Here is a 53,324-nt window from a genome sequence, read left to right on the forward strand (position 1 = left end):
GAATTCGGTCGTTGCAGTAACGGTTGAATAACCGCCACACGTGTCACTTGAGTCCCATCAGTAACTAGATAGTTTCGGGTTCAGACGTGCAAGCAACCGATTGGGAGAACCATGATCTTCACCTGGAAAGCTGTTTCCACCAGCATGATCGCGGCCGCCGGCGTTGTCCCGGTCGCGTTGGCCCTCAGCGCCGCAGCGAACGCCGAACCGGTGGCCCCGGCCCCGATCCCGGCGCCGAACCTGCCGATCGTCAACCAACTCGCCGGCGTGCCGGCCGTCGCCCCGCAACTGCTGCAGGGTGTGAGCTCCGCGTTGACCGGCACCCCAGCCGCCGCACCGGCTCCGGTTCCGTCGGCCACCGCCTCGGTGACGCTGCCGCAGTCACCCACGGCCGTCTCGCCGGCCGCAGCCAATGCCCCCCTGGGATCTCTGATGCCGGGCTTACCCACCGCACCGGCTGCGGTACCGACAGTTCCGGCCGCGACCGCACCTGTCTCGGGCCCGGCTTCCCTGATCCCCTCGGCCGAGCTGACTATCCCGCAGGTGCCCGGGATGCCCTTCCCGCTGCCGCAGAAGGTGAACATCCCGGGTGATCTGGCCTCGCTGGCTCCGGTTGCGGCTCAGACAGCCCTGCCCGCCGCGGCGGCCCCATTGGCCCCGGCAGCGGCGGCAGCTCCGGCTGTTGTCGCTCCCGCCGCTGCAGCTCCGGCTGCCCTCAACCCCGAGGTCGCGGCGCTGGCTCCGCTGTTCACCGCCGGCCTGCCCTGATACCCGAACCGGTCTGACCGCCCGAAACGATTGGGAAAGCCATGTCACCGCGTATGTCCCTGAAAACAATGTTCGGCACCGCCGCTGCAATCGGGTCCACCACCCTGTTGCTGTTCAGCAGCGCCGTAGCGAATGCCGATCCGGCACCGCTGCCGATCGACGCGGTGCAGGCACCCGGTCTGCCGGCGATGGAGGGCCTGAGCCCGATCATCCAGCAGGCCGCGGCCGACCCCGGGGGCGCCGTGCAGCTGTTGATGGCGGCCGCGCAGGCGTTCGCCGCCAACAAATCGGAATCGGCTGAATCCCGCAACGTCGCGACGGCGGTCAACCACTTCGCGGCACAGCCCGTCGCCGCACCCGAGCATGTTCCTGCTCTGGGCGCCGGCGGCGACGCTCACCTGCCGATGGGTGTCGACCCGGCCCACGCGGCCGGGCCGGCCCCTGAGGCGCTGCCGGCTCCGGCTCCGGCTCCCGAAGCCGCACCTGCTCCGGCCCCCGCTCCGGTTGCACAGGCAGCGGCACCGGCTCCCGAGGCGGCGCCCGCGCCCGCTCCCGGGGCTGTTCCGGCGGCGGCAACGATCCCAGCCCCTGATGCTGCGCCGGCACCGGCACCTGCTCCGGCACCTGAAGCCGCCCCGGCGGGCGCCCCGGCTCCCGCCCCGGGCTTCGGGCCCGACGCGCCGACGACACAGGACTTCATGTACCCGTCGATCAGCAACGGCTGCCTCAAGGACGGCGGAAACGTTCTGGCGACGGCGATCTCAGTGGCCGGCCCGGCCACAATCCCGCTGCCCGGCCCGAAGCCCGGCCAGACCGCGTACGTGTTCACCGCGATCGGCACCCCGGGCCCCGCTGCCCAGCAGAAGCTCCCGCTGAACGCCACCTGGGTGAACCTGACCACCGGCAAGTCCGGAAGCGTGACGCTCACACCGCGCCCCGATCTCAACCCCGAGGGGCCGACCACGCTGACCGCGATCGCCGACACCGGCTCCGGCAGCATCATGACGACGGTCTTCGGCCAGGTCACCACGACCGAGAAGCAGTGCCAGTTCATGCCGACCATCGGATCCACGGTGGTGCCCTGACCACACCATATGAATGGGGAAACGAAATTCCCGGTCGCTTGCCTCATGGCTCGCGACCGGGAATTTTGTTTGGGCTGTATGTCTGGGGCCTAGTAGGCCATGAAAAGGATCAATGCCAGCCCAGGGTCCAGGGCGGTCTAACTTGATCAATTATCGTGTTGTGGCCCAACATGATTAGCGATGCAAGGTCGATAGCCGTCTATCTGCATCCAGGCGTATCGTCTTCGTTTCTGCGGGGAAAATACGGGCGCAACCGCAAGCCGCACCACCCGGCCAGTCGCCGAACGATAGGCAAACTGTCACCCGCGTTAACTCGGTGTCGTACGATCCTGCCCATGTACAGGGGGTTCACAGCCGCGTGTCTGATCGCCGGCGCGTTGGCCGCGTCTGCCATCAGCCTCGCCGCGCCAGCCTCGGCTGGGTGCGAGACGCAGCCGTTCGCGCAGTACTGCGACGGTCCGATCCGGCCAGACGGCACATGGGATCGGTGCTTCTCCAGCCAGCCGCAACTGACTTATGGCCAGTTCGGACAAGCCACGGGTGTCGTGCCATCAGTTGGGCGTTGCTACCCCGTCGACCCCAACAACTTCCCGCCGACGCCTCTCGGTCAACCGCCGTACCACATCGATTAGCGCCGGTTCCGCCACGCCAGGCTGAACGCTGCGGCGACGCTCACCGTGCTGTAGCTGATGCCGGCCCAGACCATGGCCCAGGCGGCAGCGTTCACGGTCAGGCCGCTGCGGGTGCCGCGGCGATGGCGCCGAGGTGGTCGACGGCGTACTGGATCCCGGTCCGGCCGTCAGCGTGCACCGGCCGCCATTCGTAGGTGATGTGCGGGGCGGTCGGCGGGTTCTGCGCGACGAACTGCAGGGCGATGGTGATCGACTTGCCGAGCGCCACCACGTTCAGCGGTTTGGCCAGCAGCTCCAACACCTGCTCGGCCAGGCCGCCTTTGCCGGTCAACGCGGCGAGGACCGCGGTGGCCGCGTTGATGTCGAGGCCGAGCTGGACGGCGGCCATGTAGCAGGCGGTGATGTTGTCGCCGGCCTGTTTGTCGAGCACCTTCGGTCCGGCGGGCACCTGGCCGTACATGTCGCCCTCGTTGATGATGTCGACCACTGTGTCCGGAGTATTGGTGAGACGCTTCGCAGCGATGCCGCGCCCGGCGGAGTGGAGCAGCCCGGGCCCGCTGTGGTTCTCTTCGCGCATCGGGTTGCCGACAGTGACTCCGCCGATGAAGTTGTGCCGCAGGTGATAGAGCCGGCCGCCGGGGGTGATGATCTCCAGCAGCACCCGCGACATGGCTTCGGCGCCCTGCGAGTACCCGACCATCGCGAACGTCTGGAATGGGTGCGCCAAGATCCACGCGATGGCCCACTCCACGGCGATCTGGACGGACTCCTCGTAGCTCGGTGCCTTCGGGTCCGGGGAGCCGATGAAGCCGAACGACCACGGCGCCTGGACGGGGACCTCGTAGATGGGCGCTTCGAGCGCATCGATTGCTCCGGCCACGATCCACGACGGGTACCCGGTGCCGGGCTTGGCCCAGGTGCCCGCGAACGTGAGGACCGCGTGCTTGACGAACTCGAGACCCCGGCGGCCCGCCAGCAACTCCGCGAAGCTGGTCATAGCCACACCACCGCCGCGACGTTGATCAGCATGTGCAGCACGTTGTCGGCGATGATCAGCAACCACACCGACAGCCAGTCCGGCCGGTCGGGGCCGTGCCCGGTCGCGGTGTGCGGCGGCCGGAACGCGTGGGGCGCGAGCTGATTCTTGAACCACACGACGTGCCGGGCCAGCCGGTACCGGTCGATCACGGCGTGCGTCCCGACGATCACCAGCAGCGCCAGCGGCGACTGCGTGACGAACAGGAAAGGCAGGCCGTACGTGAGTGCGTGAGCGATCGCAGGCCACCACCGCTTGGTCTTCTCCTGGGCCATCCAGTCGGACTGGATCAGGTAGTCGCCGACCATGTGGGCCAGGCCGGCGGTGGCGATGGCGGCCGCGATGCTCACCGCTACTCGCTCGCCTTGAGCGCGTCGGTGGCCGGGCTGGTGGACTGACCGGCTGCCTTGCGGCGGCCGATCAGATCCTCCATCAGCTCGATCATCACGTCTCCGTGGTCGCGGGTGATGCCGTCGGAGAACTCGTTGCGCCAGGCGATCTGCTCGGCCGTGGTGACGGTCTGCTCGTCACTGTCGGTGTGGCCGTTCTGCCATGTGTTGTCCGGCTGGACGCGCCCCCACGGCCCGCGGGCCGGGTCCTTGACGATGCTGTTGAACGGGCGCGCGAACCGCGAGTAGACGAATCGCCACGGCTGCGGCCAGCCTCCCCGCTTGCCCTCATCGGAGGGCGGGAACACGCCGCGGGACTGGGCTTCGAGTTCTTCTGCTGCGGACATGGTGATCTCTCCTGATCCGGTGGTCGGTGGTTCGGTGCCGAGTAGTTGGCGGAGCTGCCCCGGGGTGCCCCGGAACGCGTTGGCGTCCACCGACTTGCCGGCCACCTGGGCCCGGTCGGTGAACTGCAGAATGTCGGGCGTGCGGCCGCCGTAGGCGCCCCACAGCGGCGACCGATTGCCCGGGTAGAGCACCGAGGCGTAGCCGGTCCCACCCACGTATTCGGAGCGGATCAAGCCGGGCACCTGCGACAGGTCAGGTTTGCCGATCTGCTCCCAGTACCAGTCGGGGATATACGACAGCGCGACCCGCACACCGAGCTTCTCGATCTCGGCCTTGACCGCCCAGAACTGATACATCGGGCCGGATCCGGCTTCGAAGTCGAGCATGGCCGGAATGCTCTTGTCACCGAGCTGGTCGACGAACAGCCGTGCCTGCGCCGCGGGATCGCCGGTCCGGACGTAGTGGTAGCCGGCCAGGATCAGGCCGAGCCGCTTGGCGTCGTCGCGGGTCTTGGGCCAGAACGGATCCCGGTAGTTCGCGCCTTCGGACACCTTGGCCCAGACGAAGTCGAAACCCTCAGCCTTTACGCGGTCGAGGTCCATCACGCCCTGGTGGTTGGAGATGTCGATGCCGTAGGTGACCGCGTTCGGATCCGGCGCAACCTCAGTCCCATCGTCAACGATCGGCCCGGGCAAGTAGGCCCAGTCGTTCGCATAAGAGGTGTCGTAGACGGACCGCGCCCGGTCGCCGGTGACGCAACCGTTCGTGCCGTTGGATTCCATTCGGACACCGTCGACCTCGACCCACATGTGCGAGTTCGCTCCGCCGCCCGGCCCGTGGTGCAGCGCGATCTTTACCGCGGCGTCGGCCGGGAAGTCCCGCGGGTGGGCGACGGTGATGGTGCCGAACGGGCCGCGCTGGCCGACCTCGATGGGCCGCCACGATTCGGTGGTGATCCAAGCGCCAGTGGCTGGATCGATGCGGCGCCATTGCATTCCGGCCCCGTAGATCACGCCGTTCAGGGCGTGCGCGGCCAGTGCTGAGCAGTCGCAGCCCTGACGCACGACGGTCTTCGACCATTCGCCGCCGTACGCGTAGTCATTGCCGACACGTTCACGAAACCGGGCCTTGAGGTACTCGATTGCTTCCCGGGTCGGCATCAGCGGCCACCACTGAACAGGCCACCGAGGTTCGGCAGCCGGCTCACGAACTGCTGAAGCTGCGCGACCGCAGTACTGAGCCCGTCGAGCCCGGGGATCTTGGCACCAAGCTGATCAGCCAATGCCTTGATGACCTTGTCATCCCACTTCCACGGCGTCGCGCCAGCGAAACGCTCGAGCAACCAAGTGCTGGCGGACTCGACATCTTCGCGGTTCGCTGGGTCCTTCACATACTCGACAGCACGATCGAACAGCGCTTTGGCCAGCAGCGATGCGAACACCGCGAGAAGTTTGTTCACGGCGCGAAAGTAGGCCCGCCGGGTGCAACGACTAGGACAGCTCAACCCAGTCGAGTGTCGGCCCGAATCGACGCGGCCCCAACAGATCCTTGGACGCCATCACCACGACACCCAACGAGCGATAGCCGGAGCCTTTCGACGCGGTGCCGGTGCTGTCGTTCCATTCGCCGACTCGGCTGCCGTTGCGGCGCAACGTGTGCACGTTGCCGACGCCCTTGAGGTTGATGGTGTCGCCGGCACCGAACGTGCCACCACTGACCATGACGGTGTTGATGCTGAGGAGACGCCGGACGATCCGCAGCGTGGACGAATCCAACTGCACACCAACACCATGGGTGAAACCACTGTTGGAGACCCGGGCGAACACCTGCGTCCTGGGCAGGTCCCCGGTGATCGACGGGCCGGATCCTTGGGAGCCGACACGGAATTCGAGTTCGTAGTCGTCCCCTGGGGCGACAGCGGCGTTGTACCGGGCATGGGAGGTCAGCAGCGGCGACGAAACCAGCCCGTCCGGCAGGGCCAGTCGGCACTGGCCGTTGACGATCCCAGCTTTGTACGTGGCCGACGGGCCGTGGTCAGTCCAGGCGGAGCCGAGGGTGGCCGCGTCGTCGCGGTCAAAAGTGTCCCGTATCCCCGACTTTGACCAGATCAGTGTGGAACCGAGGTAGAGCTTCTGGTAGTCGATGCCGCCATGCTTGAGCGCCAGGACCGGATGGGTGCCACCGAAGTTCAGGGGCATCAGTACACCGCGTACAGCACGGTCGGGTTCGGGGTGATCGCCGCGTAGTCGGCTGCGGGGATCGGAACGAGTTCGAGGGTGATCGGGTCGCCGTCCTTGTTGCGGGCGGTGACGACACCGACACCGGCCTGGTCCGCGGTGACAGCATCGTTGTCGAGCTTGGCTGTAGTCACGGCACCATCACCAAGGTTGACGGTCTTGACTCCGCCGGTGGCGATCTTCGGCGACGTCACAGACCCGTCGGCCAACTTCGGCTCCGTGACCGCACCGTCGGCCAGTTTCGCAGTCTTGACAGCACCGTTGACCAGCGTTGACGGCGCAACCTCAGCGATCTCGGCGTTGACCTCCGGCCCCAGCCGCTCCCCCGCCGGTTTCGACGGGTCATAGCCCACGATGATCTGGTCCGCCATACCGCGCAGATTATGGGCTTAGCGTGCACCCAACGCGCGGGCCGCAGCCTTGAAATCAGTGGCCACGTCGCCCGGCTCGAACCCGGCCGGGCGGACCGTCCCCTTGCTGACCGTCTGGGTGGTGCCAGGCTCGGGCCCGTACAGCTTGTCGAACAGTTTCGTCTGTTCGTGTTGGTCGCGGTCTTCGTTGCCGGTCTGCAGCGATTCGAGCCACAGCTTCTCAGCCTCATCGAGGATGTCGTGCATGGAGGTGAGGGTGGTCATGGGGTTGGGGTGGCCGTCGCCGCGCAGCCGGGTCCGCAGAGCGCGCCAGTGATCGGCGGCCGCGTAAGCGAGGGTCATGACAGCAACGTAGGGGCGTTCGGTGCCCCACGTGGCCAGGGCGCGGGCCAACAGTCCGATGGTGTTGTCGGGCATCGTTTCGTCCATCATGGCGGCCAGGATGCGTTCGTGGTCGTCGGGTGCGATGTGGTTGCGCACGAACAGCGTCGCGTGATGCTGCTGGGCCTGCGGATCGGTAGCAGGGTTGACCGACAAAGCGAGGTGCGGGATCGCATCCGGACGTGGCCGGCGCGCCAGGACGGTCCCCACCTCTGGCACTGCGAGCGGCGTGTAGTCCCCCGCCCACGGTGCGGCCAGCTCGGCGTCACCGAGCATGTCACCGAAACTTGGTGGTGGTTCCCACATCAGATCGTGACAGCCCCGGGAACCAGGATGGCCAGCGCGATCGACCGGCCAGACCACTGCGGCACCTTGGACGGGGTGAACCCGCGGTCGAGTGTGGGGCGCGGCGGATCAGCCAGCACCGCCGACGCCATCGTGGAGCCGTCCGCGGGGGAATCCTCGATCAGGGTCATGTCGTCGGGTGCGGTCTGGTTGATCGGCGCCTGCAACGGTGTGTGCGCCACGTACGAGGCGCAGATCAGGAGTTGGCCGTCGCGGTCGATGCTGGGGCACATGTTGTTTCCGGTGTCGAGCTCCCAAAACCGTTTGGTGAGCGTCGACGCGACATGCCACTCGGTGAGGTCGGGTGAGGCGTCGCGCAACGTGATCAGGTGCACGATCTCCTCGGCCAGGGCGCCGGTGGTGAAGTGATACGACGCCGGTTCACTGGCTGATGCGATGCGCCAGTAGACCTTCATGTGGACGTCGCCGATACCCAGCAGGCCGTCGTTGCGGACATGCCACAACGTCCATCCCGTCTCGGAGGGCGTGATGTCGGAAGCCAGACCAATGTTGTTGGCCACGACCGCGACCATGACGTCACCGGCCGCTGTGCCGGCGGGCACGTCGACGTCGGTGGGGAACGTGTTGTTGATGGAGTGCTCCACACCGACAACAGTGGGGGTTGGGCGTTCGGCCGGCGCGGCGAACGCGGGCACCCCGTACAGGTCGACGCGGGTGTCACCGGAGATGAACAGGGATTCGGTGTTTTGGTCGCCGCCGTCGATGATGGTGGCTTCCCAGTAGTCGCTCTTGAAGCGGATTTGTACGCGGCCGAAGAAGGTTTCCCCCGGTGCGATGGTTTCCCAGCCGACGGAGTGCGGCATGAACGGTGCGGTGATGGAGTTTTGTCGTACTTCGTGCACCGCGAAACCGGTTCCGACTGCGAGGATTCCGCCTTTGCCGGTGTCCATGCCGCATCCGAACCGGGACACTTCGATCATGTCGAACGACGACGGCGGCGTTGGGGTGCTGAGCTTGTCGGCTCCGTGAAGCATCTGCAGGTAGCCACGGCTGCGGGCTTGCAGGGTGACTTGGGAGCCGCCCCGGGTGACCATGCCGTACACCTGTTGCGGGACCGGGGTGTTGTTCGTCCACTGCACGTCGACGGTGTGCACCAACTCGTCTTTGTTGCTGCCACCGCTGGTGTCGTAGGTGCGGGACACCGATGGTGCTGTCTTGGTGGCCAAGATCCGGTATTGGGTCCATGGCTGCGGTTCGATCGCCTCGTCGAGGATCAGGAAGTGGTCGTTGCTCACGATGCCCCAATCGGTGAGGCCAGCATGACGAGGCGTGTCCAGCGTGCGTGGGCTTCCATGCGTGACTCGAATTCGCTGGGTTGGGTCCAGGTGCCGGGTGTCTGGACACTGCACACGTAGCGGAAGTGCGCCGAGTGTTGGGGGGCGAGTTCACCGATGGGCACCATGGCCTGGGTTCCGTCGCCGTCGAGGAACAGTCGGCCGAACAGTAGGTTTTCGGCGGCGGCTTCGGGGCGGTCGATTTGGGCGCGGCCACCGAATGCGTCTTGTGTCACGGACGGGTAGTCGGCCACTGGGGATACGCCTTTGGCCCAGGACCAGGCGTCGTGGATGACGACGGTTCCGGGGTTCTGCGCCACGATGGTGCGGGGTGCCCGGTTGACCTGTATGGCAACGACTTGCGGATCTGGGGAGTTGTTGTACCAGGTGAGGTCGCCTTCGATCATCGTCACCGGGTCGGGGGATCGTTCGATCTTGCCGTCCTTGGTGGACTCGAGGAATGCTTCGGTGACGACGCGGGGGAACCAGGTGCGCCGCATGTCGAGCCCGGCGACGGTGGACAGCATGTATTCGCTGGTGCAGACCTTGATGCTCATCCGGTCACCACCGATCCCTGTTGCGGAAACGCCATCAGCGACAACCGCGCCCAATTCGCTGCCGCCTCATGCTTCGGGGAGTTCTTGTTGGCGTTATCGCTCCATGGCGGCGGCGTCCACACATAGCAGCGGTACCAGAGCGCGAACTGCTGATTCGGTTCGATGTCGTACGGCACCCACTCGTCGACGGTGTTGACGTCGGTCCACATCCACTGTTGGCCCGGGTTAGGTTCGGCGACGGAGTTGGTGCCGATGTCGATCGCGGAACCGGTTTGGCCGTTGAAGATGCTGGTGGTCAACGGCACTGACGGCTCGGCGTCGCGCGCGTAGGTCCAGCGGTCCCGGAACTGGATCGCGTTCGGATTCGACGTGAGCCAGTAGCGGGGGCCGCGGGTAACGCGGATCAGCACGGTGGCCGGTAGGGGTGAGTCGTTGCGCCAGTACAGCTTCTGATCGATCAGCAGCTTGCCGGGGAGTGTGATGTTGGGGTAGACCTTGCGGTCCCCGTCGGCGGCCATGGCACGCACATCAGCGACCAATCGGGGGACAGCCCATGGTTGCAGGCGGAGCTGGCCGGCGTCGTCGATGGTGAGGTTTTCACCGATGCAGACGTTCGGCTCAGTGAACTCTGTGATCGGCACGCCGTGGAGGTTACGGAGCCCGGGTGCTTACTTGCGTCCGGTCATGACGGTGAGGGAGGTCGCGGCCGAACCGAGGACGGCGCCGAGTGTGAACACCAGGATGACCTGGTGCCACAGCATCAGAACGCGGCGAGGGTGTCGTAGGTGGTGATGGGGCGCAGCGCCGCCCAGGTGAGCGCGGCGAGCACGACGACTGCGGCGACGGCGAGCATAGTCAGCCTTCGGGGAGGTCGATGGTGCCCGAGGTGACCGCGACGGTCGACCCGGCGGTGATCGCAGTGGTGTTGAGGACCAGATCGGCCGCGCTGGTGCCGACGGTGCCCTGCCCCTTGACGCTGCTGCCGCTGTTCTCGATGCGGAAGAACGACGCAACGCCGGTGTTGTCCGCGCTGGTATCGCTGGCGATAGGGCCGAAGGTGGCCCGGCCCTTGTCCGTGGCATCGGTGAAACCCGAGAACGGTGTTGCCGCCAACGTGAGCTCGGCGAGCAGGGTGCCGGCGTTGGCGGCGTCCGCATTGGCCGGGACGGTTCCAGAGTAGATCTTGAGTTTCCCGTTGGCGCCGATCGCTTCGGCCAGCCCGGTAGAGTTCAGCATCCCGAGGATGGTGGCGTTAGAAAGCCAGAACGCGTTAGCCATTGGTCATCGGGCTTCCAGGCTGGAGGTTTCCGCCGACCTGCTGCGGTGTGGGGAACAGGTGCAGTAGCCAGGCTTCGGCGAGCCACTGGGATTGTTCGTCACCGTTGGCTCGGAACACTTCGACTGTGCCGACGAGCGTTTCGACGGTCATCGTTTGGAGCATTACGAACTCGTCGGGGTTGGCCGCGATGTACGCCTCCGCGAGGTTGCGTGCGACTTCACGGTCGCGGCCGCCGGGGCGGTCCTTGTCCATGGCGTCGCGGATAGCTTCAAGCTCTGCGTTCACGACGCACATCATTCGGCCCTGGGGTGAAACGGCGACTCACGCGGCGTTGATGAGCACAACGGCACCGGACTTTGCGCCGGAATGGCTGCCGGAGAAGTTGATTCCAGAGCCGGTATCGAGGCCCCAGCCCCCGACGGTGCCCCAGGCGACGAACGTGATGAAGCCGTAGTTGGCGGCCTGGTTGGGGCTGAGTGTGCCGAAGTTGCTGCTGCCGCCGACGTACCCGCAGATGGCGGCCTGGCCTTCGTTCGGGGCGATGTTCTGGTTGATGTTGCCGCTGGAGGTGTCAGCGATGACCGATCCGATAGATCCGGCGTTCCTGAATGACATGGCTGTTGCGGCGCTTGCGGTCCCAGCTTGGTTGACTGAGACGGTGTTGGAGCCTTGCGGAATGCTGTTGCTGACCAGCACGAAGATGCTGATGTAGCTGGTGTAGGGGAACACGCCGCCGTCGGCGACCGGGCCGTACACCCGGGGGATGGTGACACCGCCGTAGGTGCATGTCGGCGCGGAGTTGGTGGTGTTGGTGAAGACGACGGCGAGGCAGTTGCCGTCCGTGGGGTGCGCCCACGCGCGTGAGCTGGCGCCACCGGACCCGCCGAGTGTGAAGGCATCGAACAGTACGAGGCTCTTGGATGAGCCTGCCGCGTTGGTGAGGGCAGCTTGGAGCTGGGCGGCCAGGGTGCCGTGTTGCTGTTGGCCACCGCTGCCTGAGAACAGTGCTGCGCGGAGCGCGACGGCCAACTGGCCGAGTTGCTTTTGACCGCCAGATCCGGCGAACGTGGCGGCCCGGAGCGTCGCTGCGAGCTGGCCGGACTGGGATTGGTTGCCGGTGAGCGCGGCTGTGGCGGCCCGCATTTGGGCGGCCATGGCACCGGTCTGAGTCTGGCTTCCGGTGAGGTTGATCGCGGCGGGGCGGAGGGTGGCACCGATCTGCCCGACCTGCTGCTGGCCCCCGATGAGTGCGGCGCGGGCCGGTTGGAGGGTGGCAGTGAGGGGGCCGCTGGTGATGTTCGTTCCGGCGAAGGTCGCGGGCCGGAGTATCCCTGCCAGCTCACCGCGCTGCTGGTGCGCACCGATTCCGGCGAACGTGGCTGCGCGCAACACAGCGGCGAGCTGGCCGAGTTGTTCCTGGCTTCCGAGCAGTGCGGCGCGGGCCGGTTGCAGCTCGACGGCCAGCAGTGCCTCGACGGCCTCAAACCAGCCGACGGGCGGTTCAACAGCCTCAGGGACGACGAGGTCGCCGAACCATCCCCGGGGGATCGTGCGGGCGAGCAGAGCGAGTTCGTCGGACCACGACATCGTGGCGGTCATTCCACTGGCCAGCCGTGCAGAAATCGTTCATCCTGCTAACAAAGTCCGTTAGCTGATGGCATCATCTGTTGATGGTGAAATGCCCCATCGCCGGATGTGACGGCTCCCATATGGCCGCGCGTCGCTGTCACTTCTGCGACCAACCGTTCAAGGCGAAAGGCTGCTGCAAGCCGTGCTACGCGAAGCAGCGCCGCGTCTACAGCGTTCGGACGTTGCCGAAGTTCCACACACTCATGCCTGACGACGTGCGCGAGATCCGGTACCTGTACGACACAGGCAATTACAGCCAGAGTGAGCTTGGGCAGAAATTCGGGGTTTCAGGTAAGTCGGTGTGCCAGATCGTGCATCGCAAGACGTGGGCGAACGTGGACTAGATATGACGAAGACCCCCGGATAGTTCCGAGGGCCTTACGTCGTTGCGGGTCAGTGCTGGTCGAACCAGTCCTGGATCTTCTGCAACGTCTGCTCGCGGCGCTGCTCGAAGTAGCGATCCTTCGTTTGCTTGCGGGCCACCTTGTGGGGCAGCCGGGGGCCGGTGACGGTGAGGTCATGATCCCCCTTCCGACCCGGGGGCGTCGGCGCGGGTTTGACGTCTGGGGCTTTCGCTGCAACCTTGGGTGAGGCGTCCTGGCTGGACCGGTCGTGCTTCGTGTGGGGATCGGCAGTCGCAACGGGCGCGCCTATCAGCACAAGTGTGCAGACTGCAGCAGCAGCCGCGAGGGTGGTGCGTAGCATGTGTATGCCTCCATTGGGGGTGGGCCGTGCGGCGGGCCGATGGTTCCTAGGCCGGTTAGCCCGCCGCACGGTGTCTGAGTAACACCGCCAGTCTAATCACGTTTGACCATGTGAACGCAAGGTATTGGTAGACTCAACCCTTGTGACAGCCTTCGAGCGAATAGCCGCCAACCGAGCCGAGAGGTCGGAAGCAGTCACACGACTGGACACCGAACTCGCTCGCCTCGTCGCGACAGCGATGGACCACGAAGGCCACACGTGGCAAGAAGTCGGCGCAGTCCTGGGCGTCAGCAAGCAACGGGTGTACCAGCTGCGCGCTCACGGCCGAAAAGGTTGAGCCTCACTCCCATTCAATGAGGGTGTAGCCGGACTGCCCCGGACTGCCAGACGGACTGACTCCAGACGTTGCCCTGTAGCCACCGTCGCCACCATTGCACCCCGTCAGCCCGCCTGGATCGCTGCCGCCGATACCCTGGGTTGAGCTGCCGCTCCCGGAGGTACCTGCGGTTCCCGCGTTGCCGTTGGTTGTGGCCGCCGAGAATCCGGTGGCACTGGCGGTGCCACCCGACCCGGCCGCTCCTCCGGCAGTGCCGCTCGCGCCCCCGGAACCGCCACCGGCTGTCAAAGTGATCGACCCAGACGAGAACTGAGAAGCTCCGCCATTGGCACCTGTTGCCCCTTGCGAGCCCACAACCACGCTGTAGTCGGCACCGAGTGCGGCAATAGGAATCCACACCCTGGGGATGACCGCGCCAGATCCGCCGCCACCGCCACCACGCCCTGAGCCCGTCTGCAGTGGGGCTCCGCCGCCACCGCCACCACCGCCAAGCGTGACCCAGCAACCGGACGCGCCACCCGATACGGGAGCGTTGGTGCGCGCAACATTCTCTTCAGCGTTCGGGTTGAACTCTTCCTCTTCCTGACCGATGTATACCGCCAACACGTAAGTGCCGTCGGGATATCCGGCAACCACGTCCAACGCGCCCCCGGAGTTCTGGAACGCCTCGATCGAAAACTTGTCCGTCGCAGCCAACGAATCCCTAACCCCAACCTCCTGCAAGTCCCGAATCTTGTTCCGAACACCCCACGATGGGTTATCGGACGCGTCAGCCCCATCGGTAGCCGGTACCACAGAACCGCTCGATAGCGTCCGCCTAATCGCAGACTGCCGTTTACCTGTCGTAGACGACTCCCAAACCACCTGCGACTGGATATCCCACCACCCCGTTTTCGGGAGCGTGAACCGTGTATTGGTTCCATCATCGAACGTCGCCGCCAAGCTGCCGGCCTGCTCCCAGCCTGTGAGTGCCGTAGCCGCACCGGACGGGATGTTCTGATCCGCAGGCAGCGTGAACAGAATGTGATCGTTCGGCACACTCTCTCCACCGCCGCCGGAGCTAGCGGGAATGTAGATCGACGGGATTAACCGGTTTCCATCAAGCGGCGCAACACCGTTGATCGCACCCTTCTGCGACAGCGGAATGGCGTTCGATGAGCCTCCGCCGAACCAGGAGTTCCACCAATCCTTCACGGCCTGCACCGCTGAGTCGATTGGTGTAACGACGTTTCCAGCAAGAATCTCGATGATTTGATTCGACTGCGTAGACAGGTCAGTCAGGCCATCGACTGCGGCTTTCGGGATGTTCTGCAATGCCGCCAGCACATCGGCTGCGGTGTGCCCGGTGCCGGTGCCGCCCAGGGCTTGCACGATCGCGTCCCGGACGCCCTGGCCTGCATTGTTCAGGGCAGTCGGAATATCGTTCAGGGTGGCGCCCGTACCGCCTTTGAACTTGTTGAGCAACGCTTGCCAACCAGAGGTAGCGTCGGCCAGCCAGTCGTCCCAATCGGAGATCCCGAGCTTGTTCGCGAGGTCCGTGAGCGCGTTGTTGGCGTTGGTCCACGCGGTCCCGGCCATGTTGTCGAGGTCGGCCAGGCCGTCCTGAAAGTCGAGCATCTTGTCGAACAGCGACCCGATCGGCGGAATACCCAGGCCCTCCAACGCTTTGTCGACGACCTCCTCAATCCAATCGCCCAGATTCGAGAGGTCGGGGACCAGGTCGAGAATCCAGTCCTGCGGCATCCCGTCCCGCGTCTTGGTGACCGTGGCGTCGTCGACGTTGATGGTGCCGCCGGTCGCGTCCTCGGTGACCTTGACCTCGAGCACCACGTCCGTCACTGGGAGGCCGCCGACCGGGCCCGGCACCGTGTACGTCGCGCCGAGCCACACCCAATCGTCGTCCTGATCAGGATGATCCGCTGACTCCCCCGACGTCGCGGTGAGCGCCGCGACCTGCGCGGTGGACAACAACGTCAGGGAGTCGTCGGCCGCGCGGTGGTACGCCCGGACCGACACACGCACCGGAGCGGCCGACGCCGCCAGCTCCTCGTAGAACACCCACGCACCAACCGGCAACTTCTCGCCCTGCTCGACCGCGATCAGGTTCGAAACCACCAGGTGCGCCACACCATTCGCGACGATCTCCGCCGAACCCGGCTTCGACCGGCCGAACTCCGCGTTGCGTGTGATGTTCGGATCACCCGAGTTGAACGTCGACGCCGCATCGAACCCCGGGTCGTCCAACAACTCCGCCGTCCCACCACCCAGATGCGCCCACGGCAACTGCTGGATCCGGCCCGGCGACACCGGCCCGAACAGATGCGACACCATCCACTGGCGGATCTCATCCAACGTCGGCGGAGCCTCAGGATCCACATCCGGCATACCCACCGCAGTCGCCAAATCGCCGGTGTTCATGTCCGACACCACCGACCCGCGAGCACTGAGGTCCACAACCTCCGGCGTCGGCACCTGACCGACCTCCAGCGCCCCCTCACCGGGCCTGGTGGCCACCAGCCGCCCGTTCGGCGCCGACAGCACCCACGGCCCAATCCGGGCCGTCTGAGACCGCTCCAGCGCCGTCGTACGCCGATCAATCTCACGCACCCACTCAGCAGGCGAACGCGGCGACCGCCCCAACCTGGTGTCAGTCACCGCGGCCACCCCCAAACCCGGGCTTCACATCCTCCAACAGCTCCGGCAAATCGTCAGGAGACACCGACTCCAAATCCACCCCCACAGTCGACTGACCCTGGGTGCACGACACCGTCACACCTTCAAGTTCCATCGTCGACAACAGCCCAAACGCCTCCACATTCAGCCGCGCCGACGGCACCAACTGCCCAATCGTCACCGGCGCGTCCGGATGCAACACCGCCCCCTGCGGCACACTGATCGCATCCCTGACCGCCCCCGAATACCGGACCGCCTGCACCGCAGCACGATCCGCATTCGACACACCAAACATCGAATCCCGGCGCACAATCGTCTGAAGATTCAACCCACCCATCGGCACCCGCGCCCGCGACTTGCTGTCACCGGCCAGCAGCAGCACATCGTTGTAGGTGTTGGCGCCGTCGCGGATCACCGACAGATCCGTCAGGAAATCGTTCTCACTCAGAGCAGAGACAGCGTCAGTCTTCACCGGCCCAAGCAGCGGAATACCCGCCACCACAGACCAATACAGACCCAAGTCTGTGAGCTCCTGCATGACCTCGTCGGTCATCTTCGCGTCGGCCTCGCAAGAAAACTCGAACCGGTCACCGCGAGGATCGTTACGCGAAATCGGCCGCAGATTCAGGCCATGATGCTCGATCAGCGACGACCACAACTCGCTGGCAATCTCAGCCGGATCCGCTGAATCCCAACGCTTCGTCAACGGGCACCGCGTCCTGGCACCCAATGCGGACACATCACGCGCAGACACCGACAGCCAATCCCGGCCCTGCTCCACCCGCTGAATCGGCCCCGACCAATAGAGATCCCGCTGGTTGCCGTCCCACACGTCCACCCAATGCAGCCACGGCGTCAAATCAGGGATCCGCACATACCCGTCCACCGGCGGCACCGTCAGGTCGCACGTCGACACCTCCCGCAGCAGCCACCGCCACTTCAACGAGGTATAGCCAGTGGTGAGGAACTGATACAGCTGAACACCGTGAACTGTGCGGATCGACACGATCTGCTCACCGCTGATGACCGCCATCAGGGCTCCCGATCGCACAGCACCAGGTCAACCTCAAACTCGCTCGACGCTGCGGTCTGAACGATGAACTCCCAGCACGTTTCACGGTCGATGATCGGCGGCCGCCACGGCGCACCGTTCGGCGTACCCACCACACCAACCACCCGGCGGACACGTTCGTCATAGTTCGCCCAGAACCGGCCCGTGATCCCGTCCAGCACCAGCTCGGCACCCGCGGGGAGTCCGGCGATCTGCAGCGGCCAACGGTTGTCCTCGCACCGAATATCGGAACCGCACTCACGCCAGAACGCCTGCAACGACACCGGATTCTCGCCAGTGTTGCGGATGGTCGTCGTCACCGCGGTCTCCCGGCAGCGGAACGCGTACTCCATCGTCGGAACCCGGAATGAGTATTTGTCGATCTCCCCCACCGGCAGGCAGCCCCCGCACACCGGCGGCGGCGTCGTCACCACCCCAATCTCTTCCGGGACGCACTCGGTGGAGAACATGATCGGCATGTCCTCGCACGTCTCCGGCTTCTGGCAGTCCGCGGCGTGGATCCAGTTCACCGGCTGACGCGTGATCACATCCCAATCCACCGACACCGCCACCGCCGGCAGGTAGGCGTACGGCGACAGCGCCGCCATCTCCCAAGAGATCCGGTACATCGTGGCCTGCTGGTGCTGCCGCGCTTCGGTGTTGACCTCCTGGGTGATGGTCGGCGCCTTCGTCAACACCAGGCCGTGAACCTCACGCACCAGCGAATCGGGATCCACACCCGAATACGACGGGGACGCAGCCAGATACCGCAGCGTGCTCGTCGTGCCGGTCGTGGTGCCGCGCAGCAGACACGTCAGCCACTTCAACCCGAAATCCACACCCGCATGAGTGCACGCGATCAGCACCGCCTCAAACGACACGGTGCGCGACGCGTCGCGGTGCGGTCCGGCCGCCGCACCAGATCCGGCCATCTGAACGATGTTCCGTTCGACCGGGGTAGCTTCCAGACCGTCAACTGACATGACCCACACGCCGCCGAACTCGCCCGACTCGGGCAGCTCCGTCGAATACCACGGCGCCAGCTCCGGCCGGTAAACCATGTCGCCCAGGAAGTCCTGCAGGCCCGGCCATGAATCGTCGTAGTCGACCGTGAGCGTGCAGTCCGAGCAGATCGCGGCCGGCCCCCAGCAGGTACCGTCGAGCACGAATAGGCCGGGCCCGAAGCGCCTTGCGCCGGGCGGCGGTGACCACAATCCCGGCGATACCTCGACCATGGTGTCTGGGATCTCGAACATCCCCGGATATGTCTCGGATTCGACTAGGGCGCAATCTGTTCCGCCGTCGGTGAAGATGCCGATGTCTGACGTGGGCACACTCCGGCCAAGGTGCGCGATCGTGCGCGCGCTGTTGGCGATCTCGACACCATCGACCGTGAACCATCCTCGATATGCCATCAGCTCATCAGCTCCAACAGTCCATCCCGCACATCGCGGCCAGCATCCGGACCGCCGGCCACGTGGATCTCCGCCTGAACCAGGGTTTGCCCAGCCGCGGTGGTTTGGCCGCGCTCCAGCGCCGACACCATCCGCTCAAACAGCACAGTCTGATTCGGCGACAACACCCGCTCCGGCGCAATCGTCGCCTTCGCCATCAAACCGACACCCGATGCGACACCACCAGAGTCGAACGCGATCCCACCCACCAGAGCGGCCAACGGCGCGAACAACGCCCCCAGGCCCCCGGTCAACGCGCCGATCATCGCCAACGGGATCTCCAACGCCGCCTGAATCGGCGCCACCAATAGCTGCTCCAAGATGCCGCCACCGAACAGGCCAGTCATCAGATCAGGGAACAGCCCCTGCAAGCCCTCGCTGATCGCATCGATCGCAACCTCCGACACGGCCAACGCCAGGTCTGTGCCGACCTCGGCGACGATGTCCACACCCGCCGAGCCGGCCGACGAAATCAACGACTGCACAATGCTGCCCGCACCGGGGGCTTGCGTGTTGACCGCGGCACCAGCAGCGGATGCGCCCGCGTTGATCGCCGCGTTGGCCACCGCCTTGCCGATCGGCACGATGACCTTCTCGATGATGTACTTGATCAGCGCCTGAATGACGATCTTGAGGATCCGGATGCGTTCCTGCGCCGCGATCTCCTCCGACGACTGGGACCGGTCCATCAACGCGCTGGTGTCGTTCAGCAGTCGGCCGGACGCGTCGAAGCCCTTGAAGTCGCCCCGGAACTGGCGGAACTGGTCCGTCATCTCACCGAGGGTGTCGCGGGCCTCGATCTGCACACCCAGCACCGACAGCAACACCCGCACGAGGATGTTGACGATCGCGCCGATGATGGGGATCTGGGACACACCGAAGAACTCGGCTCCGACGGTGTCGTTGACGTTGACCCCGCCGCCGGTCGCCATGCCGCGCACGCCGCCGCTACGGTGCAGCGCGGCACGGAACGCGTAGACGCCGGCGTGGCCGCCCATCGCCGCCACGTCGGCTGTAGTGAATACGTGCTCGTCCGGCATCAGCATGGTGGGCACCGAATCCCGGCCCCGCACACCGCCGAACACCGGGCCACCGGTGGCCATCCCGGTTGCGGCCTTCACACCGTTAACAGCATCACCGGCCAGGCCGCCCGCGCCGGTCTGGCTGGGGATAGCCGAGCGGACCGCGTCAGCGATCGGTGGGGCCGCTGCCTGACCCATCGACGTACCAATCGACGACGTGACCGAATCCTTGAGCCCTTCGAGGGCGGACTGCACACCAGCCTTCACGACCGGCTGCAGCGCCTCCTCGTTGAGCTTCTGGTTGGTCTGCTCGATCACGTCGACCAACTGCTTACGCATGGCGTCCAGTTGGGCGTTGAGGTTGGTGAACGTCCGGTCGAGCAGTGCGCCGGTGTCGGAGAACATGCGGCCGCTCGAGTCGAATGCCTGGTCGTTCTTCATGACGTCGGCGCCGTCGCCGCCCTGCCGGGTGAAGTCCGGCACGTCGAGGCCGAACGCCTTCGCCAACGCCATTGGGTTGCGTTCCTTCACCAACGCGTTCAGGGTGGCGTAGTTGGTGGCCTTGTTCCATGGTTCCTGACCCAGGCCGCCCACCGCACTCATCACGTCACCAGCGACACCCGATGTGGCCTGGCCGCCAGCCGTCAGACCGGCGCCGAGCACCTGGCCCACACCTGGCGGCAAGCCTTGGCCACCGGGCCAGTTCGTGACGAACACCGGAGTGCCAGCGCCACCTGTTGCGCCTGCCAGGCCCGCCATACCGGGAACAGCGCCGTTGACGGGCAGCGACATGATGTTCGGCATTCCCGCCGCGCCTTGCGCGTTGCCGCCGTAGGTTGCGCCCTGTCCAGTGCCACCACCTGATTCGAAGTTCACGCCGTTGGGCAGCGTGGCCCGCATGTGGCTGTCGGACCAACCGATCTGCAGCGCACCGGGCACTGAACCCTGGACAGCGCCGAGGCTCTTGAGGACGCTCGCGGCGTCGGAGGTGGAGAACAGCCGTTCCGGCCCGGCCTGACCCTTGGTGATCAGCTCCACCAAATCGCTGACAGCGCCGGAACAGTCGGACAGTCCCTTGGCCAGATCGGAGGAACCCCAGCTGTACTGGCCGCCGCTGAACTGCTGTGCATACGCGCTCACCGGGTCCATGCCCAGCCCGTAGGTGGGTACCCCGGTCAGGCTGGCGGTCACTGCCGTACCGCGTCCGCCCTTGCTCGGCTTGGCCAGCTTCTCCCGGAACGTCTGCAACGTCGAGATCAGGCTGCTGTTGCTGGAGTCGAGCGTGCCGGTGTAGCCGCCACCGGTGAGCACCTGGTCGACAAGCCCAGCGATCGTGTCGCCACCCAGCGCGCCCTTTTTCTTGTTGCGGGCCGTCGTGATCGCCTTCACCACCGGATCGTTCGCATCCAAGCCCAGATCGCCCGTCAGGTTTCCGGTGCGGGCGAACGCGCCCAGCACGGCAGCGTAGTTGCCGTAATCGGCCCCGCCTGCCAGGACGCTGCCACCGCCAGCAACCGCGGGCATGTAGGTGGACGGGTCGGCGCCGATCCACTTCTCCGGATCCCCGCCCAACGCCGAGATCGCCGCAGCCGCCATCTCATAGCCGGGATCTCCGCGCTTTTTCAGTGGCGTCCCGAACGGCCCCGTCTGCTGGCCACCCCGCCCCGACGTGCCCGCCAGGTTCGACACCGCATCGGCAGTCTGATTCAACGGCGCCGACGTGCCGCCCTTGCCGGCCAACAGATCACGGATCTGCCGCAGCACACCCAACTCGGTCGCATCGTCCACACCGGGCGCCCCACCGACCACACCACCATCGGCATAGCCGCGCCGCGACAGACCAGAACGGAACCGAGAGTTGATCGCATAGACCGCCGCAGCGCCACCTAAGCCACGCACAGCCTCCGGGATCAGCACACCCTCACCGGGCGACACCCACGACAGAATGCTGTCCACCCCAGGGGCATAGCCAGGGAACACGCCACCCTCAGCGCGGCCACCCTTCGGGACCGTCGTGTCCCCAGGGAATGCGGGCATCCGCGCCGGAGTCCGGAACGTCGACGGGTCGATGGGGTTGCCGTTCGGATCGGTGAACTGCACCCGTACAGCCATGTGCCCGTCGGGGAGTTGCTGCACTGCCAGCCCTAGCTTCTTGAGCCGATCGATCGCCTCGGGCGTCTCGTCTTTGATCTGCACTTCACCGGTCGGGAGTGCCTTGATCGCGCCGCCGAGAGCTTCGACTTCGGTGCCAGCGTCCCGCGCCTCAGCGGTGGCATCCTGAATCGACTTCAACACGTCGGGCGCCACCGGTGGCACACCGTTGCGCGCACGCTGTCCGGCGTCGGTGGCGGCCTGAAGATCGGCCTGGCGCTGCAGCTCCGCGCCATAGCCGGGGTCGCGGGGGGTGAGACCTCCACGATCACCTGGCCGGAACCCAGGTCCCAACGAGTTTGGAGTCGGGAGCGTGCCTTGGCGCTGCGCGGCATTCGGGTCGACGTATGCCCCGTTCGCCAACACCGGGGCCACTGCCACGGCAGTACCGATGCCGGCGCCGATGAACGCACCCGGAACCCCGCCGTATTGGGCGCCGATCGCCGCGCCGCCACCGATCAGCGCCGCCGACCGACCGGCGTCCGGTTTCTGCGCCTGGCCGCTGCTAATGTCCTTGACCGCGTCGATGACCGCCGGCAACGCCAGCACGGCGCCGAGCATTCCGAGTTTTCCGAGGACACCGCCGCCACCCTTGCTGCCCAGCTTGCCGCTGATCCCGTCGAGCAGTCCACCGACCTTGCCCAGGTTGGTGATCAAGCCCAGAATGCCTGCGGCGCCGCTGATCGTCTTCCACGCCAGGAACGCCGTCACCACACCCGTGATGCCGCCCGGCATTTCAGACAGAACACCGGTGATGCCTTGCAGCACTGGCAGCAGGACATCGGTCCACTGCTTGAACCCGTTGTATGCCCCGACCAGGATCGGGCCGAGGTTCACGAGGATGTCGCCCCACTTCTTGAGCTGTTCCCGGCCATCGCGGAAGAACTCTTTGAGCTTGGTCTGCCCCGCATCGGATGATAGGAACGCGTGCAGTTTCGTCGTCGCGTCGTTCAGCCACTTCAGGAACCCGCCGTCCCCGCCGGCGGCTTTCGTGATGTCGGTGATGATCTTTCCGACGTTCAGGAACGCCTCACCGAAGTTCTTGGCGGCGTCGATGCCCTGGTTGATCCACTTGTCGAGGTTGCCGTTCTGGGTGGACGTGGTGATCCAGTTGTCGAACCGAGTGGTGACGCCCTTCAGTCCGTCGGCCAGTCGCGGCAGGAAATCAGACGACTCCGAAGTGAGTGTGCCGAGACCGTGCACCAGCGGCTCGATCGCCTTGTTCAGATTCGTCTGCGCCTTCGACGTGTTGCCGAACAGCTTGTCGAGGAATCCCTGTGTCGAGTCCAACCCGCCGACGCGGCCAAGTTCCTTGAACGTGTTGTTCCACGCCGTCGCGATACCGCCCAGCCCCTTCTCAAGGGTGGGCATCGACTTGCCGGCCAGGTCGGTGATCGTCTTGTCGAGACCGTCAAACATGTTCTGCTGCACGACGTCGCGCTGCAGCCGCTCCCACTCGGGGCGCAACCCCACCACAGCCTTGACCGCCGACTGCGCCGCGGGGGCGAGGTTCTTCATCGCCTCGGCGGCCTTCTCGATGTCCTTCGGATCACCGGATGCCGCGGCCTCCCACGCGGCTTCGAAACCGTCCTTCACACCAGCCAACCCGAGCTTCAGGGTGCCGACCGACGACGCGATCCCACCGATCACACCAGGCAGGGCAAGCCCCGCCTGGCCGAGCTGCTGCACCGCGCCAACGAGATTGGTCACCGCGGTGGCGGCGGATGGGAACGAACCGATCCCGGCGGCGACCGCGTTCCAGCCGACCGCGCCAGCAACCGGGCCACCCATGCCGAAGAACCCACCACCACGACCACCACGACCACCGGAGCCACCACCGCCCGGAGGTGGGGTGTTCGGTTGAGGGGCGGCCGCAGCCGCGGTCTGTGCCTTCGCCAACCGCTGCCACGCGTTAGCCTGCCGATTCACCGCCGCCGTGACCAGGTTGATCTGCCGCGTCGACATCGCCGCCATCGCGGCCTTGCCCGCCGCCGTCTGCTCGCCCAACGCCCGCGTCACAGAATCGATCGCCGCGGTCTGCACCTTCGACGACGCCAACGCCTTTGCAGCGGACCTCGAATAGCCTCCGCCGATCTGATCCAGTGCCCGAGTGGTTGCCTTAGCCGCCGTGGTTGTTTTCGCCGCGGTCTTCGCCGCCTCGTCGCCGATGTCCTCCACTGCGTCGGCCGCGACCTTGGCCGCAGCCGCCTGCTTCGCACCCGACTTCTCAGCCGCCCGGCCGGTCTGGTCGAGCTTGCGCTGCAACTGGTCCAACTCGCGGTTCAGCTTCGCCAGAGTCGGCTCCAACGCCGTGCTGATCTCCCGCAAAATATCGGCAGGCAACCCTGACCCGTCGATCGACAGGCCAAGACTGATCGAGCCGACGGGCGTGGTCACCGCGTCAAACTAGCTAGGCGGGGTGCGACTACTTGCCCTTGCCAGCCTTGCCATTTGCGACCTCGGCGAGGGCCTCAGCTTCCGCCTTGGCGTGCTCCCCACCGATCTCCGCGATAGCGCCGATCAGCTCACCCCATGCCCCGGTGGTGAACTCCTCGTCGTCGGGATCGACCATGCGGTACATGACCCGCTCGTAGGTTTCCGGGGACAGGTGCTTGGCGACGAACAGGTTGACCAGCCGGTCCTGGAACTCGAGGCTGTTGTGCCGGGCCGCGCCGAGCGCCTGCAGCGCAGCGCCTTTCGGAACCCGGATGGCGAGCTCGTCGCCCTTGAACGGCAGCCAGGCGTGCTTCCACTCGGACTGATGGGTCCACTTCTCTTCGGCAGCCGGGTCGACGACCTCGGTGGAGCCGGGCACCGCGACCTCAGCAGCCGGGGCAACGACCTCCGGTTCAGGTGCAGCATTGGGGTCGGGGCTGGACTCAACGGTGATGACGTGCTCCGCCTCCGCCGCGGGCGCAGCGGGTTCAGGTGCAACAGTCGGCGCAACAACAGCGGCAACATCCGGCGTGACAGTCGTCGTGACAGTGGTGGTATCCGAGGCAGGATTGGTCATAGGCCGCATGTTGCTCAGCCAGGGTGCACTCAGTGTTCCCGCTCCGCAACCCGCATACCGGCGTTCCGCAGGAACGGCCTGGCCTTCGTGCCCGGGTGTCGCACCAACTTCGCGAACACCGTGCGACCGCCGATCTGGAAACGCAACGCCTGCGCCTTACGTGGCCGAATCACATGCGGCCGGGAGCCCTCATGGACGTACAGCGCATAATCGGCCTTCGCATGCACCGACCCCGCCACGGTGCGCGGCCCAGTGAAATGGATCTGCCCCTCACCAATCGTGCGCCCCAGGTTGCCCGTCCGGACCGGGACATCCACGCGCGCCTGGGTCGCCGTGCGGCGCTGCAGCGACGCCATACGCCGGCGTAGGAACGTGCGTGTCTGGTCATTGAGCTCGCGTTCATTGAGCTCAACGTGGGCGCTAACTCTCGCCACTGGACTTGCTGCGCGTCCGGCGCGGCTTCGACTCCGCGCTGACCGGTTCGTCGACCACGGCCACCGTGGGCTCCTCACCGCGGGTATCGCCCGGGAATTCTGAGATGCGCTCGTACGCGTCATCTTCGGCTGCCTCGGCAGACATCTGCGCCAGCACCGCGCCGCGGTCCGGTTCGCCGTAGGCAACAGCATCGGGATCATCGAGGCTGCCCGCTACGACGATCGCACCGCCGCCGGCCACCAGCTTGCGGATCGTGTCCGTCACCTCGACCGTGGCCCGCTGACCACGCCCCAGCAGGTCGGTCGGCATGTACTGGCTGCCCTCAATCGTGACGCGATGTCCCACAACGAACTCCCTTGTCAGAACGATGCGTAGGCCATGCCGGTCCACGCGATCAGCCCGCCCTCGGGGCCGAGTGGCGCGATGGTATCGGTGGCGACTGCATGGTCATCGGCCTTCAGGGCGGTGGCCGCGATGCACAGTGCGGTCTCGATACGCCACGAATCATCCAGGCTGATCTCAGCCTCACGCTCCAGCACCGACCACTTCGGCTTCGCCGACATATCCGAGCAGCGGGCCACACCGACCTCGATCGCGACGCCACGCACCACATCAGCAGCCTTGCAGTCCCTGTCACCGACATAGACGGCGGGGAACTCGCCTCGGCGGGACCGGAACCGGCGATCAACCCGCACCCACAAAAACGGATCCTTACAGCTGATGTTCAGCCCAGTGTCGGGATCCCACACCGACGTCGGCAGCCCACCATCGGACGCGAAGAACCGCACATCGGTCGACCCGCCACCCAGCGGCGGCTGCACCGTATCGGCCGGATTGAACGCTCGCTTCATCGCCGCGATGAACGCATTCACCACGTCGGAGGCCGGATCGTGCGGAATCACAACACCTCCGGCGCGGCCATGAGCCGGTTCGGGTTGACCGCGGCCAGCCAAAGGTCCACCTCGGTCAGCCCGGTCTTGCCGGCGGCCAGGATCTTCGACGAGTCGAACACGTTCGTAACGCCCCGCCGCGTCGTCGACACCAGCGTGCGGGGCAGCCGGCACTCATCTTCGTCACCACAAGCGGCGTTGAGGAACTCGCGGGCGAGCTGCCCGGTCAGCTTGTCCACACCCGCCGGGACGGGGATACCGAGCCCGTAGGTGACCGACCACGTGCCAGGCTCGCCGAGCGGGCTGCCGAGGTCCTGACGTGGCCACTGGCCGCCCTTGCGGTACAGCGCGTTTCCCTCCAGCTGATAGTCAGACTCGTCGAGCACCGCACCGTCGACCGTCACCGACATAATCGCGGCCACCGGGCCAGGCAGATGCACCACCCGCGGCCCCGACACCGAACACGATCCGACACAGCCGCACGGCCAGTTCGACCAATGTCCCAAGTCGAGAGTGAGGATAAACGGGCCATAGCCGAAGCCCTGCGCGTAGTCCGGGCATGGTCGCACCGTCGTCTCGCACACACCGAACTGGCGCCCAGACAACGCCCACAACACCTGGACCGCAATGTCCTCCGCGCTGTTGCGCTGAGCCAGGGCTGCAACGTATTCCGGGGTCGGGTTATCTGGATCATCACCTACGGCAGGCAGCTCCGGCAGACATTCACGAGCTATTGGCCAGTCGCAGGACATGCGGGCCACGGTAGCCAGCAAGGGTGCTCACAAATGACGAACCGCCCCGGGGCAACAGCACCCGAGGCGGTCCGCTTGTCTCGTGCGGTTACGGAGCAGCTTCCAGATCGGCGATACGCTTCTCCAGCTTCGCTATCGCCGCGTTGACGGTATCGGCTGGGGCTACCGCAGCCTCAGCCACGGTGCCGATCGTGTAGCCGGTCAGGGCGGCATCGGCACCGGTCAGAGTCACGTTGGCCGACAAGGCCTTTCCGTTGACCGTCCGTGTCGTAGGTACGTACGTCGAATGCGTGTGATCGCCTGCCGCCGCCGTGGTGCTGGTGGTGCCCAGCGCCAGATTGGAGCTGCCGGTGCCCGCACCGATCGCAGTCCGAGCAGCAGCGGCATCGGCTGCCTTCAACACATTCCGGCCCACCGTGGTGGCATCCGTGATGTTGGCAGCCGTCACCGAATCGGCTGCGCTGGCCGCCGCATCAGCCGCGGCAACCCCGTCCTCAATGTGGTTCAGCCGGGCCGCGGTGATGGGAGTGCCACCACCGGACCCGTCCGCCCACGTCTGCTTCGAATAGGCCATAGGTCATCCTCCTGGGTAGAGCGCCGCGCCGGGGTAGAGGTCCGACCCCGGCACGGCGGTTAAGGGGTTCCGACCGGGGTCACGGTGGCGGTACCACCGGTGAGGTCCGTGCTGTCCGCGGTAAGCGCACCCAGCGAGGAATCCAGCTTGACGGTGTAGTCGCCCGCCGAGCCGATCACCTGCACCTGCCCAACTTCGACGCTCGCCAAAGCCTCGATCGCCGACTGCACCGCGGCCGGAAGCGCAGTCGACGCGATGTTGGCAGTCGGATCGGAGCCGACGGACAGCTTGAAATTGCCCGTACCAGTGACCTCGAGTCCGTAGGTCTTGGCGTTGCAGATCGGCTGAGCCGGAGCGACATCCGCCGCCGAAGCACCGAAATAGGTGTCCGGGCTTGTGAAGATCGACTGAACAGCCAGCTCGCAAGCGCCATTCGTCGGCTTCGGCGGAGCGATCGGCGTCGCGAACAACGCCAGATGGTTCTCGTCGACCGGATCGTAGAGCGGCACCAGCAGACGGCCAGCAGCGCCGGAGCTGTCGGTGGCAGCCACGTTGTACGGGCCACGACCCCACTGCTTCGGCGCGAAGCTACGACCGGTCAGGGTGAACGTCGACGGATTGGCTTCCACCGCGAGCGCGCTGGAAACGAACTCCTTACCGCCAATGACGAAGTAGCCCCACTGGGATCCGCTCACCGAGCTGGAGAAGATCGAATCGTCGGTCGGGATGTCGCAGCCGTCGTCATCGTCGCCGCCGGCCCACAGTTCGAACATCACACCGGTCTCGGTCTCGACCGACTTGCGGTCACGGACACCGACCGGGTTGCCGTCGTAGTCGGTCACCCGCGCCCACGCCGCGACCAGAGCGAACAGGTCAGGGTCGACGCCACAGAGCTGGGCTTCGATGTTCCACCATTTGCGTTCAGCGGGGGTGTTGGCCGAGACGCAGACCTTGCCTGCGGCGTTGGTCTGTTCGAGGTCCTCGCGGGCCTTCATCTCGGGATCCAGGCTGAATCGAATGAATCCGTCGGTCACCATACGGTTCGCGGGGCCTTCGAGGGGCAGCCCGCACTTGTCGGTCTTGGTCACGCGAAGCGCCAAGCCTTTGACCACTGCAAAAGCCATGTGCTGGCTGTCCTCCTACTAAAGGCGCTGCGCGCCGGTCGGTTCGGTTCTCCCGAGGCAGTTCGGACAGTAAGAGGGCAGGGTGCATCAGCAGTCAGGCCGGTTACACCGACGCTGATCACCAGCTATGCGTTCCTTCCGCTCGGTCCGCATCTCTTCCCGGAGACCACCGATGTCACGTTCGACCTGGCGGAATCCGTCCCGCAACATGTCCCGGATGTCGTCGAGGTCCTCGCGCAGGTTGGTGTCGTGATCGTTGACCGTGTTCTCGTGAATCTCGGTGGTTTTCGCGTCGATCTTGCGCGCACGCTCCCGGCCTTTTCGCTGGCCTCGGACGGTCACGATCAATGCGGCGACTGCGGGTAGGGACATCGGGAGACCAACGATGAGCATTCCCAACAGGTCAATACCGTCGTCTGGATCGAGCACTTCGCTTGTGGAGCGGACAGATTCACCAATGAGCCCCAGTAGGCTCACAGCGTGCCGTCTTTCCGCTGCCGAGAGAGCATCACACCAGCGGTACCGGTGCCGCTGATACCCAGCACGTTGGCAGCCAGGTCCAGCCACATCGGGGCGTGTTCCGGCGCGATCGCCTTGTACCCCACTGCGACAGTGATAGCTGCGACGGTGATGCCGTAGAGCCACTGGCGCCGCTCGGGGGTCAACTCTGGCAGCTCCATGGCCTAGCTCACTTCCTGGATGGCGGCCAGGGCCGCGGTCTTGTTGGGGAGTTCACGAGTGTCGATGCCGTGCGCGGCGGCGTACGCGTCGAGCTCGGCGCGCTTCCAGCCGTCGTCGGGCTCACTGTCCGGCCACGACGCAGGGACAGTGTGTCCGGTATCGGGAAGTGCCTCCGGCAGATCAGCGTCTGCTGGAATCGGGCCACCGCTGGCGAACTTGGGAGCTTCGTCGAGCAGGCCGGCCAGGCGGGCGTTGCCCTCCGGCACGATGTACGCCAACCGCGGCCGAGTGACCTTCTCGATCAGCTCCGGCGGCGTGCCCACCTCGAGCAGCTTCCCGAGGCCGGGGCCACGCAGCGACGGATCGACGAATTCGATAGTGGCGAAACCGTCTTCGACCGCCACGTCCACACCAGTAGGCATGGTCTACCCTCCACTCGGGAAATTGGTGCTACCAGGGAAATTCGTGAGCCCAGGGAAGCCGTCGCCGTCGACCGGCGCGGTGACCGTCACGGCCCCCACCAACGCCTCATAGCCGACAACCAAGCTGCGCTCAGCGACCGCCACGAACTCGTTCACTTCCATGCTCGGCGCGTCCCGCAACGCCACCGGGCCGCGCCACCCCAACGTCGGCGACGTCGCGATCAGTGTGGATCCCAGGGTGTCGACGTAGCCGCCGCCAAACACCCACGTATGGCCCAACGGCGACACCAGCTTGCCGCCCTGATATCGGACCAGATTGGCGTAGGCCGCGAATGCCGCCCACTCCGCCGACGCATGAATGAGACCGATCGTGTTGGTCTTCGCCAACAGGCCCTCCAAATGCGCGACCGCAGCGACGATTCCAGCGGCCGTGCCCGGCGTACCGGCGTCGGCCAGCAGCCGCGTAGCCAGCATCTTCTCGACCTGGTTGGGTTCCTGCAGGCGATGCACCTGCTGAGCCCGCACACGGACCTCTTCACGCGACCGCTTGAGCAGGTCGCACTCATCCGTCGCGTAGGTGGTCATGGCGACGAACGTGTCAGGGAAGTCCGGCCGCACGCCCTCTTTCACATCAGAGGGCGCCAACTCGGACTCCGCGGCGTTCCACGGCGCGGCCCACACACCGAACTGGGTGCCACCGCCGTAGTTGAACACCCGAACATCGACACCGGACGGCAGCCATCGCAGCGGCCCGTCCTCGTCGGTCCACTGCGTCGCCGTGAACAACCCGTTGGGTGCCGGGTTGACCAGCGGTGCATCGAACACCACCGGGGACAGTGCAGCCGTCATGTGCGGTCCTCTCTACCGGGAAGGCGGGCGACCGTGAACGCCTCGGATTTGTCCACAGTCGCCCGCCAGTCCATTGCGATTCGCCGGTCAGCCGCTACGGGGTCTCGGCCGGGGTGTTGCACGCCACGGTCTGGCGAGCCCCGATAGCACCGGAGATGCAGATCGGCAGCGTCACGAGGATCGACTGATCGCACCGCTTCCCCACCTGGAACGAGTCCTCGGTGAAGATGTGGGTGTACTGGTTGAGGACCAGTTGCTGCAGCGGGTACTGGACACCGAGGGTGATGATGTTGTTCAGCGTCCGGAACCACGTGCCGGCCGGGAACAGCATCACCTGGACGGTGGCCGGGTACACCAGGGTGGCCATATTGCCGGGCTGCCCGGAGCCGCGGGTCTGCCAATCCACCACGTACTGCAGGTAGATGTCGCGGACCGCCAGCCAGTTGTCGATCTCGGCGTTGGTGACGGCCAGGGTGTCCTTGCCTTCACGCAACGCGAGGTCGGCGCGCAGCACCTCGCGGAACCACACTGGCGCAACACCTTCGATGGTGGCGTCACCCTTGAGGCCCTTGTTGTATCGCAGGTTCGCGGCCTGCAGAGCCAGCCCGTTCAGCACGGAGCTGGTCGCGCCCAACACCGAATCGGCCGGGACCACCTTCGCGGTGCCGGAACCGGCGACCATCTTGGCGATCGTCTTCTGCGAGACGCGGTGCTGGTGAGCGACCTGGATCTGCTCCAGCGCGTTCTCGATGGCCTCCGGCCACGCCTGCCGCTGCAGGATGCCCGCCTTGGCGGCCCAACCGATCGCTTCCAGCCGCCACTCGATGAACTGATCCGGGCAGGGCAGTTCGATGATCGGCTTGACCGCAGTCGGATCACCGTTGCCGTCAACGGCTTCCAGCTCGGTTTCGGTGAAGTGCCACACGTCGTCCAGCAGCGCCGACATGTCCGGGTTCACCGGGACGCGCACACCGCCGCGGGAGAAGTCGAACGGGAAGTCTGGCAGCGAGATGAGATCCGACGCCGGGGGCACGTTGCAGAACGTGTAGATCTGCTCCGAGGGTGCGCACCAGCCACCGGCGGCGACGAGCGCCTGGGCGGAAACCTTGCCCTTGCCGGGGATCTCGCGACCCATCTGCTGGATCGCCTCGTACGCCTCATGCTCGTTCGCAGGCACGGGGCCCTCCGGCTGAGGCCGCGGCAAGCGAGCTACAGCCTGGGTGGCGAAGTCCTGCCCCTCCATGCTGACCTGGCCGGTGCGCTGACGGCCAGTGTTCTGACCGGGGTTCACCGATGCGATCGACTGCGCAATCTCAGCGAAACCGACCTTGTCGTTGCCGAACTCGCCGTACTTCGGGGCCGACGGCAGCAGTTCCCAACCCTTCGGCTTCTCACCGGTGGCTGCGGGGCCGGGCAGGTCGTTGTTGCCGTTGGTGGCACCCGCGAAGCTGACGGCCTTGCCGGCGGAAGCGGCGACAGCCTGGGACTGCTCGGCAGCCTCAACGGTGGCAGCTTCGGCCTCAGCCACGACGTCGGCCGCGGCCTCGTCGGTCCCGTCACCGTCAGTGTCGGAATCGGCGGCTTCGGCCTCAGCCTCGGCGGCCGGCTCGGCGTCGACGGGCTTCTTGGCGGTCCGTGCGAGCACCGAGTTCAGCTTGTCGGTCTGCGACTGGTCAGCAGCGGCAACAGCATCGCGCGCCTCGGTGACCTTGTCGTGAGCGTCGGCGAGCTCTTCGAACCGGGCGACGTCCTCAGGGGAGAATTCCTGGCCGGCGTCGTGCCGGGCCTGGAAGACGTTGATTTCCTTGGTGATCGCGTCGGCGTATTCGTCCAGCTCGGCGACGGTGGCGGGAAGCTGATCGGGCAGCTTGTCGAACTTCACTTCGTGCTCCTCGTTTTCTGAGTGAAACTCTCGGTCTGTCGATCGCTCCCCGGCACATAGCGCATGGCAGGAACTCTCTGGCGCAGGACGGTAAGAGGGCACGGTGCAGCACCCGGGTACGCGAAAGGCCCCGGACGTGAACCCGGGGCCTTTCTGCGCGATTTCTGCGTGTGCGGCTATGCGCCGCTGGTGAGTTGCAAGATGGTGCCGCCACCATTACGGCGCTGTTCGGCGACGGCCTCGATCTTCGTCAGGAACACCTTCACCTCACCGGTGGGTGACGTGTACCGGTAGCCGGCGATCGTCGCACCGCTGCTCGTCTTACCGCCGGCACGGTTCCGGCCTCTACATGCGCAGCCCACGGGTAGGACGGTACGAACCGCGAGTGCATCAGGACGTATTGCAATCACTCGGACGTCAGGTAGAATCGAGCCTGCGGGACGTCCCCCCGTTTCACGGGGGATTGGCGTCCCGCTACTATTTTTGCAGGTCAATTGCGTTCAGTTGTCCCTGCGCCATCACCCACAGACCCTGCAGCCGATATTTTTCACGGCCAACGTTGAACTGCTCTAACGCTACGCGGATCTCATCTGTGAGTGGCGAGTCCTCAATATCAATGACGAACCGGTCTTTCACGACACCGTGCTTCGCTGCCCGCGAGGCGGCATCCACAATCCGGCCATGAATCGATTGCGGGCGTGGTACGACGGTCTTCTGCTCGACCTCAACATTCCCGTTGGACCGCCAGATGAAATCGTTGGTCGGCTTAAACCCTGCAGTCGCTATCCACTCGGGGGTTTCCCCCACATCCAAGAACCGCTCAACGAACCGCACCTCGCCCGGCTCCAGCCGTTCGCCATTGAACTCCACCGGTAGCGCGCCCTGCCGCGCCTTCCAGTAAGCCCGGTAGACGTCTCGATCTGATGAGTTCGGCTCAGGCCCCAGCTCAGCTGGTCCGCCGGTGAACCGTAGCCGGTGACCGATGCGCTTCTTACCACCGCCACCAACCGAAATCCACCTGCCGTCGGGGCCGCGCTTCTGCCTCGGGTTAAAGGCGAAGTCGGCGGTCAGGCTTTTGGGAGTGCCTCGATCAGGACGGCCATACGCTCAGTAGGAGTTGCGGGCCGGGGCGGCTCTCCGACAGCGGCGAACGCCCGCGCGAGCACCGCGTCACGGCGACGCGCCAACTCGGCCGCCTGCGCCGACTCCGCCAACGCCTCAGCCACAATCGCCTTGAAATCCGCGAGGGTCGGCACGTCGCCGCCAGGTTGCGACCGGGGCGACGGACCGAGACTGGCGACCAGCGCAACGTCCCGGCCGTCCGGCCCCGTCACCGCACTGTAGATCGGGAACCCGGGGCTGTTGACCGCATGCGCGCCGATCATGTCCAGACCCGCACCTGGGCAGTCACGCCAATCACCCGACAGTGGGGCGGTCATGCCCATCTGGAACGTCTCGGGATCCACGCCAGGCGCCGGCACGCCAGAGAACCAGATACCGTGCGCGTCCTCACCGACACGCACCAACCCGAACGCGGTGCACACATTGTCGTAGTGCGCCCGCGCCGTCGCGACCGTGACACCGGGTGCGGTCGAGGCGTGGCCACCCTGAACCGTGAGCCGGCCAACGGACAGCTGCTTGCCGTCGTCGAGCATCACCTGGCTGGTGTGGAAATTCAGGTACCCGTTGCGGTTCCGAGGAGTGACCTCGCTGCCGCCGCGAATCGTGTGCCCCCACTCAGCGAGATGCCCGTAGATTCGTCCGGTCTCGGCGTTCATCGTCGGCGCGGTGGCCCGCGTCAACTGAGGGTTCTCGAACAACGCCGGATCGTAGGTCTTGACGTGGGACTGGAAGTTCTCCGCGGCCGCCGCCACCAGCGCCCGGTCCCGCGCTTCTCGATCCGCGTTCAGGCTGATGCGCGTCTCACCGAACGCCGGGATCGCAACGATCGTCGTGGCCATCACCTTGGCCTTCGTGATCGTCCGGTAGATCGGCCGCGATGGGTCGAAATTCTCGTCGGTGACAACGGTTCCGTCGTCGTAGGTTTCGAACATCTCGAACTCGCCGCCGAGGTCCACCGACGGGTTCGCGACACCGTGCGACATGAGGTCGAACGCCTTCGTCGCGTGTTCGTTGTTCAGCAGGTACCCCGAGGCCCGGACCTCACCGTCGGCGTAGGACAGGGATTCGATGACGCCGATGGTCACTGAATCGTCGTGGCCGCCCTTGGATTTCTCGCACCACTGCAACGGCAACGGTGTGTCCCGGAACGTCAGGTCGATGTCGGTCGCGAGCATCCGCCGATCGTCGGTCGGGGTCCCGATGACCGCGAACAGCGCATCGGTGAACGTCAGATAGGTCTCAGCGTCCTCGGTGGCCATCTCATACTCCTGTTCACTCGGTGCGGCCCAGCCGCCGGACGCCACGCGCCCGATTCCGTCGTCGGTGTCGCGCGCACGAACATTCCCCGCGCCGGCGCGCCGCTCAATTTCCTCTGCCTGGGTGCGCCCGTTCCGATTGATCGCCACGCTGTCCCGGCCATTGAGCCGTTCGGTGTGCCGATCCACCTCGTCGGGCAGCTCCTCGTCGACGGCCAGGATCCCCATGCGGCACCGGCAGTTCTTCCACTCCGCCGGCGACGCCGTGGTGTCACCGGGGAACTGGAGCTGCTCACCACCGATCGTGAAAGCCGTAGCGAGCGGGACTCGTTGGCCATCCCCAGCCCAATGCGACGGGCGGGTCTTGCCGTCGAGCGTGCTGATCCACGTTTTCTGTAGCTCCTCGCCGGATTCGGCGGCCGACGCCTGCGCCGCAGCGAGCACCGCGTGGTTCATCACCCCGGCCGCCTGATAACCCTGCTGCTTGGCGACGTCGCGCATCTCCGGTGATGCAGCCTGCATCACCTCATCGGCCCTGACCCGCAACACCTCCGGTCTGTTCTCCGGCACGACCTCGATAGCGATGGACGGCTCCGCCGCTGGTGCGGGCGCAACATCCGGTGCCTGGGGAGCAGACGGTGCGGTCACCTCGCCGTCCAGTGCAGGTGGTGTCCGCTCCACCTCCATCGTCGAGTTGGCCAGCGCCGCCTCAACCTTCGCCCGCACTACGCTCGGCGTCGCCGCCACGAACTCACGCTTACTCGTCAGGAAGTCCGCCCGCGCCCGCGCCAGCACCGGTGTCGAATCGACATAGGCGACCGCCTCGAGCACCTGCTTGCGGGACAACCCGATCAGCGACGCCAGCACGATCCCCAGCACCACTGTGTCCACGTCGGGCACCACAGCATCGCCCACCGTGCCGCCGAGCTCCACCGCGGTCTCGTACACTGCCAGCGCCCACAGGATCCCCAACCCCGCCACAATCACGGTGTCGGCGTGCTGATCCCACGCGGACTGGGCCTGCGCGACCGCAGCCGGGTCCGGCGGCAGAGCCGATGCAGTCAGCGCGGGCAGTACCGCGGCCCGGGCCCCCGGGCACCAGCGGCGCAACGCCTCCGTATACAGATCGGAGATCGCCGACTCCGCTTCGATGGTGCGCGACAACGCCTCACCCTGACCAGGCCAAAACACTCAGACCACCTGCCCGTCAACGACCTGCGCAGTCAACTCCCGCCGCGCGATCCGCTTCACCGCGGCCCGCACCCGCTTCGGATCCACACCGTGCGCAGCCGCGAACTCGTCACTGAAAATCGCGTCCCACCCCTTGATCAACCCAGCGACCTGCTCATCAGTCACCGGATCCATCAGGCGATGCCATTCCCGCTTCGGCACACTGCGCAGCCGCGCGTACTGCGCCCGATCATTCGTCGTCACACGTCGATTACTCGCCAACTCCAACGCCCGACCGGCAAGCAGATCCACCACCGCCAGCTCGGTGTCGGTGCGGGTTGCGTGCTGCCCATCTCGGGCGTCGTCCTCGGTGTCAGGTTCCTCGCGGTCCTCCGCGCCCGGATCCTCGTCGACACCCTCACCCTGGCCGGGTGGCAACGCTGGTGTCGGCTCGGGGAAGTCGAGCGCCTGAATCGACTTGTCCAACAACGGCAGCAGATCCCGGATCAACGCCGGGTCCTGAGACACCCGATCCTGCGCCCATTCCTGCCAACCCTCGATGGTGTTGAAGTCGTACATATCGTCATCAGGCAGCCCGTACCTGCGTACCAGCGCGGCGGAGGTGATCGCGCCCTTCTCGTGCGCATCCTTCGCCTCGTCGGTCAGGTCCGGATCGGCGGTCAACTGGCTGGCGTCATACCAAAGGATGTATTTGTCCGGGTCGATGTTCTCGCCCTCAAGCACGTTGCGCAGCACGCTGTCGTAGATGGCTTGGCAGATCGTTTCCATCACCGGCGCGATGTGCAGCTGGACATCCTCTTCACCGATCTGACGGGCAGACCAGTGATTGGTCGAGTTACCCAGGCCGAGCAGTCGTTCCGGCGACATATCCAGCCCCATGGCCAGGCGGGCGATCGCATCGTTGCGCTTCCGGATTTCGGTGTCGGTTACTTCCTTGCCGAACTCCAGATGCTGGATCTTGCTGATGTGCTCGCCCGGGGCCGCCGCGACGATTGGCACGTTGGACGCGGCGCTGTTCTCATTTTTGGCGCCCTCCTGGGACACCTGAATGATCAGCTTCTGGAGGCTGGCCGCGACCTTGCGCGGCGCGGCCGGCGCCGGAGTTCCGGGCTGGCCGGCGGCGGTCGGGGCCTGCGAATCCGGTAGCGACGCCTCCGACGGTACGAACAGGATGCCGTTGTTGAACAGTCGCGACTCGTCAGCGTTGGCGATTTTTCGGGTCGTCCGCACAATCTCCCGCAATGGGCCCAAGCACGCCCGGACAGGCGAATCCGGCTCCGCCGCATCCTCGGCGTCCGGGTTCCACACCCGGAACATCGAGTCCCCATTGGCCGCGTCAAACTCGTGCTTCGTGCCGTCCGGCAGCTTGATCGTCACGCTGTTGCTGCGGGTGCCGAGCTCGATCTGCTTGCGGGTGACCGCGAACCACTTCTCCACCACACGCTTCCGCGCCCCGGTGCCCTCGGTGCGCATCAGGATGGCAACCCACAACTCACCCGGTACGGTCAGAACCTCGGCGATCCGTTTGACCAGTTGCGCTTGCCCCAGCGTGCCGCCGGCGATCTGGCGGACAATCTCCGCGACCCGCAAACCCTCTTTGTTGTCCGGATCGATGCTGCCCGTCGGCCGCCCACTGTCCTCGTCGATCTCCGACGCAATCAGAGATGTTCGGGAGCACGAATTCGACCGCCACCGCACGTAATAGCCGAACTCGCCGACCTCGCGGTACATCTTCCACGCTTCGTCCTGCCAGTTGTCGCGCCGACCCGTCATGCTCGACGAGGCCCGGAAGATCTGGGCAGGGTCGGATACGGGGGCAGACGCAGCAGTCAAAGCGCGCGGCGCGGCCACAGATGCCGTCAGCGCGCCGCGGCGACGTCGAACGATGCGCAGGTCAGTGGCGGTCACGAGTCAGGACGGTAACCAAGCTGGGTGTTTACCCCTGCTCAATGTCCAACTCATCAGCCGACAACGGAGCCACCAGGCCAACGACATACGAGCAGGCGAGCGCCACCGGCACCACCGCCCACCACGACCAGACCAACACGTGCACCACCAGCACGGCGCCGGCCAGCGCGACCCACCAGCCGACACACCACGGGCAACCCATGAACTCGAGCGCGATGTTCCACCGGGTCTGACGGCGCCGATGCAACTCACCGACCGTCCACTGGTCCGCCGCCTCAGCCTCTTCCGCCGCGGCCAATGCGGATCCCGCACGGCGCGCCACGAACAGGCGGGCCCAGTCCAGCACGGTGTCGTAGTTGATCAGCCGAGTCACCCGCGCGACGGCGAGCACGTAGAAGACAAGAATCAGGACGGTCAATCCGAGGTTGTGGTTCATAGCGCGAGACGGTATGACGTTGGGGTGAAGAAGGATTCGGGCCGATCAGGCAGAAATCTCTAGTTCCTGGGGAACTAATGCGCTGGTAGCGGGCGCTTTTCGGTTGGCTTGCCATTCTCGGCGGCATTCCCGGCACCGTTCCTTACCGCCGTGGCGGTACGTGTTGTACGGCAACATCAGATGCCGGCCCTTGGAACAGAACCGCACACTACCGCCCACAGCGAGCGTATCGATCAACTGGTCCAGTTGCATTCGCAGCCGATCGTTTTCGCCCTGGGCCTCCGCGAGCTCCCGTCGGGTCAGCGAGTGCTGGCAGCGTTCAGCCGACAGTTCCTCACTGATCTCGCCGGTCTGCTGCTGCGCGATCTTGCACACCTGCGTCATGTCCTCGGCGCGGATCGACATCACCAGCCGGCGTGAGCATTTGGTGCGTTCGGCGATCTCCTCAGCCGTCATGCCCGCCAAGGTCAGTCCGGCAACGAGCCACGCCCGGTCCGGGTCGGACAGCTCGGTCATCGCGCGGGAAGCCTTCGGCATCGACAGGACCGCCGCGACCATCTGCGCGTCGGGCTCCCACCGGTCCGGCGTCGTCAACTCGCGGCGACCACGGTGCTCAGCAACTCCACGACCGCCAAGATAGAACCCGAAACCGGCGCCCTATCCGGATAACCCGGCGGTTGTCACGGTTCGACAGCTAAACCGTTACGGTAGCTGTGAACTGGCGCACTTCTTGGGGTCACCAACCATCGAGCTTGCCTCTCTGGTCCAGGCAGTAGGACCCCACGGCCCCGCCCACCTGTAGCAGTGCTTCGTCGATGGTTTGATTGGGGTTGGTTTTCGACAACCGAGAGGCCACCGAGAAGGGGTAGACGCCGTTCTCGAGGTCAATGCAGATCCGCCGCGCCTGATCCAGCAGGACCTTGTCGTCCACGCCCTCCACTCCAGCATCGGACAGTCCGTCAAGGTAGGTCTGATCGATGCTGGAATGCCGTGGGGTCTGCGACCAGATCATCAGGCCGATGCCAACGACGGCGGCAACGATGCTCGCGAAGATCGTGATGCGAACCCAATCAGGGCTGTTCTTCATCGGCAGACCATAACTGAGACAGCACTCCCATATTCGGGTAATCGCCTCTTGCGTGAGGCAACTCGCCGACAGTGTTCCTACGCTCGACCCGACCGGGCCCAGCACTGCCCACGATCCGCCCCGGCTGCCAACCGGATCGACGCCGCCAACTCCGGCCCGAGCGCCGCCAGCATCGCGTCGAGCACACCGCGCCGCGCCAACTCATCGACCAACGCCGACACCCGACCCGCATACGCCGCTTTCGGATTCGCCACCGACATGCCGAGCGCCAGAGCCAACGCCGTGTCCGGCAGCGCGGCCAGACGATCATCCACCCGAGCTGGCGCCGTCATCAGTCCAGAACCTCGCCCAACATCGCGTTCACCGCGTCCAGCGCCCGGCCGACATCGCCGCGTTTCATCGCGTCGAAGAACACCCGCCGATCGCGATCCGTTTCATACTCCAGCACCACCGCCAACCGCCGCTCGACAGTGAAGTTCCACGACCGCAAGAACGGCGCGTCGGCGTGCTCGATCGCATCCAGCAGATACCAGCGAGCCTTCTCAAGATCCTGGCGGCCGTTCTTCGCGTCGGCGCGCCACACGTACTTGAACGCGTTGCCAGCATCAAACGACAAATGCCGCGTGAATGCGATGCACTCGATCCCGGACGGATGCCGGTAGTGCGGCGGATGATTCACGAAGTCGATGGTTTCCGAGGCCATACGCGGGAACGTACGCCCGCATGGTGATCAGTCAGAACGCCTGCGGCGGCAGCTCGCCACCCGTCCAGCGCGTAATCAACTCCAGTTGCTCAGCGTCACGGTAATCCAGATCGAACGGAATGAACGTCTCGATCGGCAGCCGATGCACAGGGTCGAGCGTGACTCGGCGAAGCGAACTCTCTTCCGTAGTCCACCCCGTGGCCTGCTCAAACGACCGCACCGTCTCCACGAAGTCACGCACCCGGTGAACCCGCATCCACATCTGCCGCTCCGGATGCAATACAACGTCACCCTCGACGAGATCGGTAACCGCCACCTGCCCCGTGTTCTCCACACCGCGAGCATCCCACGAGCTGGCCGCAGAATCAGCCGACCTGCTGACGCCACCACTCCATCGACGTCACATTCCCGCCGCCACCGCCAGGCGCAACCCCGCCCCCCGGCGAATCCAACGGGCTGGCCAAATCCCACTCCAACCCCGCCGAATGCACACACTCGTCGTGACCAATCACCAACGCCGCCAAGTTGTCCGGCTGGTGCTGGCCGGCCTGCCACGCGATCGCCTTCGCCTCGAAATCCGGGAAGTACCCGGCTAGGCGGCAGGTGCCCACCTCGAGCGCCTGCAGCAGCGCCGAGCTCCTGGCGATCGCATCCCCCACCCGCGGTCGGCCCTTCGGTGGCCACGACGTCACCCGAATCGGATGCAACACAGTGCCCTTGGTCGTCAGCTCCCGAACCCGGGCCCGCTCCAACGCCTCATTGACCACCCGCGTGTACGTCTCCCGAGCCGCGAAACCCTCCACCGTGATCTGGCTGGCCCCTACGTCGAGCGCCAACTGAACAGCCTCCCGCGCCCATTCGTCCGACGTCATCGGCGCGCTCTTGTCCGCGATCATCGCCACCACACCGCCCGACGTCATCGACGTGGCCACCAGACCACACGCGTCGCCCTTACCCGAATCCGACGGGTCCACCGCCACCACCGTGAACACCGGCGACGACGGCGCCACCGGCAACCGCCAAGACCCCAACCAATCCGACTTCACCAAACCACCCGCCGGCGTCGACGGCACACCCATGTACATCGCGTACCAAGCCCGCTCCCCCGACGTCCGCCGCATCGCCCCGAAATGTTCCGGCGTATAACCCAACGCCGACACCATCGCCACACCCGGCGGCCGACGCAACGCATCCGCAATCCCCGACTCGCTGACCGCCGGAATGTTCGTGTGCCGCCACCGCTCCGGCTCCTGCGCCAACAACGCCCCCGCCAAATCCTCCTCATGCCACCTGGTCATCAACACCAAGCACGAACCACCCGGATGGATACGCGTCGCCAACGTCGACCGGTACTCGTTCAGAATCCGCTTCCGATGCGCAGCCGAATCCGCCTCCGAAGCGTCCTTCAGCACATCGTCGATGATCATCAAATCCGCGCCATGCCCAGTGATACCCGAGCTGATGCCCGCGGCCAGCACGCCGCCCTGATGCCCCTGCACATTCCACCGACCGACTGCGGTCTTATCCGGCGCGATGCTGTACCCGAGAAACTCGCCGTGCTCACGGATGATCGCCCGCACCTTCCGAGAATGCGTCTGCGCCAGATCATCCCCATGCGAGACGACGACGATCCGCATATCCGGGCCCTTCATCGGAAACGCAGGATCAGGCATCAGCGCCCACACCGGCGTCCAGATCGCGAACAACTCCGACTTACCCGTCCGCGGTGGCGTGTTCACGACGTCCCGCTGGTCCGGCTCGGTCACCCACCGCACAGCGACGTCGGACAGCAGGCGAATCGTCGGCGTCACACGGAACTTCGGATCCAGCAGCCGCGCCAGCTCCGCCGGCGACGACGGGCGACGTGTGGCGCGCATGGCCTTGACGTGGCGAATGGCCGCGAGGGTCCGCACCGGGTCTGACATGCGGCGAGAGTGTCAGTTGATGGTGCGAACAATAGTGTCTTGCACTTATCGAATAAGTGCCCTACACTTTAGGTTATGGCGATCGACATCCAACCCACCGGCTGGCAGCACAGCATCACCGCCACCGAAATCTTCGCCATCATCGCCTACCCCCTCTTCCGCTACGCCATCACCACCCCCGGCTTCGAGCACCTCGCCACCTTCATGTTCGTCGGCCGCATCAACAACGAAACCCCCATCGAGGTCGCCGCCAACGACGTCGACGGCCAGACCTGGGCCGTCTTCCACGCCATGCTCCTCACCACCCGCGTCGCCAACGAAGTGCTTGAGGTCAGCCAAGGCGCAAAGGACCTCCGCAACGACGTTGCCGCCAAGCAACGTCCCTTCATCGGACCGCAATACACCTGAAAGGAATCCGCCATGGCCAAGAATGAACCCGTCGACTACGCCGCCCTCAGCCGCGCCGTCGAATCCGGCGACTACGTCGTCAGTGGCCCCCTCGAAGACGGGGCAACCCTCCGCATGGGCCGCCCCGCCAAGGGCGCCCAGTCGGCTGGCAAAACCCCCAACCTCACCGTCCGCGTGGACCCGAGCATTCGCGGCATCCTGCAGGCCATCGCCGACGACAAGGGCGTCAAAGAATCCGAGATCGTCCGCCAGGCCGTCCTCGAATTCATCGAATGCCACCCCGTCGGGGAACTCGCACCGGCGGTCTACACCGTCGAGGACAACGCCGGCCACGTCCTCAGCATCCACCGCACCGAGCAGGGCGCCGAAACGGCACTGTCAGTAATCGCCGGGGCTATCGGAATCAACAAGCAGCTGATCGAACGCTGACTCACAACTCAACAACCCGGGCGGGCCCGACCAGCACATCGCACTCAGCGGTTTGCGTCGGGCCCGTCACTGTTCCGCCGCACCAGCACGTCCAGGTCGTGTGCCCACCACGATGGGAACCGCACGCCCGATGCCCCACGATCATCCGACCCGGCACGAACCGGTGTCCGGCCGGGCAATGCGTCGGCGCCAACCGCTTCCAGCCACCCGACGTCGAGCGCACAAGATCCCCAACCTTGGCCACACCACCAACGGTAAAACCGGGAACCGACCAACCGCCGGCCAGCGTCCAACCATCATGCGAACCATCCGGATGATCGACGCCGAACTCCGCGCCCTGGCCACCTACCGCGCCGCGTGCGCCGCCGACGGCAACCCCGTCCGAACCACTACCGCAGTGGACCGACTACTCGATGACAGACACCTCGCGTGCCAGCCCGATTCAGTGCCGCCCAATGGCGCGAGCAATCGCCTCTAGCGCCTTCACCCACCGCCGCTGCATCCCCGGATCATCCCTATTCCCCGGATAGCTCCCCGACTGGTCCCGCAGTGTGCCCATCGTGAGTTCATACGCATCGGTGTACTTGCGACCATGAGCGTCGACGTAGGAAATCGTGACGGTGAAGTCATCAGGGACAGGCTCGTCATCGTTGGCGCCCTGGTAGTAGTTGTCCATCGCCATCCCGGGTGGAAACGTCGGGATCACACGGCTGTACCGCCGTTGAAGGTACGGAGTGAGCACGCCCACTCGTTCCTCACCGCCACCGTCAGCAGGGTCAGGAAGCGGCGGATCAAAATCGACTTTCACATTGCGGGCCACCGACTGACCAACATTGCGAATCAGCAGCTCGGAGTTCTGCGTCAAGACCGCATGCTTAAGTTCAGCGATGAGGACCGGGCGAGTCCTGTCAGCGCTGTCCTGCTTGAGTGACACCAACGTGAAAATCGCGACGACCGCGGCGGAAACCGTGGCAATGGAACCGAACGCGGTCCATGTAGTCGCAGGCACCGCCCAGTCCTTCACCGCGAGAACCCCAACGATGCACAACAGCACGACGAGCCCAACAACAGCAGCGACGACGAGCTTGACGACCTGCCCCAATCGAACGGGTTGCATCACGACTCCCGAGGGTCGGTCTCAGCGTCCCGCCCGGCACCTTCGCCACCCTCGTCGTCATCGAATTTCTTCGGCTTCCGAACGATTCGCCCCGTTTCGGTACTGATCGTCTCGGTCGCGTCGCGGATCTGGCACTCCGCCAACTGCTCCGGCGTCATGCAGTCCGGGCAGATGACCTGGTAGACGAATCCGAACATGTTCTGCATGCCCCACGTGCGTTTCTCGTCCCTGTCCTCAGGACTGGGCCGACCGCACTTGATGCATTTGCTCATTCGCTCGGTGTACGCGTTGATGAACCATTCCTTCAGCTTGTCCAGGTTCGGGTTTTCACTCATCGCCACCATCCTTGTTCGCCGCCGCGCGGTTGCGCACGTTGTACACCGTCGCACGAGCAACTCCGAGCTCTTTCGCCAAATCCGTGGCGGACTCGCCGGCGTCCAGGCGGCGAACCACCTCGGCCACCTGGTCCTCGGTGAGTGCCGGTTTGCGGCCCTTGTACACACCTTTCGCTTTGGCGATCGCGATTCCTTCCCGTTGCCGCTCCCGGATCATCGAGCGTTCGAACTCGGCCACCGCGCCGAGCATGGACAGCAGCAGCGTCGACATCGGCGAATCCTCGCCCGTGAACGTCAGGTTCTCCTTGACGAACTCGACCCGCACGCCGCGGGCGGTCAGCTCCCGCACGGTGCGCCGCAGATCCTCCAGCGACCGGGCCAGCCGATCCATCGAGTGGACCACGAGGGTGTCGCCCTCGCGGACGTAGCCGAGCGCCTCGGTGAGGGCCGGGCGGGCGGTGTCCTTGCCGCTGGCCTTGTCCTCGTACCGCTTATCGACCTCGATGCCGTCGAGCTGGCGTTCGGTGTTCTGGTCGACCGTGGAGACGCGGACGTAGCCGACTCGCTGCCCGGTCATCGTCCGGCCGCCAGCCATTCGACGAGCTGGTGTACGAGGTTCGCGGCGGCCTCACGGTCGAGAGTCACGGTGGCCTTGCCGTCGGCGTCGGAGGCGGTGAAGATCGCCACGTCGGGCCATGCACTATCGACGAACGTGCTGACGTCCAGGTGCAGTTGGTCGTGGTTGTCGGACTCGATGTCGCGATAGGTCTGTGAGCGTCGGATGCTGGTCGGCCGGCGGTCATCGGTGTCGGGGTTGGTGGTCATCAGCGGCTCCATATCGTCTAAATAGGTTCTAGACCAGACTAGTCCAGTGTCAAACAATTCGCCAACCACCTTTGTTGGACACTGATTGCGCTGGTCACGCCCAACGTTTCGACAATCCGCAACAGTTCACCACGGGTACACCCCAGTTAGACAGCCCTGGCTACGCCCGCTCCGCCTTTCGGCGGTGGCGGCGTCGGCGGCAACGGGCGCGGCCGAGTGTTGACGCCCGGCCGGTACCCGCCTCCACGTGGCGGCATCCAGCCCATCAGGACGCCCCGTCCTCGTCGTCGTCGAACGCGGCCAGCGCCCGCTCGATCCACGACGGCACCGCTTCCACCACCTCGACGCCCTGAGCGGCCCGGGACACTGCCAGCCACTCCGCCAGCTCATCGACCGGGATGCCATCGAGCCCCAACACCTGGCGGGCCACCGACACGTGCAGATCCCACAGCGGGTCACCCTCGCCGGCCACCCTGCCGAACAGCTCGCGGCACTCGGCCTGGACTGCGACGTCGAGCTGCGCGGTGTCCACCCGGCCGGTAGCGATGTCCTCCGCCACCGACATGGCTGCATCCACGCCGGCCTTCTTGGCGGCCTTCACCTGGTCGGCGGTGGTCATCGTTCAAGCTCCTCGGGTAGCGGCACAACCTCGGCGTCGATCGCGGCCTGCAGCTTGGCGCGGGTGTCGGTGATCATCTCCACCACGGTCTGAGTCACCTGGACGTCAACGACCTGTGGGACAGCGACGTACAGCCCTTCGAGCTTGGCGCGTTTGTCCAGACCGTCGAGGAGCACCTTGCCGAGCTCGGCGACGTCGCGGTGCTTGCCGGCGTCGTGGGCTTCGTCGAGGCTGTCGCGGACGGTGCTGATGACTTCGACCATGACCTGACCGACGGCGCGGCGCATGGTGTCGATGTCGTCGGGCGGGTTCTTCTCGAGGAATGTCCGGACGGCCTTGAACGCGGAGTGTCGAGATTTGAACCCGACCTCGTCGGCGATCTCCTGCCATGTGCGCCCGCGGACCCGCAGGCGCCAGGCGTGTTCGGCGCGGGCTCTGGTTGTGGCTCTGTCGCCGCTGGGTGCCATGTTGCGCATTTTCTGTTGGTGGGGTGCGGGTGGTGTGGACTGCGGTCCGGTCTCGTCTTGTTCATTTTGGGGGCTGCTGGGTGAGTTACAGGGGTGTTTTTTGCCGCCTGGTGTCCACGGAGAGCTACGAATGGGGTGGTTCTGGTGTGGCGGTGGCGGGCCAGCCCATTTTGGCCCGGATTTGGGCGATTCCTCGGCGGGCGGTTTCGGTGTGGTCTTGGTGGTCGCAGACTTGGGTTCCGCGGTAGCCGTCTGGGTCGCACATCTCGCATGCCTGGATGGCGGCGGCGCGGTTGGTGCGGGCGTCGCGGGCTTGTTGGGCTTCCCAGAGTTCGGCGGGGCTGGGGCCGGCGGCGGCGCGTTCATCTGCGTACGGATCGGATGGGTCACGCATGGCCTGAACCCCAGTCGTGGTGAGTGCATCGGGTGGCGGGTTCGACGGGTTCGTGTGTGTCGGGGTCGAGCAGCCATCCGACGGGATCGCAGTCGGGGCAGTCGCGGATCGCGGCGTTGCGTGCCTTCTGCGCTTCGGTGGCTGCGACGGCTTGGGCGGCATGCCATTCGTCGTAGCGCTTGCGTGCTCGACCGCAGGGACCGCAGGGGCGGTCGGTTCCGTCTGGGTGGCCGGGGCAGAACGGGGAGGGCTCGTTGAGGTCCGGTTTGGGCTGGGTCGGTTCGGTTCGTGCGGACCCGCGCGCACGCGTCCCCCCAACGCAACCATCTACGGAAGGTGAGAGCTGATCTACAACTGAGCTACAGCTGGGGGGTTCCGGAAGGGTTCGGGAAGGGTTACCCGTTTCGGAAGGGTTCGGGAAGGGTTCTGAAAGGGTTTCGGAAGGGTTCCAACCGGCGTCGATCTCGTTGGCCACGGCGGTCGCTTCGGCTTTGTTCAATCGGTGGAGCTCGACGGCGAGAACGGACCTCAATTTCGGCGACACAACGGCTCTCGCGGCCTTCAATGCAGCCTTGAGAATGTTCGGTGAGCGGGCCGCGATGCGCCTGATGTAGGACCGCACGAGCAGCTCGTCGGTGTCGGTGTCGTAGTAGACGAATCGGGCCGCTTCGAGCGCCTTGAGGTCGCCCCAGATGTCGTCGGCGGTGAGTTCGTCGCAGCCCTTGGCGAGCAGGTCAACGTGGAGTGTGAGGATTCCGGCGCAGTCGACGTCGCGCTGGGATAGCAGTTGCAGGAAGGTGCATTGGGCGAATCGTGGGAGGGCGCGGAAGTCTTTGTCTCGCCGCCAGATCGCTTCGTCGATCATTGCGAACGCGTTAGCCATGGATTTATGCACCGACCGTTTCGTAGCGGACGAAGTTATGGATGGGGTCAAGCGTTTGGATCAGGTGCCGCTCGTGGGCTGCGGCAGCTTCGCGGCTTTCGCAGTGGGTGATGACGACGCGGGAGATGTCGCTGTACCAGGGCTTGCGGGGCTTCTGGTTACGGTGCCCAGCAAGGCGGTTGATGAGCTCTTGCGTCATGCCGATGTACAGCGGGCGGTCACCGTCTGCTGGGTACAGGGTGTAGACGATGTTGCCGTCGACCTCGCCGGCCTGGTTAGTCCACTCGAACTTCACTGTCCGACCTCCTGGCTGCTGGTGAACATGGCATCGATCTCAGCCAAGTCGTATCGGACGGTGCGGCCGATCTTGTGACCGGTGATGAGTCCTTGTGCCCGCCAACGGCGGAGTGTGCTGGCGGAGACGCGAGCGTGTTCAGTGGCCTCCTGTTCGGTGGCCCAACGTGGTTGCGTCACAACTTCTCCTGAGTCCTCGTGACTGCTGTTGACTGCTGCTGCACGGTAGGGCTGCCGGGTGCAGGCTCGTCCCATGTTGGGCAGTCGGGGTGGTGCCCTTGGGTTTTCGGATGCCAGCCGCAGTCTGGGCAGCGGCCCATGCCGATGAGTTGGGCGCGGGTGAACAGCAGCCGGATCTTCGGATCTGTCATCGCGGTTGACCGGGCCCTTGTGCCGGGTGCTCGTCGGCGTGCATCGGGCAGTACGTGAGCGCGTAGCCGGTGTACGGGTCGCCGTGCTCGCGGACCGACCAGCCTTCGGGCAGATACTCATTGAGGCGTGCGCCGTCAGAGTGCACAGCATTCCCGTGCCAGTCGGAGGCGTACACGTCGACCGCCTCTTCGGCTGCCCATGGAGGTTCACCGGGGCCGGGCTGTCGCGGGCCCTCGTACCCGTTGCATCCGCTGTGGTCGCACTCGAACTCGACGCTGATCACTTCAGTTGTTCCTTCCGATTCGGTAGCCGCCTCGGGGTGGTTTCCCTGGTGGGTATGAGGGCCGGCCTTTGTCGTTGCGTTCGAATCCGGCCCAGACGCCGTATTTCTCGCGTTGCGCGTTGGCGGCCGCCATGCACTCAGGTCGGACTGTGCAGGTGGCGCAGATGGATTCGGCGACCTCACGTGTTTGGTCGTCGGACGGATCGGGGAAGAACAGCTCGGGGTCTTGGCCCCGGCATGCTGCGCCGGTGCGCCAGTCGGGTTGTGGGGTGGTCATTGGGCCCATTCCTTCCGGGCTGGGTGCAGGTGGGAGAGGTGCCATTGGCCGCAGCGGCACTGGTAGGGGTAGAGCCGTTGTTTCGTTTCGCCGAGGGGCGGTCGGGTGAGGCGTTGAAACTGGTTGGCTTTGGCCTTGGAGCGGTAGGCGCGTTTCTCGGGGGTTGGGCAGTCGGCCATCACGTGCCCGCCTCAGGGTCGGGGACCTGGAGTGAGATGAGGCGCATGCAGTCTCGGAGATGCTCCAGGTATGCCGACACTGTGATGCGCCAGGCGGTGTCGAGTTCGTAGTTGTCGGCGACCTGTTTGGCGTGTTCGGCGAGGAACTGGGCGGCGGCTTCGAGGCCGTTGCGGACGCCTTCTTGGTGGGCGAGCGTGTAGAGGTCGACGACCTGTTGGCAGATGGTGTGAGTGGCGGTCTTCCCTGCGGATTCGGCGGCGTCGGGGTCGGGGTTGGTCATCGGCGTGCCTGTGCGTAGTGGTGGGCGTAGGTCATGGCGGCCTCGTGACGTTTGAGGTAGCCGACTTCACGCCAGCCGACGTGGCCGCGGCGTTCGACGGCCCAGCCTTGGATGCGTTCGTTGGCGGAACGGATGGCGCGCACCCTGAGTGGACGGAGCGGACGCTCAGGCATCGGCGCGCTCCCACCTGGTGACGTGGCGGGTGACGACGAACTGGTCTGCGCAGAGTCCCCGGTTGCGCGCGGTCTGCCAGTCCGGGTCGTTGTAGCCGAGCCAGTCGGCGGGACCGCCCGCGCCGTCGAGCATTCCGACGGAGTAGACCTGCGTCAGGCCGAGCGTTTCGGCCAGCACAGCGGCGAGGTGGGGAACCATGTCGGGCTCCTCGTCATCGAGCGCCCGCCCGCACTCACACTGGTGAATGAGCGATTTCACGTCGTAGACGTGCTCACGCAGCACTTCGGTGATGCGGTCAGTGATGCGTGCACCGGTTGCCACTTCGGGCATGGGAATGTCACTCATCGGAGGCCCCGTTCCCGAACAGCGCGTCGATGGCCACCTTGCTGTCACGCCACTGCTGCTCCGAATGGCGATACAGCGCAGCTTCACGCTCTTGCCGGTCGGCCTGTTCGCGCGCCAACCGCGCGGATTCTTCACACGCTGCGGCCTTGCCTGACCAGTAGTCAGCAGCGCCCTGGCACGCGTCGCTTGGGGTCCGGTTGACCATCCCGATCGGGACGGTGGGGTCACTCATCGGTTCTCCTCGTATCGTTCGGGCTCGGGTTCGGGTTCGTCGTCGGGTGGTGTCTCAAATCCGGGACACCCGCAGGGGTTTCCGCGTCCGTCGGTGGCTTCACACGGTCCGCCGCGCTCGGGCTGGTCGTGTTGGATGCCGTAGCAGCCGCACAACTCGCAGCGGGTGTCGTCGTAGTTCAGTGGCTCAGGCATCGGTGGCCGCCTCGAAATCTGTGCAGGCTGGCCACCAGGCTCGGATGTCGGACGATTCACACCCCGTATCACGGAGATGCACCGTCTTGTCGCCGCGCCGTGTTGGGAAGTGGCACTTCGGGTACGTCTTGTCGCGATAGCTGGTGACAACACGGAACCGGCAGCCTCCGCAGCGCGGCCCCACCCCGTCACGTTCCTTGGACGCATCTGGGTGGAGGCGCACGTAGCCGAGCGGGTGCATGCCCTGGGCGATGCGTTTCGCGATGAGCCGGTGGCGCTTCTCCGACCGTGAAAGCTGCTCTGGCTCCGGTGGAATGAGGTAGGCGTCGGCGGGCACCTCGAACAGTCCGTCGCTCATGGCCACAACCCCCGCGCGATCTGGTAGGTGCCGAACAGGGTGAGGCCCAACGCGACCGCGAGCACGATGACGTCAACCATGGGTCACCGCCTCGAGCTGCGCGACGATGTCGGCGGGCGGCGTCCAGAGGCCGAGCATCCCGCGGCACTTGGGCTGTTCGTTCAGTGGGATCGGGCGCGGGTTGGCCAGCACGAGGTGGTGCCCGCCCCAGATCAGCTCTCCCCAGTCGCTCCCGCAGCAGAACGGCGCCGACTGGTGCACGTCGACGAGGTCCACCACGCCGAGGATCACGCCGTAGTCGAAAACCCGGCGCGCGGTGACCCACTCGGGTGCGCGGCGCGGCAACCGGGCCAACGCCTCCTGGTCAGGCTTCAGCCCGGCGTGGATCGCGACTGGGCCCCGGTACTTGCCCGCGATGTTGCGGGTCCGGTTCTCGATGTTCTTGCCCTGGTGGATGATCTGCCAGGCCCACGGCTGACGAACGGTGATAGCCCTCATCGGTCACGCTCCAGTGCTTCGCGGATCTTGTTGACCGTGATGAAGCCGGGCATGGCGCCGCGTGCGTCGTCGTCGGCGAGGATCTGGCGGATCTCGCTGAGCTTGTCGGCGAGTTCGGCCACGAGCTGCGGTGCGGCAGCGATGAACGCCTTGTCCGCGTCGCTGATTGTCAGCTCCAGCTCGCACGATGACCGGCACCCGCACTCGCCGGAATGCGAGGCCTCCAGTACCTCGATGTCGTATTCGTAGATGTCCGGATCACCGGCGCGGCCCATCAGGTCGGGCACCCGGTAGTCGTTCCACTGCCACGGCCACCGCGTGATCCCGGCGAGTAGTTCGCGGGCACGCTGCGCAACGTCAGCCATGGTGGGCCTCCGCAACGTCAGCGGCAGCGAGGACGTCGGCCGCGAACACCCGGGCCTCGATCACGTTGGTGCGGAACACGTGCTCGCACCGCGCGCCGATCTCGATCTCATCGCCGTCAACCCGGGTGAACGGGTAGTGATTCCACTGGGGATTGTGGTTCGGCCCCCAGTACTCGGACGGCGACTTCGGCAGTTCCACGACTGCGATGTTGGGGAGCGCCATGAGAACACTGGCGACGTGCTCGGCGACCTCTGTGCAGATGAGCCTCGGCGCGTATCCCTGTCGCCCCTCGTCCCACGCTTGGTACGCCCGATCATTCTCGGCGAGATCGGATTCCGGCGTGCGGTAGTGGTCGTGGGTACCGATCGGGCCTGGGTACAGCCGCCGGTAGAGTTCCCGCGCCATCGCGTCGGTGAGTTGTGCATGAATCGGGGTGCTCATTTTCTCCTCCAAATTGATCCACGGGTGCGGCGCCGAGTTCGGAACCAACACATGGCTTCAGTGGTCAGCACCGGCGCGCACCCTTGCGACGTGGCGGGCCCAGTCGTCGCCGTCGACCACGACCGTCTGGCATTTGCAGCGCATGTCGACCCCGTTGAAATAGGGGCCCTGATGCGCGGCCAGGACTGCGGCGTCCTGCTGCTCAGCGGCGCGGGCGTGCTCGGCCAGCAGGACGGCGAGTTCGATCACCGGGTGCTGGCTGGCCGGGACCTGTTCGGGCAGGCGGAATGACGCTGCGGCACCAGCCTGCAACCTCGCGGCCAACGCGTCGGCCCGCTCCGCTATCGAGAGTTCAGACATCGGGGTTCCGTTCTTCTCGGGCCATGTCCCGCAACAGATCCGAAACCGGCCGGTCGTATCGCTCCAACATCCGCTCAAGCGAGGAGAGCGTGACTTCCATGCGTTGGGCGATCTGCCAATCCGGAAGCCCAATCGCGTGCATCTCGTCGTAGCGTTCGGTGAACGACAACGTCGTGGCGATCATGCGGCTGCCTCGCCGTGCAAGGCGGCGCGCAGCCGGGCGCTGATCCACTCACCGACCGGTGGGCTGACCGCGTTGCCGTACCCGTCGACCTGGTTACGGGCACTGCCCCAGACGACGAAACTGCCTTGGTAGTCGGCGAAGTCGACGTCGAATCCGCAGCCGCGGCCGATCTCGTGGGCGGCCATCATCCGGAAGTAGCAGTCCTCCAACGTGATCTCTTCGAGCATCGCGCGCCACTGCGCGGTCAGCAGCCCCGTGTTGGCCTGCGAGGTCTGCGCGCCAAGCGGATCAGTCAGCGGGTGCGGTGCCGGGAACTGGCCCGGCGAGGTGCCGTTCTGCTTGAACCACCCAGAGAACAACAGGCCCAAGTGATTACCCGCTCCGACGACCGTCTTCATTGGCCGATCGACTCCGGCCACCCGCCGGTCGACGCCCTCGTTGTACTGGACCATCCCGGCCGCGGTGAGTAGACCAGGGATCTGCTCGGCCGTCACGGTTGGCATCGGTTCCCCATGGCCGGCGGGCAGGGTGTTCTTTCGGTACGGGATCACCCCGGACGACAGCAGCGATAGCGTCTCCGAACCGCCCTGCGTCGGCAGTACCTCGTCCACACCGCGCGGCGCGCCCTGGAAGTTGTTGACCGCCAGCAGCACAGCCTTCTCATGCGTCGAGGTGACGGTGTCCATCGGCTGGGTGATGTGCTTGCCGTCGCCGTTGTGCCGGTGCGCGGCAATAACCGATCCGGTGGACAGGATCGCGGTCTCCTGCTGGCTGGTCTGCGTCGCCAGCGGCTCCCACGGGTGCTTCTCGGCGCCGCGCTGGGCCTTGGCCGGCATGAGCACCGCGGGGAATTCGGCGAACCGCTGGCGGCACCGCTCGGCCCGGGCCATGGTGGCCACGGCCAGAGGCTTCTTCCGGTCGCCAATGCGAGTGCCCAGGTTCGACAAGTCGAGGCAGTCCAGCGAAGGCGCCGCCGGCGGGATCACGACACACCTGCAACGCTCGCACCGGTAC

70 protein-coding genes (1 of these 70 only partly in view) are annotated in these 53,324 nt (G+C 65.7%); 5 read left to right on the plus strand and 65 right to left on the minus strand.

All coding sequences use genetic code 11. The features are described 5' to 3' along the window. Positions 1–111: 111 nt before the first annotated feature. Together HBE63_RS17660 and HBE63_RS17665 are read left to right on the plus strand one after the other, a co-directional pair. Positions 112–768 (plus strand): hypothetical protein, encoded by a 657-nt coding sequence (locus HBE63_RS17660; protein WP_166905896.1) that lies wholly within the window; start codon positions 112–114, stop codon positions 766–768. Positions 769–821: 53 nt separating this feature from the next. Beyond that, entirely contained in the window at positions 822–1,853 is a 1,032-nt protein-coding gene (locus HBE63_RS17665) for a hypothetical protein (protein ID WP_208301151.1), read from the plus strand. 729 nt (positions 1,854–2,582) lie between these two features. Here HBE63_RS17665 and HBE63_RS17670 read toward each other — a convergent pair. The 13 genes from HBE63_RS17670 to HBE63_RS17740 form a co-directional block, all read right to left on the minus strand. Next, complete coding sequence (locus HBE63_RS17670) at positions 2,583–3,482, minus strand: hypothetical protein (RefSeq protein ID WP_166905898.1); 900 nt, start codon at positions 3,480–3,482, stop codon at positions 2,583–2,585. Continuing rightward, on the minus strand, positions 3,479–3,871 hold the full coding sequence (locus HBE63_RS17675; protein ID WP_166905899.1) for a DUF3307 domain-containing protein: 393 nt from the start codon (positions 3,869–3,871) through the stop codon (positions 3,479–3,481). The genes HBE63_RS17670 and HBE63_RS17675 overlap by 4 nt, the downstream gene beginning before the upstream one ends. A gap of 2 nt (positions 3,872–3,873) precedes the next feature. Next, positions 3,874–5,418, minus strand: a complete 1,545-nt coding sequence (locus tag HBE63_RS31470; RefSeq protein ID WP_243858111.1) for a glycoside hydrolase family 25 protein — start codon at positions 5,416–5,418, stop codon at positions 3,874–3,876. Further along, positions 5,418–5,699 carry a hypothetical protein gene (locus tag HBE63_RS17690; protein WP_166905900.1) on the minus strand — a complete coding sequence of 94 codons (282 nt, stop codon included), beginning with the start codon at positions 5,697–5,699 and terminating at the stop codon, positions 5,418–5,420. The genes HBE63_RS31470 and HBE63_RS17690 overlap by 1 nt, the downstream gene beginning before the upstream one ends. A gap of 49 nt (positions 5,700–5,748) precedes the next feature. Then, complete coding sequence (locus tag HBE63_RS17695; protein WP_166905901.1) at positions 5,749–6,456, minus strand: hypothetical protein; 708 nt, start codon at positions 6,454–6,456, stop codon at positions 5,749–5,751. Then, positions 6,456–6,866, minus strand: coding sequence for a hypothetical protein (locus tag HBE63_RS17700; protein ID WP_166905902.1), 411 nt, complete (start codon positions 6,864–6,866; stop codon positions 6,456–6,458). The genes HBE63_RS17695 and HBE63_RS17700 overlap by 1 nt, the downstream gene beginning before the upstream one ends. An 18-nt stretch (positions 6,867–6,884) precedes the next feature. Continuing rightward, positions 6,885–7,553 (minus strand): hypothetical protein, encoded by a 669-nt coding sequence (locus HBE63_RS31475; protein ID WP_243858113.1) that lies wholly within the window; start codon positions 7,551–7,553, stop codon positions 6,885–6,887. Then, positions 7,553–8,848 carry a hypothetical protein gene (locus tag HBE63_RS17715; RefSeq protein ID WP_166905903.1) on the minus strand — a complete coding sequence of 432 codons (1,296 nt, stop codon included), beginning with the start codon at positions 8,846–8,848 and terminating at the stop codon, positions 7,553–7,555. Before HBE63_RS17715 ends, HBE63_RS31475 begins: the two co-directional genes overlap by 1 nt. Then, the gene (locus tag HBE63_RS17720; RefSeq protein ID WP_166905904.1) at positions 8,845–9,444 is read right to left on the minus strand and encodes a hypothetical protein; all 600 of its coding nucleotides are present in this window, start codon (positions 9,442–9,444) and stop codon (positions 8,845–8,847) included. The genes HBE63_RS17715 and HBE63_RS17720 overlap by 4 nt, the downstream gene beginning before the upstream one ends. After that, the gene (locus tag HBE63_RS17725; RefSeq protein ID WP_166905905.1) at positions 9,441–10,085 is read right to left on the minus strand and encodes a hypothetical protein; all 645 of its coding nucleotides are present in this window, start codon (positions 10,083–10,085) and stop codon (positions 9,441–9,443) included. Before HBE63_RS17725 ends, HBE63_RS17720 begins: the two co-directional genes overlap by 4 nt. 214 nt (positions 10,086–10,299) lie before the next feature. Continuing rightward, entirely contained in the window at positions 10,300–10,680 is a 381-nt protein-coding gene (locus HBE63_RS17730) for a hypothetical protein (protein WP_208301152.1), read from the minus strand. A gap of 34 nt (positions 10,681–10,714) precedes the next feature. Further along, positions 10,715–11,008, minus strand: coding sequence for a hypothetical protein (locus tag HBE63_RS17735; RefSeq protein WP_166905907.1), 294 nt, complete (start codon positions 11,006–11,008; stop codon positions 10,715–10,717). 36 nt (positions 11,009–11,044) lie between these two features. Continuing rightward, positions 11,045–12,310, minus strand: coding sequence for a hypothetical protein (locus tag HBE63_RS17740; protein WP_166905908.1), 1,266 nt, complete (start codon positions 12,308–12,310; stop codon positions 11,045–11,047). Between the two features lie 245 nt (positions 12,311–12,555). Here HBE63_RS17740 and HBE63_RS17745 point away from each other — a divergent pair, with 245 nt between their 5' ends. Further along, the gene (locus HBE63_RS17745; protein WP_166905909.1) at positions 12,556–12,696 is read left to right on the plus strand and encodes a hypothetical protein; all 141 of its coding nucleotides are present in this window, start codon (positions 12,556–12,558) and stop codon (positions 12,694–12,696) included. 49 nt (positions 12,697–12,745) lie between these two features. Here the strand turns inward: HBE63_RS17745 and HBE63_RS17750 are convergent, their stop codons facing one another. From HBE63_RS17750 to HBE63_RS17885, 28 genes are all read right to left on the minus strand, one after another. Further along, the gene (locus HBE63_RS17750; RefSeq protein ID WP_166905910.1) at positions 12,746–13,057 is read right to left on the minus strand and encodes a hypothetical protein; all 312 of its coding nucleotides are present in this window, start codon (positions 13,055–13,057) and stop codon (positions 12,746–12,748) included. A 340-nt stretch (positions 13,058–13,397) separates the two neighbouring features. Further along, positions 13,398–16,049 carry a glycine-rich domain-containing protein gene (locus HBE63_RS17755; protein ID WP_166905911.1) on the minus strand — a complete coding sequence of 884 codons (2,652 nt, stop codon included), beginning with the start codon at positions 16,047–16,049 and terminating at the stop codon, positions 13,398–13,400. Then, positions 16,042–16,962: a hypothetical protein gene (locus HBE63_RS17760; protein ID WP_243858115.1), complete on the minus strand. Its 921-nt coding sequence runs from the start codon at positions 16,960–16,962 to the stop codon at positions 16,042–16,044. Before HBE63_RS17760 ends, HBE63_RS17755 begins: the two co-directional genes overlap by 8 nt. A gap of 137 nt (positions 16,963–17,099) precedes the next feature. Then, positions 17,100–18,533 carry a hypothetical protein gene (locus tag HBE63_RS17765; RefSeq protein WP_166905913.1) on the minus strand — a complete coding sequence of 478 codons (1,434 nt, stop codon included), beginning with the start codon at positions 18,531–18,533 and terminating at the stop codon, positions 17,100–17,102. Beyond that, complete coding sequence (locus HBE63_RS17770; RefSeq protein ID WP_166905914.1) at positions 18,533–24,142, minus strand: hypothetical protein; 5,610 nt, start codon at positions 24,140–24,142, stop codon at positions 18,533–18,535. Before HBE63_RS17770 ends, HBE63_RS17765 begins: the two co-directional genes overlap by 1 nt. Before the next feature lie 28 nt (positions 24,143–24,170). Then, positions 24,171–24,758, minus strand: a complete 588-nt coding sequence (locus HBE63_RS17775) for a hypothetical protein (protein WP_166905915.1) — start codon at positions 24,756–24,758, stop codon at positions 24,171–24,173. 29 nt (positions 24,759–24,787) lie between these two features. Then, positions 24,788–25,192 carry a hypothetical protein gene (locus HBE63_RS17780; protein ID WP_166905916.1) on the minus strand — a complete coding sequence of 135 codons (405 nt, stop codon included), beginning with the start codon at positions 25,190–25,192 and terminating at the stop codon, positions 24,788–24,790. Beyond that, entirely contained in the window at positions 25,179–25,538 is a 360-nt protein-coding gene (locus HBE63_RS17785; RefSeq protein ID WP_166905917.1) for a hypothetical protein, read from the minus strand. Before HBE63_RS17785 ends, HBE63_RS17780 begins: the two co-directional genes overlap by 14 nt. A 14-nt stretch (positions 25,539–25,552) precedes the next feature. Next, positions 25,553–26,095 carry a hypothetical protein gene (locus HBE63_RS17790; protein ID WP_166905918.1) on the minus strand — a complete coding sequence of 181 codons (543 nt, stop codon included), beginning with the start codon at positions 26,093–26,095 and terminating at the stop codon, positions 25,553–25,555. Further along, the gene (locus HBE63_RS17795; RefSeq protein ID WP_166905919.1) at positions 26,092–26,835 is read right to left on the minus strand and encodes a hypothetical protein; all 744 of its coding nucleotides are present in this window, start codon (positions 26,833–26,835) and stop codon (positions 26,092–26,094) included. Before HBE63_RS17795 ends, HBE63_RS17790 begins: the two co-directional genes overlap by 4 nt. Positions 26,836–26,923: 88 nt before the next feature. Further along, a complete protein-coding gene (locus tag HBE63_RS17800) occupies positions 26,924–27,409 on the minus strand; it encodes a hypothetical protein (protein WP_166905920.1) in 486 nt (161 codons plus the stop codon). A 59-nt stretch (positions 27,410–27,468) separates the two neighbouring features. Then, entirely contained in the window at positions 27,469–28,533 is a 1,065-nt protein-coding gene (locus HBE63_RS17805; RefSeq protein ID WP_166905921.1) for a hypothetical protein, read from the minus strand. Positions 28,534–28,620: 87 nt separating this feature from the next. Then, complete coding sequence (locus tag HBE63_RS17810) at positions 28,621–28,905, minus strand: DUF2746 domain-containing protein (RefSeq protein WP_243858119.1); 285 nt, start codon at positions 28,903–28,905, stop codon at positions 28,621–28,623. Positions 28,906–29,006: 101 nt separating this feature from the next. Beyond that, positions 29,007–29,213, minus strand: a complete 207-nt coding sequence (locus HBE63_RS17815; RefSeq protein ID WP_166905923.1) for a hypothetical protein — start codon at positions 29,211–29,213, stop codon at positions 29,007–29,009. Positions 29,214–29,216: 3 nt separating this feature from the next. Further along, positions 29,217–29,636 (minus strand): hypothetical protein, encoded by a 420-nt coding sequence (locus HBE63_RS17820; RefSeq protein ID WP_166905924.1) that lies wholly within the window; start codon positions 29,634–29,636, stop codon positions 29,217–29,219. Between the two features lie 3 nt (positions 29,637–29,639). Beyond that, a complete protein-coding gene (locus HBE63_RS17825) occupies positions 29,640–30,485 on the minus strand; it encodes a hypothetical protein (protein ID WP_243858121.1) in 846 nt (281 codons plus the stop codon). Between the two features lie 94 nt (positions 30,486–30,579). Further along, on the minus strand, positions 30,580–32,367 hold the full coding sequence (locus HBE63_RS17830; RefSeq protein WP_166905925.1) for a major capsid protein: 1,788 nt from the start codon (positions 32,365–32,367) through the stop codon (positions 30,580–30,582). A gap of 176 nt (positions 32,368–32,543) precedes the next feature. Further along, on the minus strand, positions 32,544–32,729 hold the full coding sequence (locus tag HBE63_RS17835) for a hypothetical protein (RefSeq protein ID WP_166902193.1): 186 nt from the start codon (positions 32,727–32,729) through the stop codon (positions 32,544–32,546). Positions 32,730–32,844: 115 nt separating this feature from the next. Further along, positions 32,845–33,237: a hypothetical protein gene (locus HBE63_RS17840; protein WP_166905926.1), complete on the minus strand. Its 393-nt coding sequence runs from the start codon at positions 33,235–33,237 to the stop codon at positions 32,845–32,847. Between the two features lie 197 nt (positions 33,238–33,434). Then, a complete protein-coding gene (locus HBE63_RS17845) occupies positions 33,435–35,936 on the minus strand; it encodes a hypothetical protein (protein ID WP_166905927.1) in 2,502 nt (833 codons plus the stop codon). Next, positions 35,937–37,844 (minus strand): hypothetical protein, encoded by a 1,908-nt coding sequence (locus tag HBE63_RS17850; protein ID WP_243858123.1) that lies wholly within the window; start codon positions 37,842–37,844, stop codon positions 35,937–35,939. A gap of 28 nt (positions 37,845–37,872) precedes the next feature. Continuing rightward, positions 37,873–38,280 carry a DUF1360 domain-containing protein gene (locus HBE63_RS17855; protein ID WP_166905928.1) on the minus strand — a complete coding sequence of 136 codons (408 nt, stop codon included), beginning with the start codon at positions 38,278–38,280 and terminating at the stop codon, positions 37,873–37,875. 45 nt (positions 38,281–38,325) lie between these two features. Further along, complete coding sequence (locus tag HBE63_RS17860) at positions 38,326–38,874, minus strand: hypothetical protein (protein ID WP_166905929.1); 549 nt, start codon at positions 38,872–38,874, stop codon at positions 38,326–38,328. Positions 38,875–39,016: 142 nt separating this feature from the next. Beyond that, positions 39,017–39,367 carry a DUF732 domain-containing protein gene (locus tag HBE63_RS17865; RefSeq protein WP_166905930.1) on the minus strand — a complete coding sequence of 117 codons (351 nt, stop codon included), beginning with the start codon at positions 39,365–39,367 and terminating at the stop codon, positions 39,017–39,019. A 77-nt stretch (positions 39,368–39,444) separates the two neighbouring features. Beyond that, the gene (locus tag HBE63_RS17870) at positions 39,445–39,699 is read right to left on the minus strand and encodes a hypothetical protein (RefSeq protein ID WP_166905931.1); all 255 of its coding nucleotides are present in this window, start codon (positions 39,697–39,699) and stop codon (positions 39,445–39,447) included. After that, entirely contained in the window at positions 39,699–40,070 is a 372-nt protein-coding gene (locus HBE63_RS17875; protein WP_166905932.1) for a DUF3310 domain-containing protein, read from the minus strand. The genes HBE63_RS17870 and HBE63_RS17875 overlap by 1 nt, the downstream gene beginning before the upstream one ends. Positions 40,071–40,101: 31 nt before the next feature. Further along, positions 40,102–40,404, minus strand: a complete 303-nt coding sequence (locus HBE63_RS17880; protein WP_243858125.1) for a hypothetical protein — start codon at positions 40,402–40,404, stop codon at positions 40,102–40,104. A gap of 31 nt (positions 40,405–40,435) precedes the next feature. Beyond that, positions 40,436–41,995: a terminase large subunit domain-containing protein gene (locus HBE63_RS17885; protein WP_166905933.1), complete on the minus strand. Its 1,560-nt coding sequence runs from the start codon at positions 41,993–41,995 to the stop codon at positions 40,436–40,438. Between the two features lie 75 nt (positions 41,996–42,070). Between HBE63_RS17885 and HBE63_RS17890 the strand changes: the two genes are divergently transcribed. Beyond that, on the plus strand, positions 42,071–42,403 hold the full coding sequence (locus HBE63_RS17890) for a hypothetical protein (RefSeq protein WP_166905934.1): 333 nt from the start codon (positions 42,071–42,073) through the stop codon (positions 42,401–42,403). 12 nt (positions 42,404–42,415) lie between these two features. Next, positions 42,416–42,832: a hypothetical protein gene (locus HBE63_RS17895; protein WP_166905935.1), complete on the plus strand. Its 417-nt coding sequence runs from the start codon at positions 42,416–42,418 to the stop codon at positions 42,830–42,832. Positions 42,833–43,274: 442 nt separating this feature from the next. Here HBE63_RS17895 and HBE63_RS17900 read toward each other — a convergent pair whose 3' ends face one another. The 24 genes from HBE63_RS17900 to HBE63_RS18015 form a co-directional block, all read right to left on the minus strand. Then, entirely contained in the window at positions 43,275–43,949 is a 675-nt protein-coding gene (locus HBE63_RS17900; RefSeq protein ID WP_166905936.1) for a hypothetical protein, read from the minus strand. Beyond that, positions 43,949–44,284, minus strand: a complete 336-nt coding sequence (locus tag HBE63_RS17905) for a hypothetical protein (protein ID WP_166905937.1) — start codon at positions 44,282–44,284, stop codon at positions 43,949–43,951. The genes HBE63_RS17900 and HBE63_RS17905 overlap by 1 nt, the downstream gene beginning before the upstream one ends. Continuing rightward, positions 44,277–44,861, minus strand: a complete 585-nt coding sequence (locus HBE63_RS17910; protein WP_166905938.1) for a recombinase family protein — start codon at positions 44,859–44,861, stop codon at positions 44,277–44,279. The genes HBE63_RS17905 and HBE63_RS17910 overlap by 8 nt, the downstream gene beginning before the upstream one ends. Continuing rightward, positions 44,858–45,109, minus strand: coding sequence for a hypothetical protein (locus HBE63_RS17915; RefSeq protein ID WP_166905939.1), 252 nt, complete (start codon positions 45,107–45,109; stop codon positions 44,858–44,860). The genes HBE63_RS17910 and HBE63_RS17915 overlap by 4 nt, the downstream gene beginning before the upstream one ends. 265 nt (positions 45,110–45,374) lie before the next feature. After that, the gene (locus tag HBE63_RS17920) at positions 45,375–45,728 is read right to left on the minus strand and encodes a flagellar hook-length control protein (RefSeq protein ID WP_166905940.1); all 354 of its coding nucleotides are present in this window, start codon (positions 45,726–45,728) and stop codon (positions 45,375–45,377) included. Further along, positions 45,725–46,195, minus strand: coding sequence for a hypothetical protein (locus tag HBE63_RS17925; protein WP_166905941.1), 471 nt, complete (start codon positions 46,193–46,195; stop codon positions 45,725–45,727). The genes HBE63_RS17920 and HBE63_RS17925 overlap by 4 nt, the downstream gene beginning before the upstream one ends. A gap of 124 nt (positions 46,196–46,319) precedes the next feature. Then, complete coding sequence (locus tag HBE63_RS17930) at positions 46,320–46,589, minus strand: hypothetical protein (protein WP_166905942.1); 270 nt, start codon at positions 46,587–46,589, stop codon at positions 46,320–46,322. Then, positions 46,582–47,472, minus strand: a complete 891-nt coding sequence (locus HBE63_RS17935) for a hypothetical protein (RefSeq protein ID WP_166905943.1) — start codon at positions 47,470–47,472, stop codon at positions 46,582–46,584. Before HBE63_RS17935 ends, HBE63_RS17930 begins: the two co-directional genes overlap by 8 nt. Positions 47,473–47,476: 4 nt before the next feature. Further along, positions 47,477–47,767 (minus strand): GIY-YIG nuclease family protein, encoded by a 291-nt coding sequence (locus HBE63_RS17940; protein ID WP_166905944.1) that lies wholly within the window; start codon positions 47,765–47,767, stop codon positions 47,477–47,479. Continuing rightward, entirely contained in the window at positions 47,764–47,946 is a 183-nt protein-coding gene (locus tag HBE63_RS17945) for a helix-turn-helix domain-containing protein (RefSeq protein WP_208301153.1), read from the minus strand. The genes HBE63_RS17940 and HBE63_RS17945 overlap by 4 nt, the downstream gene beginning before the upstream one ends. Before the next feature lie 187 nt (positions 47,947–48,133). Continuing rightward, positions 48,134–48,421: a hypothetical protein gene (locus tag HBE63_RS17950; protein WP_166905946.1), complete on the minus strand. Its 288-nt coding sequence runs from the start codon at positions 48,419–48,421 to the stop codon at positions 48,134–48,136. Position 48,422: 1 nt separating this feature from the next. Then, positions 48,423–48,698 (minus strand): WhiB family transcriptional regulator, encoded by a 276-nt coding sequence (locus HBE63_RS17955; protein ID WP_208301154.1) that lies wholly within the window; start codon positions 48,696–48,698, stop codon positions 48,423–48,425. 178 nt (positions 48,699–48,876) lie between these two features. Further along, positions 48,877–49,158, minus strand: coding sequence for a hypothetical protein (locus HBE63_RS17960; protein ID WP_166905947.1), 282 nt, complete (start codon positions 49,156–49,158; stop codon positions 48,877–48,879). Beyond that, complete coding sequence (locus HBE63_RS17965; protein WP_166905948.1) at positions 49,155–49,331, minus strand: hypothetical protein; 177 nt, start codon at positions 49,329–49,331, stop codon at positions 49,155–49,157. Before HBE63_RS17965 ends, HBE63_RS17960 begins: the two co-directional genes overlap by 4 nt. Next, on the minus strand, positions 49,324–49,677 hold the full coding sequence (locus HBE63_RS17970; RefSeq protein WP_166905949.1) for a hypothetical protein: 354 nt from the start codon (positions 49,675–49,677) through the stop codon (positions 49,324–49,326). The genes HBE63_RS17965 and HBE63_RS17970 overlap by 8 nt, the downstream gene beginning before the upstream one ends. Then, on the minus strand, positions 49,670–49,909 hold the full coding sequence (locus HBE63_RS17975) for a hypothetical protein (protein ID WP_166905950.1): 240 nt from the start codon (positions 49,907–49,909) through the stop codon (positions 49,670–49,672). The genes HBE63_RS17970 and HBE63_RS17975 overlap by 8 nt, the downstream gene beginning before the upstream one ends. Continuing rightward, positions 49,906–50,103, minus strand: a complete 198-nt coding sequence (locus HBE63_RS17980) for a hypothetical protein (RefSeq protein ID WP_166905951.1) — start codon at positions 50,101–50,103, stop codon at positions 49,906–49,908. Before HBE63_RS17980 ends, HBE63_RS17975 begins: the two co-directional genes overlap by 4 nt. Then, a complete protein-coding gene (locus HBE63_RS17985; RefSeq protein WP_166905952.1) occupies positions 50,096–50,461 on the minus strand; it encodes a hypothetical protein in 366 nt (121 codons plus the stop codon). Before HBE63_RS17985 ends, HBE63_RS17980 begins: the two co-directional genes overlap by 8 nt. Before the next feature lie 72 nt (positions 50,462–50,533). Further along, positions 50,534–50,959, minus strand: a complete 426-nt coding sequence (locus HBE63_RS17990) for an ASCH domain-containing protein (protein WP_166905953.1) — start codon at positions 50,957–50,959, stop codon at positions 50,534–50,536. Beyond that, on the minus strand, positions 50,956–51,324 hold the full coding sequence (locus HBE63_RS17995) for a hypothetical protein (protein WP_166905954.1): 369 nt from the start codon (positions 51,322–51,324) through the stop codon (positions 50,956–50,958). Before HBE63_RS17995 ends, HBE63_RS17990 begins: the two co-directional genes overlap by 4 nt. Next, positions 51,317–51,766, minus strand: coding sequence for a hypothetical protein (locus HBE63_RS31160; protein WP_208301155.1), 450 nt, complete (start codon positions 51,764–51,766; stop codon positions 51,317–51,319). The genes HBE63_RS17995 and HBE63_RS31160 overlap by 8 nt, the downstream gene beginning before the upstream one ends. 57 nt (positions 51,767–51,823) lie before the next feature. Then, complete coding sequence (locus HBE63_RS18005; RefSeq protein WP_166905955.1) at positions 51,824–52,126, minus strand: hypothetical protein; 303 nt, start codon at positions 52,124–52,126, stop codon at positions 51,824–51,826. After that, positions 52,119–52,310 (minus strand): hypothetical protein, encoded by a 192-nt coding sequence (locus tag HBE63_RS18010; RefSeq protein ID WP_166905956.1) that lies wholly within the window; start codon positions 52,308–52,310, stop codon positions 52,119–52,121. The genes HBE63_RS18005 and HBE63_RS18010 overlap by 8 nt, the downstream gene beginning before the upstream one ends. Continuing rightward, positions 52,307–53,324 carry the 3' portion of a DNA cytosine methyltransferase gene (locus tag HBE63_RS18015; protein WP_166905957.1) on the minus strand. It continues 797 nt past the right edge of the window, so 1,018 of the gene's 1,815 nt are visible here — the last part of the coding sequence; its start codon lies beyond the right edge, outside the window — the gene reads right to left on this strand; the stop codon is at positions 52,307–52,309. The genes HBE63_RS18010 and HBE63_RS18015 overlap by 4 nt, the downstream gene beginning before the upstream one ends.

Source organism: Mycobacterium sp. DL440 (assembly GCF_011745145.1).
Lineage (GTDB): Bacteria > Actinomycetota > Actinomycetes > Mycobacteriales > Mycobacteriaceae > Mycobacterium.

What these genes read in the sequence shown, in the direction of transcription:
- HBE63_RS17660 (WP_166905896.1), top strand. Translation starts at nt 112, where the DNA reads ATGATCTTCACCTGGAAAGCTGTTTCCACCAGCATGATCGCGGCCGCC.
- HBE63_RS17665 (WP_208301151.1), top strand. Translation starts at nt 822, where the DNA reads ATGTCCCTGAAAACAATGTTCGGCACCGCCGCTGCAATCGGGTCCACC.
- HBE63_RS17670 (WP_166905898.1), bottom strand. Translation starts at nt 3,482, where the DNA reads ATGACCAGCTTCGCGGAGTTGCTGGCGGGCCGCCGGGGTCTCGAGTTC.
- HBE63_RS31470 (WP_243858111.1), bottom strand. Translation starts at nt 5,418, where the DNA reads ATGCCGACCCGGGAAGCAATCGAGTACCTCAAGGCCCGGTTTCGTGAA.
- HBE63_RS17695 (WP_166905901.1), bottom strand. Translation starts at nt 6,456, where the DNA reads ATGCCCCTGAACTTCGGTGGCACCCATCCGGTCCTGGCGCTCAAGCAT.
- HBE63_RS17700 (WP_166905902.1), bottom strand. Translation starts at nt 6,866, where the DNA reads ATGGCGGACCAGATCATCGTGGGCTATGACCCGTCGAAACCGGCGGGG.
- HBE63_RS31475 (WP_243858113.1), bottom strand. Translation starts at nt 7,553, where the DNA reads ATGTGGGAACCACCACCAAGTTTCGGTGACATGCTCGGTGACGCCGAG.
- HBE63_RS17720 (WP_166905904.1), bottom strand. Translation starts at nt 9,444, where the DNA reads ATGAGCATCAAGGTCTGCACCAGCGAATACATGCTGTCCACCGTCGCC.
- HBE63_RS17730 (WP_208301152.1), bottom strand. Translation starts at nt 10,680, where the DNA reads ATGCTGAACTCTACCGGGCTGGCCGAAGCGATCGGCGCCAACGGGAAA.
- HBE63_RS17740 (WP_166905908.1), bottom strand. Translation starts at nt 12,310, where the DNA reads ATGTCGTGGTCCGACGAACTCGCTCTGCTCGCCCGCACGATCCCCCGG.
- HBE63_RS17745 (WP_166905909.1), top strand. Translation starts at nt 12,556, where the DNA reads ATGCCTGACGACGTGCGCGAGATCCGGTACCTGTACGACACAGGCAAT.
- HBE63_RS17750 (WP_166905910.1), bottom strand. Translation starts at nt 13,057, where the DNA reads ATGCTACGCACCACCCTCGCGGCTGCTGCTGCAGTCTGCACACTTGTG.
- HBE63_RS17765 (WP_166905913.1), bottom strand. Translation starts at nt 18,533, where the DNA reads ATGGCATATCGAGGATGGTTCACGGTCGATGGTGTCGAGATCGCCAAC.
- HBE63_RS17775 (WP_166905915.1), bottom strand. Translation starts at nt 24,758, where the DNA reads ATGACCAATCCTGCCTCGGATACCACCACTGTCACGACGACTGTCACG.
- HBE63_RS17795 (WP_166905919.1), bottom strand. Translation starts at nt 26,835, where the DNA reads ATGTCCTGCGACTGGCCAATAGCTCGTGAATGTCTGCCGGAGCTGCCT.
- HBE63_RS17800 (WP_166905920.1), bottom strand. Translation starts at nt 27,409, where the DNA reads ATGGCCTATTCGAAGCAGACGTGGGCGGACGGGTCCGGTGGTGGCACT.
- HBE63_RS17805 (WP_166905921.1), bottom strand. Translation starts at nt 28,533, where the DNA reads ATGGCTTTTGCAGTGGTCAAAGGCTTGGCGCTTCGCGTGACCAAGACC.
- HBE63_RS17810 (WP_243858119.1), bottom strand. Translation starts at nt 28,905, where the DNA reads ATGTCCCTACCCGCAGTCGCCGCATTGATCGTGACCGTCCGAGGCCAG.
- HBE63_RS17815 (WP_166905923.1), bottom strand. Translation starts at nt 29,213, where the DNA reads ATGGAGCTGCCAGAGTTGACCCCCGAGCGGCGCCAGTGGCTCTACGGC.
- HBE63_RS17820 (WP_166905924.1), bottom strand. Translation starts at nt 29,636, where the DNA reads ATGCCTACTGGTGTGGACGTGGCGGTCGAAGACGGTTTCGCCACTATC.
- HBE63_RS17825 (WP_243858121.1), bottom strand. Translation starts at nt 30,485, where the DNA reads ATGACGGCTGCACTGTCCCCGGTGGTGTTCGATGCACCGCTGGTCAAC.
- HBE63_RS17855 (WP_166905928.1), bottom strand. Translation starts at nt 38,280, where the DNA reads ATGAACCACAACCTCGGATTGACCGTCCTGATTCTTGTCTTCTACGTG.
- HBE63_RS17865 (WP_166905930.1), bottom strand. Translation starts at nt 39,367, where the DNA reads ATGAAGAACAGCCCTGATTGGGTTCGCATCACGATCTTCGCGAGCATC.
- HBE63_RS17870 (WP_166905931.1), bottom strand. Translation starts at nt 39,699, where the DNA reads ATGACGGCGCCAGCTCGGGTGGATGATCGTCTGGCCGCGCTGCCGGAC.
- HBE63_RS17875 (WP_166905932.1), bottom strand. Translation starts at nt 40,070, where the DNA reads ATGGCCTCGGAAACCATCGACTTCGTGAATCATCCGCCGCACTACCGG.
- HBE63_RS17885 (WP_166905933.1), bottom strand. Translation starts at nt 41,995, where the DNA reads ATGTCAGACCCGGTGCGGACCCTCGCGGCCATTCGCCACGTCAAGGCC.
- HBE63_RS17890 (WP_166905934.1), top strand. Translation starts at nt 42,071, where the DNA reads ATGGCGATCGACATCCAACCCACCGGCTGGCAGCACAGCATCACCGCC.
- HBE63_RS17895 (WP_166905935.1), top strand. Translation starts at nt 42,416, where the DNA reads ATGGCCAAGAATGAACCCGTCGACTACGCCGCCCTCAGCCGCGCCGTC.
- HBE63_RS17900 (WP_166905936.1), bottom strand. Translation starts at nt 43,949, where the DNA reads ATGCAACCCGTTCGATTGGGGCAGGTCGTCAAGCTCGTCGTCGCTGCT.
- HBE63_RS17905 (WP_166905937.1), bottom strand. Translation starts at nt 44,284, where the DNA reads ATGAGTGAAAACCCGAACCTGGACAAGCTGAAGGAATGGTTCATCAAC.
- HBE63_RS17910 (WP_166905938.1), bottom strand. Translation starts at nt 44,861, where the DNA reads ATGACCGGGCAGCGAGTCGGCTACGTCCGCGTCTCCACGGTCGACCAG.
- HBE63_RS17915 (WP_166905939.1), bottom strand. Translation starts at nt 45,109, where the DNA reads ATGACCACCAACCCCGACACCGATGACCGCCGGCCGACCAGCATCCGA.
- HBE63_RS17920 (WP_166905940.1), bottom strand. Translation starts at nt 45,728, where the DNA reads ATGACCACCGCCGACCAGGTGAAGGCCGCCAAGAAGGCCGGCGTGGAT.
- HBE63_RS17925 (WP_166905941.1), bottom strand. Translation starts at nt 46,195, where the DNA reads ATGGCACCCAGCGGCGACAGAGCCACAACCAGAGCCCGCGCCGAACAC.
- HBE63_RS17930 (WP_166905942.1), bottom strand. Translation starts at nt 46,589, where the DNA reads ATGCGTGACCCATCCGATCCGTACGCAGATGAACGCGCCGCCGCCGGC.
- HBE63_RS17935 (WP_166905943.1), bottom strand. Translation starts at nt 47,472, where the DNA reads ATGGCTAACGCGTTCGCAATGATCGACGAAGCGATCTGGCGGCGAGAC.
- HBE63_RS17955 (WP_208301154.1), bottom strand. Translation starts at nt 48,698, where the DNA reads ATGACCACCCCACAACCCGACTGGCGCACCGGCGCAGCATGCCGGGGC.
- HBE63_RS17960 (WP_166905947.1), bottom strand. Translation starts at nt 49,158, where the DNA reads ATGACCAACCCCGACCCCGACGCCGCCGAATCCGCAGGGAAGACCGCC.
- HBE63_RS17965 (WP_166905948.1), bottom strand. Translation starts at nt 49,331, where the DNA reads ATGCCTGAGCGTCCGCTCCGTCCACTCAGGGTGCGCGCCATCCGTTCC.
- HBE63_RS17970 (WP_166905949.1), bottom strand. Translation starts at nt 49,677, where the DNA reads ATGAGTGACATTCCCATGCCCGAAGTGGCAACCGGTGCACGCATCACT.
- HBE63_RS17975 (WP_166905950.1), bottom strand. Translation starts at nt 49,909, where the DNA reads ATGAGTGACCCCACCGTCCCGATCGGGATGGTCAACCGGACCCCAAGC.
- HBE63_RS17980 (WP_166905951.1), bottom strand. Translation starts at nt 50,103, where the DNA reads ATGCCTGAGCCACTGAACTACGACGACACCCGCTGCGAGTTGTGCGGC.
- HBE63_RS17985 (WP_166905952.1), bottom strand. Translation starts at nt 50,461, where the DNA reads ATGAGCGACGGACTGTTCGAGGTGCCCGCCGACGCCTACCTCATTCCA.
- HBE63_RS17990 (WP_166905953.1), bottom strand. Translation starts at nt 50,959, where the DNA reads ATGAGGGCTATCACCGTTCGTCAGCCGTGGGCCTGGCAGATCATCCAC.
- HBE63_RS17995 (WP_166905954.1), bottom strand. Translation starts at nt 51,324, where the DNA reads ATGGCTGACGTTGCGCAGCGTGCCCGCGAACTACTCGCCGGGATCACG.
- HBE63_RS31160 (WP_208301155.1), bottom strand. Translation starts at nt 51,766, where the DNA reads ATGAGCACCCCGATTCATGCACAACTCACCGACGCGATGGCGCGGGAA.
- HBE63_RS18005 (WP_166905955.1), bottom strand. Translation starts at nt 52,126, where the DNA reads ATGTCTGAACTCTCGATAGCGGAGCGGGCCGACGCGTTGGCCGCGAGG.
- HBE63_RS18010 (WP_166905956.1), bottom strand. Translation starts at nt 52,310, where the DNA reads ATGATCGCCACGACGTTGTCGTTCACCGAACGCTACGACGAGATGCAC.